Origin of the sequence: Shewanella sp. SW24 (assembly GCF_025653395.1) — a bacterium.
Classification (GTDB): Bacteria; Pseudomonadota; Gammaproteobacteria; order Enterobacterales; family Shewanellaceae; genus Shewanella; species Shewanella oncorhynchi.
The window spans coordinates 1-57,671 of sequence record NZ_JAKKSH010000019.1 but is presented as its reverse complement, the minus strand read 5'-3'; the positions used below and the strand labels follow the sequence as shown (position 1 = coordinate 57,671).

50 protein-coding genes and 2 pseudogenes (1 of these 52 running past the window's edge) are annotated in these 57,671 nt (G+C 45.5%); 24 read left to right on the top strand and 28 right to left on the bottom strand.

Annotated elements, in window-relative coordinates; genetic code table 11:
* The 4 genes from prc to L5M17_RS15605 all read right to left on the bottom strand — a co-directional run.
* Window positions 1-1,483, bottom strand: the 5' portion of a protein-coding gene (gene prc, locus L5M17_RS15620) for a carboxy terminal-processing peptidase (protein ID WP_263148419.1). The gene continues 563 nt to the left of window position 1, outside the view; only the first 1,483 of its 2,046 coding nucleotides appear in the window; it begins with the start codon at window positions 1,481-1,483; its stop codon lies beyond the left edge, outside the window.
* A gap of 28 nt (window positions 1,484-1,511) precedes the next feature.
* Window positions 1,512-2,141: an RNA chaperone ProQ gene (proQ, locus tag L5M17_RS15615; RefSeq protein WP_028759761.1), complete on the bottom strand. Its 630-nt coding sequence runs from the start codon at window positions 2,139-2,141 to the stop codon at window positions 1,512-1,514.
* A gap of 280 nt (window positions 2,142-2,421) precedes the next feature.
* Window positions 2,422-2,880 (bottom strand): GAF domain-containing protein, encoded by a 459-nt coding sequence (locus L5M17_RS15610; RefSeq protein ID WP_028759760.1) that lies wholly within the window; start codon window positions 2,878-2,880, stop codon window positions 2,422-2,424.
* 17 nt (window positions 2,881-2,897) lie between these two features.
* Window positions 2,898-3,197, bottom strand: a complete 300-nt coding sequence (locus L5M17_RS15605) for a YebG family protein (RefSeq protein ID WP_105252655.1) — start codon at window positions 3,195-3,197, stop codon at window positions 2,898-2,900.
* Between the two features lie 206 nt (window positions 3,198-3,403).
* On the opposite strand from L5M17_RS15605, the gene L5M17_RS15600 reads away from it, so the two are divergent.
* The 3 genes from L5M17_RS15600 to L5M17_RS15590 are packed head-to-tail and all read left to right on the top strand — an operon-like array spanning window position 3,404 to window position 7,281.
* Complete coding sequence (locus L5M17_RS15600; protein WP_028759758.1) at window positions 3,404-4,036, top strand: paraquat-inducible protein A; 633 nt, start codon at window positions 3,404-3,406, stop codon at window positions 4,034-4,036.
* Window position 4,037: 1 nt separating this feature from the next.
* Window positions 4,038-4,655: a paraquat-inducible protein A gene (locus tag L5M17_RS15595; RefSeq protein WP_105252657.1), complete on the top strand. Its 618-nt coding sequence runs from the start codon at window positions 4,038-4,040 to the stop codon at window positions 4,653-4,655.
* Entirely contained in the window at window positions 4,642-7,281 is a 2,640-nt protein-coding gene (locus L5M17_RS15590) for a PqiB family protein (RefSeq protein ID WP_263148417.1), read from the top strand. The genes L5M17_RS15595 and L5M17_RS15590 overlap by 14 nt, the downstream gene beginning before the upstream one ends.
* A gap of 131 nt (window positions 7,282-7,412) precedes the next feature.
* Here L5M17_RS15590 and L5M17_RS15585 read toward each other — a convergent pair whose 3' ends face one another.
* Window positions 7,413-8,639 (bottom strand): nucleoside recognition domain-containing protein, encoded by a 1,227-nt coding sequence (locus L5M17_RS15585; RefSeq protein WP_263148416.1) that lies wholly within the window; start codon window positions 8,637-8,639, stop codon window positions 7,413-7,415.
* A gap of 224 nt (window positions 8,640-8,863) precedes the next feature.
* Here L5M17_RS15585 and rsmF point away from each other — a divergent pair, with 224 nt between their 5' ends.
* Window positions 8,864-10,309 carry a 16S rRNA (cytosine(1407)-C(5))-methyltransferase RsmF gene (gene rsmF, locus L5M17_RS15580; protein WP_263148415.1) on the top strand — a complete coding sequence of 482 codons (1,446 nt, stop codon included), beginning with the start codon at window positions 8,864-8,866 and terminating at the stop codon, window positions 10,307-10,309.
* Window positions 10,310-10,550: 241 nt separating this feature from the next.
* Here rsmF and L5M17_RS15575 read toward each other — a convergent pair whose 3' ends face one another.
* From L5M17_RS15575 to apbC, 9 genes are all read right to left on the bottom strand, one after another.
* Window positions 10,551-11,339, bottom strand: coding sequence for a TatD family hydrolase (locus tag L5M17_RS15575; protein ID WP_263148413.1), 789 nt, complete (start codon window positions 11,337-11,339; stop codon window positions 10,551-10,553).
* A 133-nt stretch (window positions 11,340-11,472) separates the two neighbouring features.
* Window positions 11,473-11,799 carry a PilZ domain-containing protein gene (locus L5M17_RS15570; RefSeq protein ID WP_028759752.1) on the bottom strand — a complete coding sequence of 109 codons (327 nt, stop codon included), beginning with the start codon at window positions 11,797-11,799 and terminating at the stop codon, window positions 11,473-11,475.
* A 6-nt stretch (window positions 11,800-11,805) separates the two neighbouring features.
* Window positions 11,806-12,762: a DNA polymerase III subunit delta' gene (holB, locus tag L5M17_RS15565; RefSeq protein ID WP_263148411.1), complete on the bottom strand. Its 957-nt coding sequence runs from the start codon at window positions 12,760-12,762 to the stop codon at window positions 11,806-11,808.
* Entirely contained in the window at window positions 12,756-13,382 is a 627-nt protein-coding gene (gene tmk, locus L5M17_RS15560; RefSeq protein WP_028759750.1) for a dTMP kinase, read from the bottom strand. Before tmk ends, holB begins: the two co-directional genes overlap by 7 nt.
* A 22-nt stretch (window positions 13,383-13,404) precedes the next feature.
* Window positions 13,405-14,442 carry an endolytic transglycosylase MltG gene (mltG, locus tag L5M17_RS15555; protein WP_105252663.1) on the bottom strand — a complete coding sequence of 346 codons (1,038 nt, stop codon included), beginning with the start codon at window positions 14,440-14,442 and terminating at the stop codon, window positions 13,405-13,407.
* Entirely contained in the window at window positions 14,439-15,248 is an 810-nt protein-coding gene (pabC, locus tag L5M17_RS15550) for an aminodeoxychorismate lyase (protein ID WP_263148409.1), read from the bottom strand. Before pabC ends, mltG begins: the two co-directional genes overlap by 4 nt.
* 5 nt (window positions 15,249-15,253) lie before the next feature.
* Complete coding sequence (gene dcd, locus L5M17_RS15545; RefSeq protein ID WP_028759747.1) at window positions 15,254-15,835, bottom strand: dCTP deaminase; 582 nt, start codon at window positions 15,833-15,835, stop codon at window positions 15,254-15,256.
* Window positions 15,836-15,866: 31 nt separating this feature from the next.
* Window positions 15,867-16,505, bottom strand: coding sequence for a uridine kinase (gene udk / locus L5M17_RS15540; RefSeq protein WP_028759746.1), 639 nt, complete (start codon window positions 16,503-16,505; stop codon window positions 15,867-15,869).
* Window positions 16,506-16,516: 11 nt separating this feature from the next.
* Entirely contained in the window at window positions 16,517-17,632 is a 1,116-nt protein-coding gene (apbC, locus tag L5M17_RS15535; protein ID WP_006086266.1) for an iron-sulfur cluster carrier protein ApbC, read from the bottom strand.
* Window positions 17,633-17,792: 160 nt separating this feature from the next.
* Here apbC and metG point away from each other — a divergent pair, with 160 nt between their 5' ends.
* Both metG and L5M17_RS15525 read left to right on the top strand, forming a co-directional pair.
* On the top strand, window positions 17,793-19,862 hold the full coding sequence (gene metG, locus L5M17_RS15530) for a methionine--tRNA ligase (RefSeq protein WP_219251600.1): 2,070 nt from the start codon (window positions 17,793-17,795) through the stop codon (window positions 19,860-19,862).
* Window positions 19,863-20,133: 271 nt separating this feature from the next.
* Window positions 20,134-21,090, top strand: coding sequence for an AEC family transporter (locus L5M17_RS15525; protein ID WP_263148407.1), 957 nt, complete (start codon window positions 20,134-20,136; stop codon window positions 21,088-21,090).
* A 152-nt stretch (window positions 21,091-21,242) separates the two neighbouring features.
* On the opposite strand, the gene L5M17_RS15520 is transcribed toward L5M17_RS15525, so the two are convergent.
* Window positions 21,243-21,995: a Nif3-like dinuclear metal center hexameric protein gene (locus L5M17_RS15520; RefSeq protein ID WP_263148405.1), complete on the bottom strand. Its 753-nt coding sequence runs from the start codon at window positions 21,993-21,995 to the stop codon at window positions 21,243-21,245.
* 70 nt (window positions 21,996-22,065) lie between these two features.
* Window positions 22,066-22,536 (bottom strand): glycine zipper 2TM domain-containing protein, encoded by a 471-nt coding sequence (locus tag L5M17_RS15515; RefSeq protein WP_028759742.1) that lies wholly within the window; start codon window positions 22,534-22,536, stop codon window positions 22,066-22,068.
* Between the two features lie 54 nt (window positions 22,537-22,590).
* Here L5M17_RS15515 and aat point away from each other — a divergent pair, with 54 nt between their 5' ends.
* From aat to infA, 3 genes are all read left to right on the top strand, one after another.
* A complete protein-coding gene (gene aat, locus L5M17_RS15510; RefSeq protein ID WP_263148403.1) occupies window positions 22,591-23,304 on the top strand; it encodes a leucyl/phenylalanyl-tRNA--protein transferase in 714 nt (237 codons plus the stop codon).
* Window positions 23,291-24,001, top strand: coding sequence for an arginyltransferase (locus L5M17_RS15505; protein ID WP_263148402.1), 711 nt, complete (start codon window positions 23,291-23,293; stop codon window positions 23,999-24,001). Before aat ends, L5M17_RS15505 begins: the two co-directional genes overlap by 14 nt.
* Before the next feature lie 82 nt (window positions 24,002-24,083).
* A complete protein-coding gene (gene infA / locus L5M17_RS15500) occupies window positions 24,084-24,302 on the top strand; it encodes a translation initiation factor IF-1 (protein ID WP_006081934.1) in 219 nt (72 codons plus the stop codon).
* A gap of 116 nt (window positions 24,303-24,418) precedes the next feature.
* Here infA and clpA read toward each other — a convergent pair whose 3' ends face one another.
* Window positions 24,419-26,686 (bottom strand): ATP-dependent Clp protease ATP-binding subunit ClpA, encoded by a 2,268-nt coding sequence (clpA, locus tag L5M17_RS15495; RefSeq protein ID WP_263148401.1) that lies wholly within the window; start codon window positions 26,684-26,686, stop codon window positions 24,419-24,421.
* Window positions 26,687-26,729: 43 nt separating this feature from the next.
* Entirely contained in the window at window positions 26,730-27,038 is a 309-nt protein-coding gene (gene clpS, locus L5M17_RS15490; protein ID WP_006081936.1) for an ATP-dependent Clp protease adapter ClpS, read from the bottom strand.
* 194 nt (window positions 27,039-27,232) lie between these two features.
* Here clpS and cspD point away from each other — a divergent pair, with 194 nt between their 5' ends.
* Window positions 27,233-27,439 (top strand): cold shock domain-containing protein CspD, encoded by a 207-nt coding sequence (gene cspD, locus L5M17_RS15485; RefSeq protein ID WP_006081937.1) that lies wholly within the window; start codon window positions 27,233-27,235, stop codon window positions 27,437-27,439.
* Window positions 27,440-27,756: 317 nt separating this feature from the next.
* Here the strand turns inward: cspD and L5M17_RS15480 are convergent, their stop codons facing one another.
* Window positions 27,757-29,982, bottom strand: a complete 2,226-nt coding sequence (locus L5M17_RS15480) for an NADP-dependent isocitrate dehydrogenase (protein WP_263148400.1) — start codon at window positions 29,980-29,982, stop codon at window positions 27,757-27,759.
* A gap of 343 nt (window positions 29,983-30,325) precedes the next feature.
* On the opposite strand from L5M17_RS15480, the gene rluE reads away from it, so the two are divergent.
* The 6 genes from rluE to L5M17_RS15450 all read left to right on the top strand — a co-directional run bounded on the left by rluE (window position 30,326) and on the right by L5M17_RS15450 (window position 36,407).
* Window positions 30,326-31,111 carry a 23S rRNA pseudouridine(2457) synthase RluE gene (gene rluE, locus L5M17_RS15475; protein ID WP_211085895.1) on the top strand — a complete coding sequence of 262 codons (786 nt, stop codon included), beginning with the start codon at window positions 30,326-30,328 and terminating at the stop codon, window positions 31,109-31,111.
* Between the two features lie 45 nt (window positions 31,112-31,156).
* The gene (locus L5M17_RS15470; RefSeq protein WP_212600198.1) at window positions 31,157-31,651 is read left to right on the top strand and encodes an NUDIX hydrolase; all 495 of its coding nucleotides are present in this window, start codon (window positions 31,157-31,159) and stop codon (window positions 31,649-31,651) included.
* Window positions 31,652-31,975: 324 nt separating this feature from the next.
* Complete coding sequence (gene mnmA, locus L5M17_RS15465; protein WP_263148399.1) at window positions 31,976-33,094, top strand: tRNA 2-thiouridine(34) synthase MnmA; 1,119 nt, start codon at window positions 31,976-31,978, stop codon at window positions 33,092-33,094.
* Window positions 33,095-33,097: 3 nt separating this feature from the next.
* A complete protein-coding gene (gene hflD, locus L5M17_RS15460) occupies window positions 33,098-33,715 on the top strand; it encodes a high frequency lysogenization protein HflD (RefSeq protein ID WP_113940535.1) in 618 nt (205 codons plus the stop codon).
* A 29-nt stretch (window positions 33,716-33,744) separates the two neighbouring features.
* On the top strand, window positions 33,745-35,115 hold the full coding sequence (gene purB / locus L5M17_RS15455; protein WP_113940534.1) for an adenylosuccinate lyase: 1,371 nt from the start codon (window positions 33,745-33,747) through the stop codon (window positions 35,113-35,115).
* Window positions 35,116-35,267: 152 nt separating this feature from the next.
* On the top strand, window positions 35,268-36,407 hold the full coding sequence (locus L5M17_RS15450; protein ID WP_263148398.1) for a cupin domain-containing protein: 1,140 nt from the start codon (window positions 35,268-35,270) through the stop codon (window positions 36,405-36,407).
* Window positions 36,408-36,585: 178 nt separating this feature from the next.
* Here the strand turns inward: L5M17_RS15450 and L5M17_RS15445 are convergent, their stop codons facing one another.
* Entirely contained in the window at window positions 36,586-37,035 is a 450-nt protein-coding gene (locus L5M17_RS15445) for a DUF4826 family protein (RefSeq protein WP_263148397.1), read from the bottom strand.
* A 280-nt stretch (window positions 37,036-37,315) separates the two neighbouring features.
* On the opposite strand from L5M17_RS15445, the gene L5M17_RS15440 reads away from it, so the two are divergent.
* Both L5M17_RS15440 and L5M17_RS15435 read left to right on the top strand, forming a co-directional pair.
* Window positions 37,316-38,350 carry a Glu/Leu/Phe/Val dehydrogenase dimerization domain-containing protein gene (locus L5M17_RS15440; RefSeq protein ID WP_028759730.1) on the top strand — a complete coding sequence of 345 codons (1,035 nt, stop codon included), beginning with the start codon at window positions 37,316-37,318 and terminating at the stop codon, window positions 38,348-38,350.
* 211 nt (window positions 38,351-38,561) lie between these two features.
* The gene (locus L5M17_RS15435) at window positions 38,562-38,906 is read left to right on the top strand and encodes a hypothetical protein (protein ID WP_011789104.1); all 345 of its coding nucleotides are present in this window, start codon (window positions 38,562-38,564) and stop codon (window positions 38,904-38,906) included.
* A 136-nt stretch (window positions 38,907-39,042) separates the two neighbouring features.
* Here L5M17_RS15435 and L5M17_RS15430 read toward each other — a convergent pair whose 3' ends face one another.
* The 4 genes from L5M17_RS15430 to ppsA form a co-directional block, all read right to left on the bottom strand.
* A complete protein-coding gene (locus L5M17_RS15430) occupies window positions 39,043-39,459 on the bottom strand; it encodes a MarR family winged helix-turn-helix transcriptional regulator (RefSeq protein ID WP_105252679.1) in 417 nt (138 codons plus the stop codon).
* Window positions 39,460-39,603: 144 nt separating this feature from the next.
* Window positions 39,604-40,077, bottom strand: a complete 474-nt coding sequence (locus L5M17_RS15425; protein WP_263148396.1) for a DUF1285 domain-containing protein — start codon at window positions 40,075-40,077, stop codon at window positions 39,604-39,606.
* 125 nt (window positions 40,078-40,202) lie between these two features.
* Entirely contained in the window at window positions 40,203-43,244 is a 3,042-nt protein-coding gene (locus L5M17_RS15420; RefSeq protein ID WP_263148395.1) for an FAD-binding and (Fe-S)-binding domain-containing protein, read from the bottom strand.
* 98 nt (window positions 43,245-43,342) lie between these two features.
* Window positions 43,343-45,712, bottom strand: a complete 2,370-nt coding sequence (gene ppsA / locus L5M17_RS15415) for a phosphoenolpyruvate synthase (protein ID WP_028759726.1) — start codon at window positions 45,710-45,712, stop codon at window positions 43,343-43,345.
* 124 nt (window positions 45,713-45,836) lie between these two features.
* On the opposite strand from ppsA, the gene L5M17_RS15410 reads away from it, so the two are divergent.
* The 4 genes from L5M17_RS15410 (at window position 45,837) to L5M17_RS15395 (ending at window position 49,424) form a co-directional block, all read left to right on the top strand.
* Window positions 45,837-46,649, top strand: a complete 813-nt coding sequence (locus tag L5M17_RS15410) for a pyruvate, water dikinase regulatory protein (protein WP_028759725.1) — start codon at window positions 45,837-45,839, stop codon at window positions 46,647-46,649.
* A gap of 182 nt (window positions 46,650-46,831) precedes the next feature.
* Window positions 46,832-47,896 (top strand): 3-deoxy-7-phosphoheptulonate synthase, encoded by a 1,065-nt coding sequence (locus L5M17_RS15405; RefSeq protein ID WP_028759724.1) that lies wholly within the window; start codon window positions 46,832-46,834, stop codon window positions 47,894-47,896.
* Between the two features lie 180 nt (window positions 47,897-48,076).
* Window positions 48,077-48,541 (top strand): acyl-CoA thioesterase, encoded by a 465-nt coding sequence (locus L5M17_RS15400; protein WP_168825401.1) that lies wholly within the window; start codon window positions 48,077-48,079, stop codon window positions 48,539-48,541.
* A 220-nt stretch (window positions 48,542-48,761) separates the two neighbouring features.
* Window positions 48,762-49,424: a response regulator transcription factor gene (locus L5M17_RS15395; RefSeq protein WP_263148394.1), complete on the top strand. Its 663-nt coding sequence runs from the start codon at window positions 48,762-48,764 to the stop codon at window positions 49,422-49,424.
* 66 nt (window positions 49,425-49,490) lie between these two features.
* Here the strand turns inward: L5M17_RS15395 and cysB are convergent, their stop codons facing one another.
* Window positions 49,491-50,474 (bottom strand): HTH-type transcriptional regulator CysB, encoded by a 984-nt coding sequence (gene cysB, locus L5M17_RS15390; protein WP_028759721.1) that lies wholly within the window; start codon window positions 50,472-50,474, stop codon window positions 49,491-49,493.
* Between the two features lie 228 nt (window positions 50,475-50,702).
* Between cysB and zomB the strand changes: the two genes are divergently transcribed.
* On the top strand, window positions 50,703-51,482 hold the full coding sequence (zomB, locus tag L5M17_RS15385; RefSeq protein WP_028759720.1) for a flagellar motor control protein ZomB: 780 nt from the start codon (window positions 50,703-50,705) through the stop codon (window positions 51,480-51,482).
* 260 nt (window positions 51,483-51,742) lie between these two features.
* Here the strand turns inward: zomB and topA are convergent, their stop codons facing one another.
* Window positions 51,743-54,385 (bottom strand): type I DNA topoisomerase, encoded by a 2,643-nt coding sequence (gene topA / locus L5M17_RS15380; protein ID WP_263148393.1) that lies wholly within the window; start codon window positions 54,383-54,385, stop codon window positions 51,743-51,745.
* Between the two features lie 330 nt (window positions 54,386-54,715).
* Between topA and astB the strand changes: the two genes are divergently transcribed.
* Window positions 54,716-56,050, top strand: coding sequence for an N-succinylarginine dihydrolase (gene astB / locus L5M17_RS15375; protein WP_173244483.1), 1,335 nt, complete (start codon window positions 54,716-54,718; stop codon window positions 56,048-56,050).
* A gap of 104 nt (window positions 56,051-56,154) precedes the next feature.
* Here astB and L5M17_RS15370 read toward each other — a convergent pair.
* A pseudogene (locus tag L5M17_RS15370) lies at window positions 56,155-57,429 on the bottom strand (hypothetical protein); the annotation flags it as partial.
* A 28-nt stretch (window positions 57,430-57,457) separates the two neighbouring features.
* Window positions 57,458-57,671, bottom strand: a pseudogene (locus L5M17_RS15365) (IS30 family transposase); the annotation flags it as partial.

The following is a 57,671-nucleotide window of genomic DNA, read 5'->3' as shown; positions in this document are numbered from 1 at the left end:
GGCCTAGGCTCTTATGCTGCTGTACTGTGCCTTTCCCAAAACTCGACTCACCGACGATCAGTGCACGGTCATAATCTTGCAATGCGGCAGCAAAAATTTCAGAGGCTGAAGCACTGTAACGGTCAACCATCACAGTCAATGGTCCTGCATAACTGGTTTTACCGTCGTTATCACGATGCGCAGACACTCGTCCATCGGCATCACGAATTTGCACTACAGGGCCCATATCGATAAAGAGTCCCGTCAGTAGCACGGCTTCCGTTAATGCACCCCCACCGTTACCTCTAAGGTCGATGACTATGCCTTCTACTTTGGCGTCGTTTAACTTCACGAGCTCTTTTTCAACGTCCTGCGACAAATTCATATAAAAACCAGGAATTTGGATCACGCCGACTTTGCGATTAGCATACTCACCGTCTTTAGGTTCAATCACCTTAGAGGTTGCAGCTCTGTCTTCAAGACGAATTTTGTCGCGAACTAAGGTAACGTCGAATGGCTTCGCATTCGAACCGCCTTTCTTCGGTAAAATTTGCAGAACAACTTTACTGCCCTTAGGCCCTTTGATCAGGTCGACCACGTCGTCTAAACGCCAGCCGATTACATCAACAATTTCACCGCCTTCTTGACCGACGCCGACAATCTTGTCTTCCGGCGACAGTTTTTCACTGCCCGCAGCAGGGCCGCCAGTAATTAAACTTTTAATGACAGTGTAATCGTCTTCAAGTTGCAGTTGAGCACCAATGCCTTCAAGGCTCAAGTTCATTTCCATTTGGAAACGTTCAGCATTGCGTGGTGAAAGGTAACTTGTATGTGGCTCAATGCTACGGGAGAAGGCATTCATCACGCCTTGGAACACGTCTTCACTGTTAGTTTGAATCAACCGTTTAATGGCGTTGTTGTAACGCTTTTGGAGGATATCAACAATCTCAGGCCATTGCTTACCTGTGAGTTTAAGATTTAGTGCATCGTATTTAACACGTTGACGCCATAACTCATTAATTTCTGTCTGGTCTTTTGGCCATGCGGCCTCATCGCGGTCGTACTCATAGGCATCACCGGGCGCAGAAAAATCCATCTCTTTGTCTAATAGAGATAAAGCATAGACAAAGCCTTCATAGCGGCGCTTTTGGACGATATCAAACATTTTATAGGCAGGCTCAAGTTCACCAGAACTAAGCATGTCATCGAATTGGGTTGCATAAGGTTTAAAACTATCGACATCCGCTTGGGTTAACACATTGCGGCGATAGTCCAACTGCTGCAGATAACGATCGAAAATTTGCGCAGAAAAGGCGTCATCGAGATTGAATCTATGATAGTGCGAACGAGTGTATAAGTCCGTAACCCTTTTGCTCGCAACCTTATGTTGCGCTTCCTGCTTGAGAGTGGGTAACTCGCTGATTTGAATCGTGGGTGGTACGGCCCAAGCCGAGAATCCGACAAAAACAGTGGCGATCGAGGTAGCCAAAGTGAGTTTTCGCATCAACAAGTTACTCCGTTTTAATAAATGATTACAGCAGGATATGTTCTGCTCTAACTTTAATCGTTAGGCCACTATCAAGCTGAACATGAATATCTTCCTTGTTAATGTCAGTAATCACACCGGCTACGGGTGTCATACCTAATTTAACATTGACGCGTTGTTTTTTCGTTAAATCAGTCAATTGTGCTTGAACATAATTGACGACTGGCGCTGCAGCTTTTGGTGCAGGCTTAGCAGGACGCTCAGTTTTAGGACGCTGAGGAACGGCCACCTTTTTAGGTGCTTTCTTCGCCGCAGGCTTAGGTGCAAGTGCTGCACGTTTCGCTTTGGCCTTATCCTGACTCTCTTTCAACATGGCTTGAGCATGATCAATGTGCTCTTGCTCTAACTCGCCGCAAGGTTCGCCATCCAGGTTTACGCGTTGTGCGCCCGCTTTAACGCACTTTAAATAGCGCCAGCTGCTGGTGTAACGTCTCAAGGCAACTCTGAGCTGAGTTTTACTGACTTTAGAATCATCAGCCAACCTTTCAGCCAAATCTTGAAACAATCCGATTTTTAATGGCTTAGTTTCACCTTCAGCAATAAAGCACAAAGGAAATGTTTCATACAAATACGCCAAAATTGCATTGGTGTCGGTCAACTTTTCTGTTGATTCCATCATTACTTCCACAGTCAAAAAGGGACATCGATTCGAGGTGATATATATCAGCTTCTTACATGTCGTTTATCTTCGTTAAACTCAATATTGAGTCAACGTACAAATTAGCATCCTAGCCGCGTTTACTAAAGTTAAAAAATATACCTTAACAAATTTTGTCAGCTCAAAACACTAAGCTTATTCATTGCATGCCAATCAAACCAGCTTAATGCGTGCAGGCGCATATTATAAGGCGCACGCCACCGATTGCGACTATGAATTATGCGTTATTGTACGCAAATTAATCAAATAGGCAGTTTTCAAAACTTTTAACCAGTAATTCCAGCCCCTTTTGGTCTTCTTCATCGAAACGATCGAAGATAGGACTGTCAATATCGAGCACGGCAACCACGTTACCTTGCGCACGAACTGGCACAACGATTTCAGAATTACTGGCAGAATCACAGGCAATATGACCATCAAATTGATGGACATCAGCCACTCGCTGAGTTTGATTAGTGAATGCTGCTGTACCACACACACCTTTTCCTAACGGAATGCGTGTACAAGCCACTTTACCTTGAAACGGGCCAAGTACCAGTTGTTCGCCACGCATGACGTAGAATCCCACCCAGTTCAGCTCAGTTAAATTATCATTGAGCAAGGCTGAAAAATTCGCCATCGCCGCAACAAGGTCATCTTCCCCTTCCAACAAGGCCAAGGCTTGACGGTTAAGTGACTCATAAAATTTCGATTTCATTACATTTCCTAACAATTTTATTCTGCTGCTTCGGTCTTTTTAGCCGCTTTTTTCGCTGCAGGCGGATTCGTTGGCGTACTATTAACCTGAACGGCGCCTTTAAGCAAGTTCGTCAGCTCATCTTTATTGTTAGCAAAATAGAATGCGAGCTTTTCGCCCACACTTTCATCTATACCCAAATCAGCTTTTTGAATGAAGGGGATAAGGTTATCGGCGATATCGAGCATCTTATCGTAGGCATCAGCCTCCTTCTTAGATGTGAATGTCATCTTTTCAACCCCTTCTCTGACCACGACAAACTGTGTTATTACTGCCATGACTGCCCTCGCACTGTTTTTATATACAGTAACTAGAGTGACATAGATTGAACTTGTGATGCAAGTGTTCTGATTAATCTGATATTATTAGCGTACTTTCGTTGCCAAGATTATAAAGCGCTAGACGTGGCTTAACAGCTAACTAGCACGACACTTTGCACCGATCTCGCTGTTATTACTCCTATTAGGCTAATATATATTTTTATATGCATGAAAACGCAGCAGAAAATTCAGTAACCCTATGCCGCTCCTGCGATTTAGCAGTCCGCAAACGTGCCTTGCCTAGCGGCGTTAGAGCAATCTGTCCTCGTTGCAGCACTGCACTTTATGACACGCCATACTGCTCTGTGAATGGTATGTTAGCCCTATGTATTTCGGCATTAGTGTTTTATTTCCCTGCTAATTTTTTACCCGTACTCGAGATCCACTTTTTCGGCAGTATTCGTACTACCACGGTTTTCCAAGGGGCATTTGCAGTATTTGACCAAGGCTATTGGGTTGTAGGTGTAGCCGTACTTGCCGCCGCGGTGATAGGCCCTGGCTTATTACTGTTATCGATATTGACACAGATTTTAATTGTGAAATGGGGATTGAGTAGCCTTTTTTGGCGTAACTCATTGAAGCAGTTGTTAAAATTTCATGGCGTCTTATCGCAGCTCACTATGCTGGAAATTTATGTGATCAGCTTCTTAGTTTCATCATTTCAGCTATCTGATTTTTCGGACATTTATTTTGGTATGGGCACATTTTGCTTCACTATGCTGTTTCTCGTGACCTTGTTTCTACAAAGAGAATACGACTTAGAACATATGTGGACGTTATTGGAAGGTCATAGCTGATATGAAACAACAAGGTAAAGATATCGGCCTATGTCTCTGTAAAGTGTGTCGCCAACTCAACAGCAGTGAACTCACGCACTGTCAGCGCTGTGAAACTGAGTTGCACGTCAGAGACTATTCCAGCCTGCAAAAAAGTTGGGCTTTGTTGATTACCGCTGCCATCTTGCTGGTGCCAGCCAACATTTACCCTATCACTATGCTGACCAACCAAGGCCAAGTGCGGCACGACACGATTTTTTCGGGCATTTTGCATTTAGTGCATTCAGATATGCTGCCTATTGCCATCATAGTGTTTACCGCCAGTATTTTAGTACCATGGATTAAAATCATCGGCTTATCCATTTATCTGTGTGCGATCAGCTTTGACATTCCGATTTCAAAAAAGAAATTGATGGTGGGTTTTCACATCATCGAATGGATTGGCCGCTGGTCAATGCTCGATTTATTTGTCATCTCAATCACAGTGGCATTAGTGAACATGGGACAATTACTCGACGCGAAACCCGCGCCTGCGGCTACCGCATTTGCCTTGGTTATTCTGTTAACTCAGTTAGCCGCAAAAGTTTTAGACACTCGTTTACTCTGGGATCGATTGGAACCTCAAGATGACACAAATTGAATCGCCGAAAGTTGTAAAGAAAAAACTCTTTTCGCCCATTTGGCTGCTTCCTATTGTCGCGTTGGCATTAGGTGCTTGGCTGGGCATTAAGAGCATTAAAGAATCGGGGGTTGAAATTCAAATTCACTTTCCGAGCGCCACTGGGATTGATGTGGGTAAAACCTTAGTCAAATACCAAGGTTTGACTGTCGGTAAAGTTAAAGACATTGGCATAGATGAAGATCTCAAAGGCGTGAACGTCAAGGTCATGATGGACTACCGCGCTAAGCCATTCTTGAATAAAGAAACCCTCTTCTGGCTTGTCACACCTAAAGCAAGTATTACAGGTGTTGAAGGCTTAGATGCGCTGTTTTCGGGTAACTATATTGCCATCCAACCTGGGAAAGGTAATGCCTCGACCTTTTTTGAAGCAGAACGCCAACCGCCGCCGATGCAAATCGGCTCAGAAGGTGTGATGGTCGAATTGACCTCCGATAAACTGGGTTCGCTCGATGTTGGCTCGCCAATATTTTTCCGCCAAATCCCCGTGGGTAGCGTGGTCAGCTATCGTTTAGATGGCAATCAAAGGGTCATTATCAGCGCTTTCATTCAAGAGCAATATGCGCGGTTAGTGAAGAAAAATTCTCACTTTTGGAATGTTTCTGGCGTCAAAATTGATGCTTCACTAACTGGGGTTAAAGTCAGTTCAGAGAGTTTGGCGTCCATTCTGGCTGGCGGCGTGAGTTTCAGCTCTGACGATAAAGCAGACATAGCTAAAAACGGTGACGTTTTTTCGCTTTATGATTCAGAAACCACCGCCCTTGGCGGCATAGAAATAAACCTAACCATGGCTGACGCTAACGGTGTCGACAAAGGTACCCGCATCGTTTATCGCGGCATGAGCATTGGCAGTATTTTAAGTAAACAACTCACGTCCAATGGTGTTACAGCCGTGGCTAAATTTGAACCTCAATACGGTTCACTGTTAACTAACGACGGCGTGTTTTGGCTTGAAGGTGCTGATATTTCCCTCTCAGGCATTAAGAATCCAGAACGCTTACTGACAGGTAGCGTGATCAACTTCCTGCCAGGCATCAACACCAAAAGCGCGATACCAAGCAGCTTTGCCTTACAATCAAAGGCACCTGATTTACTGCAATCAAAGAAGCGTTTCTTGACCTTAACCTCAGCCGAAAACATGGGCATTTCAGCGGGCGCTCAAGTTCGCTTCAAGCAAATCCCCATTGGTTCCGTGCTTGCAGTTAAGTTAACCAAAGATTTATCGGCGGTGGAATACCAACTCGAGCTACAACCTGAGTTTGCCAGTCTAATACGCAGCGACAGCTATTTTGTGCCTGAGTCGGCATTAACGGTAAACGCATCGTTAGACGGGGTCTCAGTCAAAGCAAGGGATTTTACAACGCTCACTCAAGGTGCAGTTAGCTTGATCCAAGGTCACAGCGACACACCTTTAGCTGCTAACAGCGCTCTGACCCTCTTTAGCTCTGTGGATGCCGCGACAGCTTTTTATGATCGTCAGCAGCAAGTGCATTTAACATTAATCAGTCAAGATGGCGCCGATGTCAGCCAAGGCTCACCGATTTATTATAAAAAAATGCAAATTGGCACAGTTGACTCAGTGAACTGGCAAAGCAAAACCGAAGACTTTGCTATCAAGCTCGCTATCGACAAACAGTTTCAACCCTTGCTGAAAAAGCCAAAAGTATTCTGGCGTAACAGCGCCGTGGATATCAGTGCCAGTCTTGCCGGTATTGATGTCGCCGTTGCCCCGCTACAAGGGGCATTAAAGGGCAGCATCAGTCTGGGACTGCTTGATAGCAATGACAAAGCCAGCAATGCAGCTAACTTAAAACTCTATGAAAGCAAGCAGTTGGCATTAAGTCAGGCGCAGGCAATTCGCCTCACATTACCCGCCTCCAGCAAGCTTACGGCCAAGGCAGCGATTCGTTATCAAGGTCATCAAGTGGGTGAAGTGTCGCAGGTAAAGCTCAATGCGGATCTTAATACACTCACAGCTAGCGCATATCTCTACGGGGAATATGCCGAACATTTCAGCCGCAGTGACTGTGAATATCATTTAGTGGATGCACAAATTTCTCTGGCGGGGATCAAAGCGCCAGAAACGCTGATCACAGGTCCTTACATAGGAGTCTTACCGGGTAAGAGCAGTCAGAAAGCGACCCAGTTTGTTGCCAACCTCGCCGCTAGCAGTTATGCCAACGTTGCCGAAGATGCGCTGAAATTCATTCTAGAAGATACTAGCTTAGGCTCAATGAAAGTCGGCACACCTATCTTCTTCCGAGGGATTAAAGTCGGTCAAATCGACGGTTATAGCCTATCGACACAGGGTAATAGTGTATTGATGCAGGCCCATATCGAGGCACAGTACAGTCACTTAGTGAATCAAAGCAGTCAGTTCTGGGATGCCTCAGGGATTAAAGTCGATGTAGGCCTCTTTTCAGGTGCCCAAATCGAAGCGGGCTCACTGGAAACCTTACTCGCTGGCGGCATCAATGTGGCGACTAAGGACACGACTCAAGAGGGTAATCGTTTAGCGACTGGCACAGTATTAAGATTGCAACACAAAGCCGAAAACGAATGGCAGCAATGGGCACCAGCCCAGTAATTCTTTTCATCAAAATACTTACACCAACGCACTAATGTTAAAGCTCTTACAAATAAATCAGGCGCATAATGCGCCTGATTTATTTTTAGCTTCTCGCAATGTTATTGACACATTCTAGGTCGCGAGCCCACTTATCCATAAAACCAATAACAAACAGCAATCGCGGCGCTGATCCCCGCAAAGTCCGCGGTTAAACCGCAAGCTAAGGCGTGACGGCCATGGCGAATACCCACAGAACCAAAATACACAGCGAGAACATAGAAAGTGGTTTCAGTGCTACCCTGAAAAATCGCCGCTAATCGGCCCGCAAAGGAATCTACTCCGTGGTGATCCATTGTCTCAAGCATCATAGCTCTGGCGCCTGAGCCACTAAAAGGTTTCATCAGTGCGGTCGGCATTGCATCGACAAAACGAGTGTCGAAACCTAATATCCGCACACCAGTGGCAATCAAGTGCAACAGATAATCCAAGGCGCCGGATGCACGCAGTAAACCAATCGCTAATAACATAGCAAGCAAATAAGGGATCAACTGGATAGATTGAGCAAAACCCGCCTTTGCCCCTTCAATAAACTCATCATAAACCGCCACCTTGCGAATGCCCGCAACAATCACGAAGGTAAATACCAATAACAGCAAAATACCATTGCCCATTGCCGTCGACACAGTGCCAATGGCATCAGCACTTAAAGTCATCAGATAAAAACCACTCGCCACTAACCCTGAGAGCATCAAGGCGCCATAACCGAGCACCACTGAGTTTAATAATGAAATTCGCTGCACTAACGCCACAACCAGCAAACCCGCCAATGTCGATGCTGAAGTGGCCAGTAAAATCGGCAAGAAAATATCCGCAGGCGCAGCGGCACCTTGCTGGGCACGATAAAGGAATACCGTCACAGGCACTAATGTCACAGAGGAAGTATTGAGTACTAAAAATAAGATTTGCGCATTGGTCGCCACGGTTTTTAGCGGATTTAAACTCTGCAAATCATGCATCGCCTTTAAACCAAGTGGTGTGGCGGCATTATCTAACCCAAAGATATTCGCTGTTAAATTCATAGTGATACTGCCAAAGGCCGGATGCCCCTTGGGCACTTCAGGCATCAAACGGCGCAGTAATGGCTCAAACACAAAGGCAATAGCGCCGACAACGCCAGCCTTTTCTCCTACCTGCATCAATCCCATCCACAGAGAAAGCACGCCAATCAGCCCAAGGGAAATTTCAGCGGCAAGCTTAGCACTCGCAAATAATGCCGCGACAGAAGCCGATAATACTTCTATATGTCCATTGAATAACTGCACTGCTATTGCAAGCAATGCCGTGATAAAAAAAGCCAACCACACACGATTCAGCACGCTAATCCCCTTATTTTTATTTGTTTTTATTCTATTAGCTCATGGCTACTGAGTGCTAGCTTTATGGCGACTAATTCCAATATCGCTCAAATCGTCAAAGCATAAACATTAAATCACAATAGCAACCCTGGCGGCTCGGGAGAAAATCTCAGACCCAATAAGGGATTATGATATACTCGCGCCAGTTGATACACAGTCTATTTTCCTATGGTTCAATGAAATCAATGGTCCAATTAAATCAAAATTTTATCGATACAATCACCCAAGAACTCCCCGCCCATTTATCCATGGACGAGTTTATTGCCGCCTGCGACAGGCCGCTTAGACGTTCAATTCGGGTCAATACCTTAAAAATCAGCAGCGACGACTTTAAGACCTTGATGCAACCTAAGGGCTGGACGTTCGATCCTATTCCTTGGTGTGAAGACGGATTTTGGATCAGTTACGACGAAGAAGAACAGCTCGGCAATGCCTTAGAGCACATTCAGGGTCTATTCTACATTCAAGAAGCCAGCTCTATGTTGCCGCCGACCGCACTTTTTACACCGAATGCACATTGGCAGTGCGTACTCGATCTCGCCTCCGCACCGGGTTCAAAAACCACGCAAATGGCCGCATTAATGCAAAACCAAGGCTTATTGGTGGCGAATGAGTATTCGGCGAGCCGCGTGAAAGTATTGCACGCCAATGTGCTGCGCATGGGCGCGAGCCACTGCGCCCTCACCCATTTCGATGGCCGTGTATTTGGCGAATACCTGTACGAAAGTTTTGATGCCGTGCTTATCGATGCGCCCTGTGGAGGTGAAGGCACAGTGCGTAAAGACGCCGATGCTCTAAAACACTGGAGCCTAGACGATGTGCTGGCGATTAGCGAAACCCAAAAAGCCTTAATCGAATCGGCGTTTCTCGCCCTGAAACCCGGTGGCAGTTTGGTCTACTCAACCTGCACCTTAAACCGCCTCGAAAACCAAGGCGTGTGCGAGTATTTAAAGCAAGTCTACGGCGATGCGGTGCAGTTTGAATCCTTAAGCGATTTATTTGATGGTGCAGATCGAGCTACAACGCCCGAAGGCTTCTTACATGTCTGGCCACAGATTTACGACAGTGAAGGTTTCTTTGTCGCTAAATTGACAAAAACCGCCTCAGTGCCGCGTTTACAACCAGAGCCTAAACTACAGAAAAATTTTCCCTTCACGCCCGCATCAGCGAAACAAGCCCAAGGGATCAAAGACTATTTTCAGCAGGATTTAGGCATCAGCTTACCAGACGAACTCATCATGGTTCGCGATGATGAATTCTGGCTATTTCCGCATGAATTCAACGCTTTTATCGGCCGTATGCGCTTTCAGCGCATTGGTATTAAACTCGCCGATAACAGTAAACACGGCTTTAAAGTCCGCCATGAAGCGATTATTGCATTAGCAGGAAAACAGCTCAGCCCAACCGCAAAAACGGTCGATGTGAGCGATGTTGAAGCGAAAGAATATTTGATGGGGCGAGATATTGCCCTAAACACCGCAGTGAAAGCTCAAGGTGAAGTGATCGTCTGTTATGGCGGAGCACCATTAGGCATGGCGAAACATTTAGGCAATAAGTTAAAAAACAACCTACCCAGAGACTTAGTGAAAGATAAAGTGTTACTGCTACCAGAACAGACGAAATCGTTATAATTTCGCTTTTTTTTAGCGATAAATAACCTAAAAAAGGGGAAAGTGAGCGCGACTATAAGACAAAAGCTCGGCTACACTGAGTCTATTGTAAAGCGCACTGCATGGCGCTTTCACCTGTAGCGCACGGCTCTTCAATGAGCCATTCCCCTAGGCCCAAACAGCTTTCATCGTTTTGGGCCTTTTTTTATGCCTGTACGCTAACAATCACGCAATCGCATAAAATGGGTCAAAGCACTTGCGGCTAACGGCCGACTATACGCGCCGCATCTTTGAATAAATTAAAAAAGTTATTGCTGGTGTATTCAGCAAGATCTTCGTAACGCTCACCTCTAAGCTCTGCCACAAACTCAGCCACATCACGCACATAGGCAGGCTGATTTTCTTGTCCACGGTGTGGGATCGGCGCCAAATAGGGCGAGTCCGTTTCAACTAGCAGACGATCCTGAGGCACTTTGCGAATAACGGTTCGCAGATCACCCGCATTTTTAAAAGTGACTATGCCAGAAACCGAAATATAAAAGCCAAGCTCAATCGCCGCTTTCGCCATCTCCCAGTTCTCGGTAAAGCAATGCAGCACGCCGCCAACGTTATCCGCGTTGCCCTGCTTAAGCATATTGATCGTATCTTCACGTGCATCACGGGTATGGACAATCAAAGGCTTATTCACTTCTACCGCAAGGGCAATCTGCTGCTCAAAACATTGCTGTTGCAACAGCTTAGTGTCGTCTGCATAAAAATAATCTAACCCCGTTTCACCAATCGCGACCACTTTAGGATCGGTGGCAAAGCGGCGGATTTGCTCAACATCGAGGCCTTCTTTAACGTCTAATGGATGCACACCCGATGACAAAAATACCTGTTCGAAGGCTGCAACTTTATCTCGCATCGATTCAAATCCTTGCTGGCGTACATTCACGCACAACATATAGTCCACGCCACGGGCTTTAGCATTAGCAAGAATCTGTTCTAAGGTTTGTTGATCAGGCGCCGCTTTGAGGCGATCGAGATGGCAGTGTGAATCAATAAGCACAAGGATTTCCAAGCAGAGTAACAAAGGACGACAAGGATACCCAGCCAAGAGATCGAGGTCAAATTCAACAGAAGTAAATAGCCAGTTTAGGCAGTGAACAAACGTTTAAACCAGATCAATAATGCAGGCTAAGCTACATAGTGCAGGTTAGATCGCCGGAGGCGAGTTCGCGGGACAGTAACTTTTCGATATGGTGTTTATGGCTATCTGGCTCAGAAATAATTTTAATGCCAATCCCCACAGGGCGGCCACCCGACGCTCCTAAGGGATTAATCCACACCACAACACCACGAAATTCATTAGTGAGGGTTGCGCCGGGTAAACGATACGCAATCGTCAGCGGTTGGCCAAGATAATGACTTTCACTGGTCGCAATAAATAATCCTGCCGGCTTAATAAAAGGCATATAGGCACGATATAACTGATGTAAGGTATCAAAATTAACGACGAGATCTACCATGGCATATTACTTATTTGTTATCTCTCTATATTCTAAGACATAACTTTGACACAGGGCCAGATAATTGACGCTCGGCATTGTGCTTAAGCTATGACACATTCCCATGATCTTAGCCGCCAAATTCCCGAGCTGCGCATGAACAAACGCATCTTGATGGCTATTTTTCAGTAAAACCTGTCGTATAAGTAGGTACAAAACCTTAAGAACATCAATTATTTGTTGTTCACTTATTATTAACAAACTAGCACACAGATGACCAGACGACAAACTTTGTGCCCAATCTTTGCGAAATTGTAGCAAGGATTGATACCGACTCTGTTGGCTATCCTCACACTGCAAGCTCTCAGCCAACTTTAACGGCCCACCCACCACACTCAAACACCAAGTTACATCCTCTTGAATACCACATCGCTGGGCAAGCCAGTTTTTGATGACCTCTCGACTAGGAACGACAAAAGGAATGCGTTGACAACGACTGCTAACCGTCGCCATCAAACGTGCAGGCGTATCCGACTGCAAAATCAGTAAGGTGTCTTTACCAGGCTCCTCAAGGGTTTTAAGGAGTGCGTTCGCAGCAGCGGAGTTAAGACGCTCGCTGTGGTGGATAATCGCTACACGCCTGCCACTTTGCTGTGCGGTGGCTGTCAGACGCGTACACAGCTCACGAATTTGATCGACTTTAATTTGATTGCCATCGGCGGCGATATGATAAAAATCAGGATGATTGCCCGCATCATAGAGCTGACAAGACTTACAAAAACCGCACGCTCCCACAGGCGTTGGCTGCACACACATAGCCGCGCGCGCCATAAACACACTCAGCAACTCACCGCCATAGGCTGAATCAATGCCAACGAGTTGTGCGTGAGGTATTTTTTGACGCGCTAATTGAGCTAAAAATGCCTGCCTTGGCCCTTCGAGCCAAGGTAATTGCTCAGCCGTAAATCCGGACTCGGCTACCATACCATCGCCTGAAGCACGGCTAAGATATCTTTGTGCACTTCGGCCATAGTTTGGCTCGCGTCTATAACCACAATACTGTCATCTTCGCTGGCAAGTTTGAGATATGTAGCGCGTGCGCGCTCAAAGAAATCAATCGCTTGTTGCTCAATTCTATCAAGCTCACCACGTTTAGCTGCGCGGGTAAGCCCAAGCTTAGGATCTAAATCTAAGTACAAAGTAAGATCGGGTTTAAATCCCTTTAGTGTTGCAGTGCTCACCGCTTCCACTAACGGCATTAACCCTCGTCCACCACCTTGATAAGCTAATGACGATAGATTGTGTCTATCACCCAATACCCATTGCCCTTGCGCAAGCGCGGGCTTTATGACATTGGCAACTAACTGAGCTCTGGCAGCATAAATGAGTAAACACTCGGCCTCATCACACAGGGGATCGTTCGCATCGGCAATCTTAACTAAATCACGGATACGTTCAGCCAATGGTGTACCGCCCGGTTCGCGGGTGCAAATCGGTGCTTTACCCGTATGTTTTTCAATAAAGTCGCGAATAAGGTTAATCGCACTCGACTTACCTGCGCCTTCTAAGCCTTCAATAACGATAAATTTTGCAAAAACTGACATTGGATTTTCTTTCTCTGCATTTTTACTTTGGTGATTTTTCTGGCGTCGCTGGTTTTGTCTTACGCTGATAGACGTCTACAGCATGATTGTGTTCTTCAAGCGTGGTTGAAAACACATGGGTGCCATCGTTGCGCGATACAAAATAAAGGTAACTCACACTGGCGGGCTTAGACACGGCCATCAATGAGGCTTTACTCGGTGCAGCTATCGGCGTTGGCGGCAATCCAAAGATACGATAAGTATTAAAAGGCGTCTCTTCGACTAAATCTTTGCGGGTGATATTGCCCTTATAGCGATCGCCCATACCGTAAATAACGGTCGGATCGGTTTGCAGACGCATACCTAGGTTAAGACGATTAACAAATACACCGGCGATTTGCTCACGCTCATGGGCTTGGCCGGTTTCCTTTTCGACTATCGATGCCAAAATCAGCATTTCATAGGGCGATTTTAACGGTAAATTCGGCGCCCGTTCCGCCCACGCTTTGGCAAGCTCCTGCTCCATCATTTTATAGCTTTGAGTCAGCATGACTTTAGCATCCGCCTCGGCGGTATAATGATAAGTGTCGGGGAAGAATTTTCCCTCAGGCAAACCAGAATCATCGCCTTGTGCCATCAATACCGCTGCAAATGCTTCTGGTGACATTTGTAAATGCGGAGCACTGGTAAGCTGTTGTTCCCATTCCACAATAGTTTTACCTTCAACTAAGGTCAAACTGAAGGTTTTTACTTTGCCAGCGATCAAATCATTGAGTAAATCAGTAATCGTTTGTGAAGGTGATATTTCATAAAGTCCCGTGCGAATTTTAGCAAGCTCAGGACGAAACTTAAGTAGCCACTTGAGTTTCCACGTATCTTGAATAACGCCGTCATCGGCAAGTTGCTGTGCCAGTTGATTCACACTGGTGCCGCGCTCAACCTTCAACTCTTTAGGCTCGCTGAGACTCAGCGGCGTTTGACTGTATTCGACAACTGTTTGATAGCCCCAAAAGGCACCCAAACAGACTAAGGTTAGCAAGGTCAACAGGGTTGAACTGGCGATAATAATGATTTTTTTCATAGAGTGAGTGAAAGTGTCTGTCTAAGTTGCGCGGTAATCGGAGCACGGGTGAACTTGAGCGAGTCTATCGCCAGTACATCCACAATCCCTAAAACGCTGTTAGTGATAAACGCTGAGTCAAATTCGATTAAACGCTCGGCGCCAACGGGCAAACATTCGATATTCATGTTCTGTTCAAGCAAGGCCAACATTATCTGTTCGCGCATCACACCCGCCACGCCACACAGGGCTAATGAAGGCGTGATAATGCGATTATCTTTGATAAAAAACACATTCGCCATCGAAGATTCAATCACATTCTCCTCGATATCTTTGACTAACCAGTCATCAAATCCCTGCGGTAAAGAGTGTGATTTAATCAAAACTTGTTCGAGTCGATTTAAATGCTTCATCCCTGCCAACAGAGGCTGCAAACCCAATCGTACCGACGAAGTTTTAAGGCTAATACCCTGTTGCTGCCACTGAGCATAATGGCCGGGGATAGTATGAACTGAGACGATTTCGGTAGGATTAACAGTTTCTGGCGGTGTATAGCCACGGCCACCAGCACCACGGGAAACGATTAACTTAATGCAATGATGAGGATATTCAATGGCGAAGGTATTCAGTTGCTGTTGCAATGCTTCACTCATTTGCCATTGAAATCCAAGCCTTTCGGCGCCTGCGGTTAAACGGGCTTGATGGGCTTCAAAAAACATAACCCCCTCAGCGTCCGTTCGCATCGTTGCAAACAGACCATCACCGTAGGCAAGCCCTCGATCGGAAGGGTCGACACTTGCCTGCGATGCGCCATTCACCCAGAACACGCGTATTAGTCCTGACTGATACGGCTAGCCACCGCTTCTTGCTGATCTTTGTACTTGGCACTCTTACGAGTGTTATAAGGACGTGCAACCGCATGATTTAAGCGTTCAAAGTTAAGCGCACCTATAGTCATGCGTGGACGCAAAGCTAAAGGTAACTTGCCGCTGTTATAAAACTCGAGCACAATTTTACCTTGCCAACCCGGATCGATACGGTGCGCCGTTACGTGTACCATCAGGCCTAAACGCGCTAGAGACGAACGGCCATCAAGCCAACCGACGATATCAGCAGGTAAAGTTACGCTCTCGTAAGTCACAGCCAAAGCCAATTCGCCAGGATGCAAGAAAAATGCTTCGCCATCGGGGATTTCGATAATCTCACTCATCACCCGATCGAGCGCCGCTTGCATCTCAGCACTTGGACCACTCAAGTCGATAAAAGGCGCGGTATGATCTTTAAAGACGCGAAACTGTCCACCTAAGCGCACATCAACACTGACGCCTGAAATAGCTTCTATGCCTGGGCGAGGTTCTATTACGATAGTGCCGTTATCAAGGGCCTGTTCAATTTCGATATCGGTTAAGCGCATCTTGCCTATTACTCCTTGAGTTTTTATGTCGTTATTTTGCCAGTAAATGTTGGATACGAGTCTTTAAAATATCGGTCGCAATACGATTTTTGCCGCCACGGGGAACGATAATATCGGCGTATTGTTTCGAGGGTTCGATAAACTGTAAGAACATAGGACGCACGGTTTTCTTGTACTGTGAAATCACAGACTCCATAGTACGGCCCCGCTCGGCCACATCACGAGTTAAGCGACGTAGGAAACAAATGTCCAGCGGCGTGTCCATAAACACACTCGCATCCATCAGGGCACGTAACTTAGGATCGGTCAGCAATAAGATACCTTCTAAAATGATCACCTTTTTCGGTGTCATCTTTAAGGTTTCTGCAGTGCGTGTATGTTCTGTATAGCTATAACAAGGGATATCAACAGCTTCGCCAGACTTGAGCAACTGTAAATGCGTGCACAGCAGTTGATGGTCCAGCGCTTTTGGATGATCGTAATTCGTTAATACCCGTTCATCCATGGATAAATGACTCTGATCGCGATAGTACGCGTCTTCATTAATTACCCCAATTTGATCTGTGCCTAAATCGCGGCGCAATTCGTCAAAAATCGTTTTGGCAATTAAACTTTTGCCCGATGCTGACGCGCCAGCAATTGCAATAATGACACACTGCTGAGAATTCATACCCTTAAACCTTACTCGTCATCTGAAACACTAATAGAAACTGTTTTCTGGCTTTGCTTTAAAGCCAATTCTGCGCCCACTTTACGGGCAATTTCCCGATAAAGAGCTGCGACTTCACTGTCAGGATCGGCAACGACAGTCGGCGCACCATTATCCATGGCTTCACGGATATTGATGTGCAGCGGCAAAGCGCCTAACAGTGGAACTTGATAGCGTTCAGCGATTTTACTGCCGCCGTGAGTTCCAAATGGATGTTCTTTATGACCACACTCAGGACATAAATGGAAACTCATGTTCTCAACAATACCCAGCACAGGAATGTTCACTTTCTGGAACATATTGATGCCCTTCTTGGCATCGGCCAGCGCGATATCCTGCGGTGTAGTCACGATAACGGCGCCGCTCACAGGAACTTTTTGCGATAATGTGAGCTGAATATCCCCTGTGCCTGGTGGCATATCAACGACTAAATAATCCAGTTCTGGCCATTGGGTTTCATTCAGTAACTGGGCTAACGCGCCCGCGGCCATTGGGCCACGCCACACGGCAGCTTCATCACCACTGAGCATAAAACCAATCGACTGCGCGGCAATACCATGGGCACTGGCGGCTGTCATATGTTTGCCATCGGGGGAAAGCGGTCTGAAATTAGGAATACCTAACATCATAGGCACTGACGGGCCGTAAATATCCGCATCGAGAATACCCACCTGCGCACCTTCGGCCGCTAATGCCAAAGCTAAGTTCACCGCTGTGGTTGACTTACCCACGCCGCCCTTACCTGAGGCTACGGCAATCACTTGCTTCACATTGGCAATCGGCGCAATAGAAGATAACGCTGAGTAGGCTTTAGGTTGAAAATCGATTTCACACTCGACTTCATCAATAGCATCGAGCACCGCTAACTTATTCGTCAGCGCCATAACAGTGTCGCGATACTGAGTCATACAAGGGTATGGATAGACTAAGCCAAGCTGCAAACGCTTACCTTCCAATGCCAGCTTATTTACGCATCCTGCGCTCACTAACCCTTTCGCGAGATACGGGTCAACAAATGAATCGAGAATAGCCAGAACTGGCCCGAGAAGATCGTCATTCAGACGATAATCAGTTTGAGTTGAAGACAAAAGAATTACCCCCACCAATAAATTTGCCCAAGTGTACCAGATAATGCAGAAAACATTAGCGCAGATTTAGCTCAATTGGCTCAGGTTTTGATGAAAATCATCCTGTAATCGGTTAGTATCTCTACCAATATTTTTGGCCCACCACGATATTTGAGACAAGATGGCAACTTCACAACGTAAAATTCTCGTGACCAGCGCACTTCCCTATGCAAACGGACCGATACATTTAGGTCACATGCTGGAATACATACAGACAGATATCTGGTCGCGTTATCAAAAGCTTCGTGGACATGAGTGCCACTATATTTGTGCCGATGACGCCCATGGCACGCCAATCATGCTTAAAGCACAGCAATTAGGCATAGCGCCAGAAGACATGATTGCCCAAGTGAACAAAGAACATCAGCAGGATTTTGCCGATTTCAATATCGCCTTCGATAACTATCACAGCACCCACAGCGATGAAAACCGCGTACTGGCGAGTGATATTTATCTCAAGCTACGTGCGAATGGCTATATCAAGAGCAAGAGTATTTCTCAGCTGTTCGATCCTGAGAAATCCATGTTCTTGCCAGACCGCTTCGTAAAAGGCACTTGTCCTAAGTGTAAGTCACCGGATCAATACGGCGATAACTGTGATGCCTGCGGCGCGACTTACAGCCCAACTGAGCTCATCAATCCAAAATCAGCAGTATCGGGTGCGACACCAGTGATGAAAGACACTGAGCACTTTTTCTTCGACCTGCCCGCCTTCGAAGGCATGCTAAAAGAGTGGACTCGCTCTGGTGCCCTGCAAGTCGAAATGGCCAATAAACTCGACGAATGGTTCGAGCAAGGTCTGCAGCAATGGGATATCACCCGTGATGCACCGTATTTTGGTTTCGAAATTCCCGATGCGCCAGGCAAGTATTTCTACGTTTGGCTCGATGCGCCTATCGGTTATATGGGTTCGTTCAAAAACCTCTGTGACAAACGCCCTGAGCTGAGCTTTGAGGAATTCTGGGGCAAAGATTCAACCGCCGAGGTTTATCACTTCATCGGTAAAGACATAGTCTACTTCCACAGTCTGTTTTGGCCAGCCATGTTACACGGCTCAGGTTACCGCCAGCCAAACAGCGTCTATGCCCACGGCTATGTGACGGTCAACGGCGCTAAGATGTCAAAATCCAAAGGCACTTTCATCAAGGCGCGAACTTATTTAGAGCATTTAGATCCTGAATATTTACGTTACTACTACGCCGCCAAACTCAGCAGCCGTATCGACGATTTAGATTTAAATCTCGAAGATTTCGCCCAGCGCGTGAATTCAGACTTAGTCGGTAAGCTAGTGAACTTAGCCTCACGCACCGCAGGTTTTATCACTAAACGTTTCGATGGCAAGCTAGCGAAAATTAACGACACCACCCTGACTGAAGCGTTTCTAGCCAAGCAAGAGGTGATTGCCGAATTTTACGAAGGCCGCGAATACGGCAAAGCAATGCGCGAAATCATGGCACTGGCGGATATTGCTAACGGTTTTGTAGCCGATGCTGCACCTTGGCAAATGGTGAAACACGATGATCAACAGGAAGCGGCCCATCAAGTGTGTTCAAATGCCTTGAATCTGTTCCGTATTCTCGTGACGTATCTCAAACCTGTATTGCCACGTTTAGCCCAAGATGTGGAAGCCTTTTTCCAACTACCGCTCACTTGGAATGCATTGAACCAAGATTTAGCGGGTCATGAAATCGCGCCATTCAAAGCCATGATGCAACGTGTTGAGCTGGATAAAGTCAATGCTATGGTTGCCGATTCCAAGGATAACCTGCAAGTCACGGCCGACGCACCAAAGACGGCTGCGCCTGAAAAGACGGTTGAATCATCTAATGTCAGCAGTGAGCCTCTGGTTAACGATCCTATTAGTGAAACCATCAACTTTGATGATTTTGCTAAAATAGACCTGCGTATCGCTCGTATCGTGAAAGCCGAGCATGTTGCTGACGCTGACAAGTTACTGAAGTTACAACTCGACATCGGTGGCGAAACGCGCCAAGTGTTTGCTGGGATCAAATCGGCCTATTCGCCAGAAGACCTTGAAGGCAAACTAACTGTGATGGTGGCTAACTTAGCACCACGTAAGATGCGTTTTGGCATGTCAGAAGGCATGGTTTTGGCCGCTGGCCCTGGTGGCAGCGACCTGTGGATTTTAGAACCCCATGAAGGCGCACAGCCTGGCATGCGGGTTAAGTAATCTGCGCTAGATAACGCTCGAAAAATCAATAAGGCCGCATTTTATGTGGCCTTATTTGTTGATATCGATTGTTTGAGCCGATTCGTGGCCGCAAGTGTCACTCAGTCTTTTAAAAGACTGAGTTTAAGCCATTTAATTTTAGCTGAGTGGTTTAAGAGACCGAGTTAAAACTCGTATTTCTATCGACAAGATATTCACGGCAATGTGACATTCATATCAGTAACAAGTCTAAAATCGACGCAGTGCTAAATGAATAATTCGAGGAGTTGTTATGGGAAATATCGTTGAGCAGTTGCTGTTTTCGGCCTCGATTACGGGTCCAATCTGTTTGATGTTGGCACTCGGTGTGATCCTAAAACGCACCCAAATCATCAATGAAAACTTTATTGATGTTGCATCAAAATTAGTCTTTAACGTGACGCTGCCAGCCTTGTTGTTCCTTAGCATTATTAGCTCCAATCACGATCTCGCCTCCAGTGCGCCCTTGATTGGCTATGGTTTAGTGGCTAATTTCCTGTTTTTTATACTCTCCACCTATGCAACTGGGCGGCTATTTCCCAAGCACAAAGACCAAGGTGTGATCATTCAAGGGGGATTTAGAGCCAATACCGCCATTATCGGCTTAGCTTACGTTTCCAACGCCTATGGGAGTTCTGGTGTTGCCTTAGCCGCGGTCTATGTTGCCTCGATGACGCTGCTGTATAACATTCAAGCGGTTATTTGCCTAAGCCCTAAAGGCGAAGAATCCAGCCAACATGCATTTGGCGTGATCATCAAGACCATCACCAAAAACCCGTTGATCATTGCCATTATGGTTGGCATCTTGTTCTACTTGCTCTCCATTCCGCTACCGAAAATGGTGCTCGATGCGGGACAATACTTCGCCAATATGACCCTGCCATTAGCGCTACTGTGTACCGGCGGTTCGCTCAATGTTGGTTCACTCAAACATGAAAAGCATACAACTTGGTTCTCGACCGCATTGAAACTGATCTTTGCCCCGCTTTTTATCACTATTGGGGCCTTGCTGTTGGGTTATCGAGGGATTGAGTTAGCACTGGTTTTTTTAATGAGTTCTGCACCCACCGCAGCCGCAAGCTATGTGATGGCGCGCGCCATGGGTGGCAATGCGCCCCTTGCAGCCAATATTATTGCGCTAACCACAGTCTGCTCGCTGATCACGTGCACCTTAGGCATCTTTGTATTGTCCACTTTGGAGCTGATCTAGCAGTAGCTACGAGCTGATTACACAAACGCTAGAGAAAGGGATTTGAGTGACTATAAGTAATAATAAACCACAATAAAAAAGGCGAGCCATGCTCGCCTTTCGTTTAGGAATAAAACAGTTAGATGGTCATCATAAGCCGCTTTATGAATGGATTAGACCGGATTGGTGATATCCACAAAATGGTGCACGAGATCAAACTCACGGGCGAGATGACGGCCTAGGGCTTCAATACCGAAACGCTCAGTCGCATGGTGACCCGCTGCATAATAATGTATGCCCTGCTCTACCGCACTGTGAAACGTTCGCTCGGACACTTCACCACTGATAAACGCATCCACACCTAAACTCGCCGCAACATCGATATAATCCTGTGCGCCACCAGTACACCAAGCTACATGTTGGATCTTTGCATCGCTATCACCAATGTGCAGTGGGGCTCTGCCTAACGTATTCTCAAGGGTGTGAGAAAATTCGCTAGCACTGACTGCAAGATCAAGTTTTCCACGCCACAGTAGCCCCTGAGCCACCTCTTCGATGGCTTCTGCGTCGATGATCCCAAGCTGTCTCCCCAAAGTCGCGTTATTACCGAGCATTGGGTGGGCATCTAAGGGTAAATGATACCCAAACAAGCTAATATCATGCTTGAGCAGCGCCTTAATTCGGCGTTGTTTCATGCCTGTGATCACTTCAGGCTCATTCTTCCAAAAAAAGCCGTGATGAACCAATATCGCATCTGCGTTCAATCGAATCGCTTCATCGATCAAGGCCTGACACGCTGTCACGCCCGTGACTAAGGTTCGGATCTCATCCTTGCCTTCTACTTGCAGCCCATTGGGTGCGTAATCCTTAAAGGCCGACACATGTAAAAAATCGGCTAAATATTGGCTTAGTTCTGTCCGTGTCATTGCATTACCGTCCGTTACTCAAGATGACCATTTACTGAAGATGAGCACTTATTCAATATGAGACAATCGCTTACATCGCGATATCAACACGCACGCCACCTTGCAGGTACACCACTCGAACTCTGTCACCCGCGTTAAACGTCATGCCAGCATCGTAATCTTGGATCACCATGACCTGAGTACCATCTTCTTGATTGATCATCAGTTCAACCAGCTTAAACGATTGCACGCTAGTACCACTGCCATAACGGTTACCGATACCCCCACCAATCAAGGCACCTAAAATCGTCGCCACATCTCGACCCGAACCGCCACCAAACTGATTACCAATCACCCCACCCGCTAAGGCGCCGCCGAAGGTTTTCCAACCTTGATTACGGTCTTCAATTAACTGGGTTTCGGTGATATTACGTACCGAAGTGATATCGCCATAGAGTACTTTCTCAACTGGCACGGCTTGATTGCGATCATAGCCAGCATTAGCGGGGCTGATGATAAAAGCAAAAATAAACATAAAGCTTGCTAGAGTAGGTTTCCACATATCTGAATTTCCGCTAACTTAATAATAAGGTCTATAACTAAATCATACTCAATTGTGAAGTCACTGTCTTTCCTGAATCACGAATTTGACGTTTTTCCTTCGCCCGAGCTCGCCTTAACCGATCCTAATGGTTTATTGGCTATCGGCGGCGACTTACGTCCTGAACGTTTACTCTCTGCTTACTACAACGGTATTTTTCCTTGGTTTAATTCTGACGATCCCATCCTATGGTGGTCACCGGATCCCCGCGCCGTGTTTATTCCAGGTGAAATTCACATCAGCACCAGCCTGCGTAAATACTTAAAAAAACAACCTTGGCGGATCACTATCAATCACGCTTTCACCGATGTGATGGCGGGATGCGCGCAGCCAAGAGAAAAACAGAGCGGCACTTGGATCACCCAAGAAATTCAAATGGCCTATCGAGAATTGCATCACACAGGTCATGCCCACTCCATTGAAGTGTGGGAAGGTGAACGTTTAATCGGTGGGCTTTACGGCTTAGCGATCGGCCAAGTATTTTGTGGCGAATCCATGTTTCACCGAAAAACCAATGCGTCCAAGGCCGCCGTTGCAGCACTGCAACAACATTTACTCAAGATGGGATTCAGACTCATCGACGCACAAGTGATGAATCCCCACCTAGAAAGTTTGGGAGCTAAAGCTATTAAACGCATTGATTTTATAACGTTACTGAGCGAACTGAGAAACAATCCCGTGGACCCAAATACTTGGGCCACTAAAGAGGTCATCCTTGAACTCGAGTAAAGCATCGATCGCTATCGGTATCAGTCAAATATTTCCCTGCAGCTACCTTGATGGCCAGCAGGAGCAGCTACTCGTCATCCAAGAAGATACGCTCGATCCCATTTTATTTGAGCGTTTGCTCGCAGTGGGTTTTCGCCGCAGTGGTAGCTCTATCTACAAACCACGTTGCCCTAGATGCAGTGCATGCCAACCAATCCGTGTACCAACGCATGAATTTGTCCCATCGAAACGCCAAAAACGCACTTTAGCAAAAAACCAAGATCTGACTTGGCGTATAACATCGGAGCAAACCGCCGAGCAATATACGCTATATGAACATTACATTCGTGGGCGACATTTTGACGGCCCCATGTTTCCCCCGAGTGAAGATCAATATAATCACTTTCTTTTTTGCCATTGGTTACCGCCAACGTTTATCGAAGTCTATGATGGAAATAAATTATTGGCAGTTGCGGTCACTGATAGTTTGCCCAATAGTCTTTCGGCAATTTACAGCTATTTTGACCCCGACGAAGAACATCGCTCCCTCGGCGCACTGTTAATTTTAATTCAGTGTCGACTAGCGAAACTCATGAATAAAGAATTTGTTTATCTCGGATATCAAATAGATGAAAACCGTAAGATGTCTTACAAGCGTTTGTATCGCCCTTATCAAATTCTGACACCGACGGGCTGGGAGTATTACCAAGTTTGCTAAGTACTTCCCCTTTACAGCGGGGGGAATTTGGGGCATGATACGCCCGTTTTTTATATTCGAAGGCTAATGGGATAATTAATTAATGGCGAAAGAAGACAACATTGAAATGCAAGGCACTATCCTTGAAACCTTGCCAAACACAATGTTTCGTGTAGAGCTTGAAAATGGTCATGTGGTGATAGCCCACATTTCAGGCAAAATGCGTAAAAACTACATCCGGATCCTCACTGGCGATAAAGTTACCGTCCAGCTGACTCCTTATGATCTGACCAAAGGTCGCATTGTCTTCCGCGCACGCTGATATAGCCTCTTAGATTTAAAAACCCGGCAAGGCCGGGTTTTTTTGTTTGCGAAAGATGAAAAAAATGGCTGCAATTGCAGCCATTTTTATGTCTAAAACTAATGGATAATCAAGCGTTAAGCTTTTGTTGTCGCTTTTTCGTGACGTTCGGTACGAATGACAATCTCGCCCTCCTTCACATCCACATACGCAACACCGCCTGACTCTAAGACACCAAATAAGATCTCGTCTGCCAATGGACGTTTGATCAATTCGGTCACGACCCGAGCCATTGGACGTGCGCCCATGTTCTTATCGTAGCCTTTCTCGGCCAACAAGGTTCTGGCTTCGTCGCTGACTTCCAAAGTAACGTGTTTTGCATCCAACTGAGCCTGCAATTCCACCAAGAATTTATCGACCACTTTGGCGATAATCGTCATATCCAAATGATTGAACCAAATGATGGAATCGAGACGATTTCGAAATTCTGGCGAAAATACTCGATTAATTTCAGATAATGCATCTTGGGTGTGATCTTGCTGGGTAAAGCCAATCGACTTACGAATAGTCTCCTGTACACCCGCGTTAGTGGTCATCACCAAAGTCACATGTCTGAAGTCCGCCTTACGACCATTGTTATCGGTCAAAGTACCGTGATCCATCACCTGCAACAGCAGGTTATAGACATCACGGTGGGCCTTCTCAATTTCATCCAATAGCACGACACAGTGCGGATTTTTAATCACTGCATCCGTGAGCAAGCCACCTTGGTCATAACCCACATAACCAGGAGGCGCACCAATCAGGCGTGACACTGTATGGCTTTCCATGTACTCAGACATGTCAAAGCGCACCAGTTTCATCCCCAAGCAGTTGGCCAGTTGGTTAGTGACTTCGGTTTTACCCACACCGGTGGGACCGGCGAATAAGAAGCTCCCCACAGGTTTTCGGTCAGCACCTAAGCCACTGCGCGATAAGCGAATGGCCGAACTCAGACTCTCAATGGCCTTATCTTGGCCAAAGACCACCATCTTAAGGTTGCGCTCAAGGTTACGCAGTAAGTCCTTATCAGTAGCGGATACCGACTTCTCAGGGATACGTGCCATTTTCGCCACAATCGACTCAATCTCGGCTTGGCCTATGGTCTTTTTACGTTTACTCATAGGCAGCATCACCATACGCGCACCCGCTTCATCAATCACATCGATGGCTTTATCGGGTAAATGCCTGTCGTTGATGTGCTTGGCCGACAATACTGCAGCGCTGCTGATCGCGGCCTGAGTATAACGAACCCCATGATATTCTTCGTATTTAGACTTAAGCCCCATCAAAATCTTAGTGGTTTCTTCCACTGAAGGCTCATTGATATCCACCTTTTGGAAACGACGTGCAAGTGCGCGATCTTTCTCAAAAATACTTTGATATTCTTGGAAAGTAGTAGAGCCCATGCAACGTAAATTGCCGCTAGATAGCAAAGGTTTCAGCAGATTAGAGGCATCCATTACGCCGCCAGAGGCCGCGCCCGCACCGATAATGGTGTGGATCTCATCGATGAATAGGATGGCATGCTTATCCGCCGCCAGTTCTTTTAACAGGTTCTTAAAGCGTTTTTCAAAGTCACCGCGATACTTAGTTCCCGCCAGCAGTGAACCTAAATCTAAGGAATACACTGTCGCTTCAAGCATTACATCGGGCACTTGTTTATTGACGATACGATATGCCAACCCTTCGGCAATCGCCGTTTTACCTACACCCGCCTCACCCACTAACAGTGGATTATTTTTACGGCGACGGCACAGGGTTTGAATCGCGCGCTCAATTTCTTGGTCGCGACCAATCAGTGGGTCGATGATCCCTTGCTTTGCAAGTTGATTTAAGTTGGACGCAAATTGCGACAACATACTGCGCTCTTCGCTGCCTTCGCCCTGATCTTCAACACGTTCTTGATCTTGATGTGACTCAGCATCATCATTTTTGGCGAAACCATGGGAAATAAAATTCACTACATCGAGGCGACTAATGTCGCAGCGGCGCAGTAAATACACGGCTTGGGATTCTTGCTCACTGAAAATGGCGACTAACACGTTAGCGCCGTTCACTTCATTGCGACCCGATGACTGCACATGGAATACTGCCCGTTGCAGCACTCGCTGAAACCCGAGCGTTGGCTGAGTTTCTTTGTCATCATCAATATCGGCAATGATTGGGGTTGTTTGTTGGATAAAGCTTGCCACTTCATCTCTGAGTTTATCTAGATTCGCTCCACAGGCGATTAACGCTTCTTGAGCCGCAGGATTGTCGATCAGAGCTAATAACAGATGTTCCACTGTCATATACTCATGACGCGCGTCTCTGGCTTGCTGAAACGCCAGATTTAAGGTGACTTCCAGATCTTTGTTCAGCATAAGCACCCCCAAAATTAACAACAGACTACAGAGTAAAGCGGTTTTACGCTTTCTCTAACGAACACAGTAACGGATGTTGGTTTTGTCTTGCAAATTGATTTACTTGTATCACCTTAGTTTCTGCAATCCCAAACGGGAAAATACCGCAAATTCCTTTTCCTTGGTGATGGATAGTCAACATGATATCGGTCGCTTCCTGCTCGTTCTTGCGAAAGAAAACCTGCAAAACTTCAATCACAAAATCCATTGGGGTGTAATCATCATTATTGAGTACCACCTTATACATCGAAGGCGGCATTAACTCTGATTCGACACGTTCTTCAACGTGTTCAATATTTCCTATCTTTGCCATTTTTTAATACTAGCCTCTCGTGTTGGCCTCTTCCAATTGATCCGTTCAAATTAATCAGTTGTTACCCCTTTGTTAATTTTAGCTTGACTTCCGCTTTTACTCCTTACATTCTGTTGTGCAGACGGTGAACGAATACCCGTCTATACAGGTTTTACTATCTTACTGGTAAGTAGACAACAGAAGGAAGTGGAAGTATGGCAAGCGGAACTGTTAAATGGTTCAACAACGCCAAAGGATTCGGGTTTATTTGCCCTGATCAAGGTGGTGAGGACGTTTTTGCACACTATTCTACCATTGAAATGGAAGGCTATCGAACTCTAAAAGCAGGCCAACCCGTTCAATTTGAAGTAGAAGCCGGTCCAAAAGGGATGCACGCTTCAGCCATTTCACCAACAAAATAACGTTTGGTGAGGCCAATGATCTAAAAGGCAGGGACTTGTCCCTGCCTTTTTATTGCTGCGTGTTTTATCAATCCCCACCACTTAATGCTCCATCGCTTGTCAGCATTACGCATGAATTTAATTCAAGATCAATCGCCGCAGACCATCCATTGCATCCCTGCAAAAAGTTTTTATCATCGGTCTCGACAGCAAATTTAGGGTATAAAAAAGGATCTGCAATGCAGACCCTTTTTTAAAATCAGTCTAATGACTTACAACTTTACATCAGCTTAGATGGCCCACACGCGCACACCATCTAAAAGTGATAATGAGCTAAATTAAGCAATCAACAGCTTGTTCAACGTCTCGCTTGGGCGCATGGCTTTTTCAGCCTTAGCCGCATCTAAACGGTAGTAACCGCCTAAATCGACTGGTGCACCTTGTGCCGTCGCTAATTCAGCCACAATCACTTGCTCATTCGCCGCTAGCGCATGCGCTAACGGAATGAAGTGAGCTTGTAACTGCTCATCGCCCGTTTGCGCAGCTAAGGCTTGTGCCCAGTACATGGCTAAGTAGAAATGGCTGCCACGGTTGTCTAACTCACCGACTCTTCTTGATGGCGATTTGTTGCCATCTAAGAATAGGCCAATGGCTTGATCTAAAGTATCGGCTAACACTTGGGCTTTTGGATTGCCTACGGTTTGACTTAAATGCTCTAAAGACGCCGCCAGAGCCAAGAATTCACCGAGCGAATCCCAACGTAAGTGGCCTTCTTTCTCAAGCTGTTGCACGTGTTTAGGTGCACTACCGCCCGCACCTGTTTCAAATAGACCGCCGCCGTTCATTAATGGAACGATTGACAGCATTTTGGCACTGGTGCCTAGCTCGAGGATGGGGAACAAGTCAGTCAGGTAGTCACGTAGAACGTTACCCGTAACTGAAATGGTATCTTTGCCTTCTTTGATGCGAGCCAAAGACAAACGCGTCGCGTCTTCTGGAGACATAATGCTGATGTCTAAGCCATCAGTATCATGCTCTGGCAGATACTGCTGCACTTTTGCAATGATTTGCGCATCGTGGGCACGTTTGCTATCTAACCAGAATACCGCTGGAGTATTGCTTAAACGGGCACGGCGCACGGCCAGTTTAACCCAATCACGGATTGGTGCGTCTTTAACTTGACACATTCTCCAGATATCGCCCGCTTCGACGTTATGGCTCATCAATACCTTACCGCTGGCATCAACAACGTTGACCACACCGTCAGCAGGAATTTCAAAGGTCTTATCGTGGCTGCCGTACTCTTCGGCTTTTTGCGCCATCAAGCCCACGTTTGGCACGCTGCCCATGGTTTTAGGATCAAAAGCGCCGTGCTCTTTACAGAAAGCAATCGTTTCTTGGTAGATACCGGCATAACAACGATCTGGGATCATGGCTTTAGTGTCATGCAGTTGACCGTCTGGTCCCCACATTTGGCCAGATGAACGAATCGCAGCAGGCATAGACGCATCGATAATGATGTCGCTTGGCACGTGTAAGTTGGTGATACCTTTGTCAGAATCAACCATAGCCAATGCGGGACGCGCAGCGTAAACGGCGGCGATATCGGCTTCGACTTCGGCGCGGCTATCAGCAGGTAATGTCGCGATCTTGGCATAAACATCACCAAAACCGTTGTTAACATCAACGCCTAATTCAGCGAAAAGCGCCGCATGTTTGTCAAATACTGGCTTGAAGAAGACCTTCACAGCGTGACCAAACATAATAGGATCAGACACTTTCATCATAGTGGCTTTCAGATGCAGCGATAACAGCACATCTTCAGCTTTGGCGTTTTCGATTTCACGCTCATAGAAGCTCACTAAGGCTTTTTTACTCAACACCGCAGCATCGATAATTTCGCCAGCCAGCAGCTTAAGACCCGATTTGAGCACCACTTCTTGACCATCTTTTTGGGTCAGCACGATATTCACGCTGCCCGCATCAGATAAAGTGACAGACTGCTCGCTGCCGTAGAAATCGCCGTCAGTCATGTGAGCAACATGTGACTTGGAATCTTTGGCCCATTTCCCCATGGAATGCGGGTTTTTCTTGGCGAAGTTTTTCACCGATAATGGGGCACGGCGATCTGAGTTACCTTCACGCAGTACTGGGTTTACCGCACTACCTTTGATCTTGTCGTAACGGGTTTTAATTGACTTTTCAGCGTCGGTTTTTGGCTCATCCGGATAATTAGGGATGTCGTAACCTTTTTGCTGCAGTTCAAGGATACAGGCTTTTAATTGTGGGATCGAAGCACTGATATTCGGTAACTTGATGATGTTCGCTTCTGGCTGATTCGCTAACTCGCCAAGCTCTGTCAGATGGTCGCCAATCTTTTGTGCTTCGGTCAGTTGCTCAGGGAAACTGGCAATAATACGGCCCGATAACGAGATATCACGGGTTTCAACCGCAACGCCCGCGGCGTCGGTAAACGTTCTGATAATAGGTAAGAGTGAGAGGGTGGCCAGTGCTGGCGCTTCGTCTGTTTCAGTGTAAATAATTGTTGATGAGTTATCTTTCATGTTACATCCTACATTATTGTAAAATTTAATATTTTTTATAATAATTTTATAGCATGGCGAACAAATCTGAGCACAGGGAAAATATCAATCAAGGCAATCGACCACGCCCTCATCTTTCAAATTCTCAATGCCCTTCTGTCTTTGCGCGCAAGCTAAAATTTGTTACAACGACTCATTAAAACCTAATAAACATTTAGGCACAGATCACATTTTCTGGCCGACATCATAGAGCATTCGCAATAATATTCAAATTCCACTAACGGCGAATGCCAAGTACACTATGACCACATTAACGACTCAATCAAGTCAGGTAAGCGTGTCTCAACCTCCTGTTAGCAAAAGTATGAACAAAAACAAGTTTCAACCTAAAGGTGCCAATGCCAGCGCAAGTTCCCCAGCCAAGAGCCCGATTAAACCCGCTAAGCCCGCCAGCAGAGGCCCTGCCAACCGCGCTACCGCCGTAGATAGCAAAGTGGCGCCAGCACGAAATGCCAATGGCAGTTTAAAGAAAGAACCCTTTAAAAATCCTAATCGACGCGCAATTGCGGCGGCAAAACCGGTGCAGAGTCAAACGCTCGCACCAATTATCGTGCTGTTTAATAAGCCTTTTGATGTACTTTGCCAGTTTACCGATGAACAAGGTCGTAAAACCCTAAAAGACTACATTCCCATTGCTGACGTGTATGCCGCAGGCCGCTTAGACAGAGACAGTGAGGGCTTGTTGTTGCTGACTAATGACGGTCAATTACAGGCAAGGCTGACTGAGCCAAAAAAGAAAACCTTTAAAACCTATTGGGTGCAAGTAGAAGGCGTTCCGACGGAAGATGTACTGACAAAACTGCGCCAAGGTGTTGAATTAAATGATGGTATGACGCTGCCTGCTAAAGTCAAAATCATGGATTCACCCGACATTTGGCCACGTAATCCACCGGTGAGAGAGCGCAAAAATATCCCAACAACTTGGCTAGAAATCCAAATTCATGAAGGCCGCAACCGCCAAGTCAGACGCATGACAGCGCATATCGGTTTTCCGACCTTAAGATTAATCCGTTATAAAATAGGCCAATGGAGTCTAGATAATTTGCCATCGGGTGAGCACAAATGTATCCGTCTCGGTGATGAAGTCTAAATTTCAGCCTACTTTCTTCATTCAAATCCACTCAAAGGAGGCTCCATGAGTCAAAGATATAAACCCAATGTGACCGTCGCTTGTATTGTTCATGCAACTTCACAGGACAAATATCTGATGGTAGAAGAGTGGATTGAAGGCGAGCAACGCTTTAATCAACCCGCGGGTCACTTAGAAGCGAATGAAAGCTTGATCCAAGCCTGTGAGCGCGAAGTGTTTGAAGAAACGGGGTTATCACTCAAAGCCCAAGGACTCGTCGGCATTTATCAACTTAGCGCCAGTGAAGACTTAGCCTTTGTGCGCTTTACTTTTTTCGTGCAGTTAGATGATATGCCCTCACCTGCGCCGCAGGATAAAGCGATCCATAGTGCGCATTGGTTAAGTCTTGCGCAGATAGAAGCCATGCCATCTTTACTGCGCAGCCCCTTAGTACTCGATTGCTTAAAAGACTATCTCAATCAGGCACAAAATGGCCAAACTTATCCCCTTAGCTTACTCAATAGTGACCGCCTCACGATAGCCCAAGCGAGCAAGGCGTGATAGAATACCGCCCCGCATAAATGGCTGGTTAAGCTTAATGCGTGTGCTACTGCAGAGGCCTTGTACAGCAAATAAATAGTTGGCCGTAAATGCGAGGTTTACTGACAGTTTGCGGACTCATTTTATTTGATAGCGCTGGAAAAGTTTGATTTAGCAATCAGCAGCACAGCACCTAGATGTAAAGTGAGCTTGGATTTAAAGTGAGCTTGGTTTTTTAGTTAGCCCATATTTTTAGTTAGGTTAGGTATTTTTGTTACGCGCTCAATGTCGCGGCTTAAATTCATCCACCTAGCCAACACACATACTCAATGGTTTTTAGGATTTATGACATCAATCGAACCCACTCATACAGGAAAAAAAGTCATTGTCGGCATGTCCGGCGGTGTAGATTCATCTGTTTCAGCCTATTTGCTTATGCAGCAAGGCTATCAGGTTGAAGGCCTTTTCATGAAGAACTGGGAAGAAGATGACAACAACGAGTACTGCGCGGCCGCAGAAGATTTAAAAGATGCCCAAGCCGTATGCGACAAGCTCGGGATCAAGCTACATACAGTCAACTTTGCTGCCGAATATTGGGACAATGTATTTGAGTATTTCCTCGCCGAATACAAAGCCGGCCGCACGCCAAATCCCGATATCATGTGCAACAAAGAAATCAAATTTAAGGCATTTTTAGAATTTGCCGATGAAATCCTCGACGCCGATTACATCGCAATGGGCCACTATGTGCGCCGCCGCGATAATAGCGATGGCAGTACGCAAATGCTCCGCGGCGTTGATGGCAATAAAGATCAAAGTTATTTCCTCTACACCTTAAGCCATGAGCAAGTTACCCGAAGCCTGTTCCCTGTCGGTGAGCTCGAAAAACATCAAGTTCGTGAAATTGCGAAAGAAATGGGCTTAATCACCCATGACAAAAAAGACAGTACTGGCATCTGCTTTATCGGTGAGCGCAAGTTCACTGAATTTCTAGGGACTTATTTACCGGCGCAGCCTGGCAATATTGAAACCCCAGAAGGCGAAGTCATAGGCACGCACCAAGGACTCATGTACCACACCTTAGGCCAACGTAAAGGCTTAGGCATTGGCGGCATGAAAAACAGCAATGACGATCCTTGGTATGTGGTCGATAAAGATCTTGAGCGTAACGTATTGATCGTGGGTCAAGGCGGACACCATCCCCGTTTGATGTCGACCGGCATGACAGTTAACCAACTGCATTGGGTGGATAGAACTGGGCCTGTCGATGGTTGTCATATCGCAGTGAAAACCCGTTATCGCCAACAAGATGTGCCTTGTACATTAACCTACACAGATGAACACACCTTGCGCGTGGTCTTCGATGAACCTGTAGCGGCGGTGACGCCTGGGCAGTCTGCGGTATTTTATGATGGTGAAGTCTGCCTAGGTGGCGGCATCATAGATCAATTAATCCGAGGGTAACGCGTGAACGAGCAACTCATTAATCGGACTATGGCGTTTGCAGGCATACTGCAAGCCATTGCCCAAGTTCAACATTTAGCGCGCCATGGCGAATTGGATAATGCCGAGCTCGCAGCGAGCTTAAACACCATTCTCGTCACCAATCCTGACAATACGCCCGATGTCTACCAAGATAAAATCGTATTGCAAAAAGGCTATGAGCTGATCCTGAATCAGCTCGGTGACAGCAGTCAAAAAGATGTTGAAATCACCCGCTATTTAGTGGGCGTGCTTGCCCTTGAGCGTAAACTCGTGCGCTCTAACAGTGGCTTAGGCATGTTGGCTGAACGTATTAATCAAGTGAATCGCCAGCTACATCATTTTGCCATCACAGATGAGCAAGTCGTTGCCAATCTTGCCAGCATTTACAGTGACATCATCAGTAATTTAGGGCCAAAAATCCAAATATCGGGTAATCCTGTGTGTTTGCAGCGCCCTATTGTACAACATAAAATTCGTGCTCTGCTGCTTGCCGCTATACGCAGCGCAGTACTGTGGCGTCAGTTGGGCGGTAAACGTCGACACTTAGTCTTCGCCCGCAAAGCCATAGTCGATACAGCCAAGAAAAGTCTTACCCTATAATAAAATTAGCGTTCATCAAGGAGCTACACATGGATCTTTCCGCACTAACTGCTATCTCTCCGGTAGACGGTCGTTATGGTAGTAAAACCGCGTCATTGAGAGGGATTTTCAGCGAGTTCGGTCTTACCAAGTACCGTGTTCAGGTTGAAATCAATTGGCTAAAACTGTTAGCCGACTGTCCAGACATTAGCGAAGTGCCAACATTGAGCGCGTCAGCTATCGCCGTACTCGATGGCATTAAAGACAATTTCAACGAACAAGATGCGCTGCGTGTTAAGGCTATCGAAAGCACCACTAACCACGATGTAAAAGCGGTTGAATACTTCATTAAAGAAAAAATCGCAGGCAATAGCGAATTAGCCGCTGTGGGTGAGTTTGTTCACTTTGCTTGTACTTCTGAAGATATCAACAACTTAAGCCACGGTTTAATGCTGACTGAAGCCCGTGAGCATGTTTTACTGCCCTACTGCAATGAGTTACTGACGGCAATTAAAAAGCTGGCGATTGAATATCGCTCTGTGCCATTAATGTCACGTACCCATGGCCAACCCGCGTCACCTTCGACGCTCGGTAAAGAAATGGCGAACGTCGCAGTGCGCCTTGAACGTCAAATCAAACAAATCGCCAATGTTGAAATCATGGGTAAACTGAATGGTGCCGTAGGTAACTACAATGCTCACCTGTCAGCCTATCCTGAAGTTAATTGGCATGAGCTGTCTGAGCGTTTTGTGACTAGCCTTGGCTTGCACTGGAATGCCTACACGACGCAAATCGAGCCACACGATTACATTGCCGAATTGTTTGATGCGGTTGCCCGTTTCAACACTGTGCTGATTGACTTTGACCGTGATATTTGGGGTTACATCGCCCTAGGTCACTTCAAACAACGCACTATCGCCGGTGAAATCGGTTCATCGACTATGCCGCACAAAGTTAACCCAATCGATTTTGAAAACTCTGAAGGTAACTTAGGTATCGCTAACGCCCTGATGCAACATTTAGCGTCTAAACTACCGTTATCAAGATGGCAACGTGACTTAACTGACTCGACAGTACTGCGTAACTTAGGTGTGGGTATTGCCCATGCGTTGATCGCGTATCAAGCGACCTTAAAAGGTATCAGCAAGTTAGAAGTTAACGAAGCGCATCTGCGTGATGAGTTAGATCACAACTGGGAAGTGTTAGCAGAACCCGTACAAACGGTAATGCGTCGTTATGGTATTGAAAAGCCATACGAAAAATTAAAAGAACTGACGCGCGGTAAACGTATCGACGCGCAGCAACTGTCAGTGTTTATTGACGGACTTGAATTACCAGACTCAGTGAAGGCTGAACTGAAGAAAATGACGCCAGCCAATTACATTGGTCGTGCCGAAACGTTTGTCGACGAACTGAAGTAAGTTATTAATTAAAATTGGCGATTAACTAATATTAAGCTATTGACTGAAATTAGTTATTAACTGAAATTGGCGACGGACAATACTCTTTCTTAAACAGAAATAAGGATTAAGGCGACCCACATCACCGCGATGTGGTCGCCTTTTTTAACACTATGTATACACTCAATCTCGATATCGCCCAGTTTCTTAGTGAATACTGGCAAAAGAAACCCCTGTTGATCAAAAAAGCATTTCCGCAATTTGAAGATCCTATCAGCGCCGATGAATTAGCTGGCCTTGCCTGTGAAGAAGAAATCTCTTCACGTATCGTTGTCACCAAAGACAATGATTGGGAAGTGGTGCAAGGTCCGTTTGAAGATTACGACAGCTATGGCGAAACCCATTGGCAGTTATTAGTGCAAGCCGTCAACCATTGGTATCCAGATTCGCAGCCATTAGTTGAAGCTCTACGCTTTTTACCTGACTGGCGCTTCGATGACTTGATGGCATCATTTGCAACCCCAAGTGGTGGTGTCGGCCCGCACGTCGATAACTACGATGTGTTTATCATTCAAGGCGAAGGTGAACGTCGCTGGACTGTGGGTGACAATACCCCACAACAACGCCGTGGCGGCAATCCAAACTCGCCGCTGGTTGAAGACTTTACACCCATTATCGATGTAGTGTTAGAAAAAGGCGACATGCTTTATATTCCACCAGGTTTCCCACACTGCGGCGAAACCCTAACTGTGGCAATGAGTTACTCGATTGGTTTCCGCGCTCCTAGCCAGCAAGAATTGGTCAGTGAAGTCGCCGATTATTTGCTCGACAATAACTTAGGTCAGCAGCGTTTCACGTCGCAAACTGAGCCGAGTTCAGCCGGTATCGTCAGCCAAGATCATCAAGTGGGCATAATGTCACTCTTGAGTCAGCTGAGCCAAGATCCCAATAGCTACCAAATCGTGTTAGGTAAACTGCTCAGTCAAAACCGTTTCGAGCTTGATTTGTGTGAAGGCGAAGAAGCTTACAGCATGGAAGATTTACAAGATGCCTTCGCCCAAGGTGCTGGCGTCAGCCGTATCGGTGGTTTGAAAGTATTGCGCCTTGAAAATGACGCCACGCCGCGATTATTCATCAATGGTGATGTACACGAACTGCCCCAAACACCGGCAGACGTTATCGCACAGTTGAGCGATAACGTCTGCTTAAACGCCGATGAAGCGACTGAAATATGTCAGCATGAAGAAGTCCAAGCCTTACTGTTGAAACTCATCAATCAAGGTTTCTACTACTTGAGCGACTGTGAAGAATAAGCCCTATCGACTTTGTTCGATGACCTTGTTCTTAATATAAAGTGTAAATAAAACATCAATATAAAAAAGGCACTCAATTGAGTGCCTTTTTATTATTTATGCCGTTATTTTGAGCAATCAACACAAGTGACTGTATTAACTCAATACTATCTAAATACAATCCTCAACTCATTTGAGTTTAAGCATTCCACAGTTTATCGTCATTGTGCATACGATATAAACTCTCGGCACGCGATACTAATAATTGAGCAAATTTAGCCTGAGTGGCATCACGGGTTGCACCCGAACGCACTAAGTTTTCCGCCTGCATTTGCCACATCATAGAGAAATGACGCACGGCATCACGGGCCGTCACCGCCACTTTCACATCGACAAAATCCGACGGTAAATCACCTGACATCACCCAATAGGTTTTGTTGCTTGGACGCTTTGATTCCATCTTCCAAATCGCCATATAAGGCGCAAGATAACGGCTTTCATCGGCTAGGACTTTGCTTGGGATCACGCCTTTTTCAGCGAGAAAACGATTAGCTTTTTGAAATTGAGTTCTGACCCACTCTTGACGCAGCTTTTCTATTTCTTCAGCTGATAAATTTTGTTGAGTTTGGTCGACAGCTTGTTCAGTCATACTTCCGTCCTATCTTATTGTTATAACGCGAGCCTAATTCTTGGGATCAGTACGCGATTCATTCTATTCGTTACGTTAAATTCAGTACAATCCATTCTTAATCGCAAAGCTTACGTTTACGTAAAGTGGAAAGCTAAATTGCCACAAATAATGTATTTATTCGGTCATTATGCATGGTTGAGAGTATCGCTAAATGCTATGGTTCTGCAATAAATATAACAAGCAGTCGATAGAGGCTCACCTCGTCGGCTTTTTCATTGTGTATAGCGGAGAAATTCACGTGGCTGTATTTAATCATGTATCCTTTGACGAACATGAACAGGTTGTATTCTGTCATGATAAAGAAAGTGGCTTAAAGGCCATTGTCGCCATCCATAACACTAACCTTGGTCCTGCCGTGGGTGGATGTAGGATGTGGAACTACCAATCGGATGATGAAGCCCTTACTGACGTATTACGCCTCTCTCGTGGCATGACTTATAAAAATGCCCTAGCAGGTTTAACCATGGGCGGTGGCAAATCAGTGATCATTGCCGATCCGAAAAGACAAGATCGCGAAGCCCTATTCCGCGCCTTTGGCCGTTTGATTAACAGCCTAGGTGGCCGCTACTATTCAGCGGAAGATGTTGGCACTACTACGGCTGATATTATGATCGCCCATGAAGAAACCCCTTATATGGCGGGCCTTGAAGGCAAAAGTGGCGATCCATCACCGTTCACAGCCCTTGGCACTTATTTAGGCATCAAAGCTGCGGTTAAACATAGACTTGGTTTAGACAGCCTTAAAGGCCTTAAAATCGCCGTTCAAGGCGTCGGTCACGTTGGCTATTATCTGTGCAAACACTTGCATAACGAAGGCGCTGAACTGATTGTTACCGACATTCATCAAGCCTCATTAGACAAAGTCGCTACCGACTTTGGTGCCATTGTTGTCGCACCTCAAGAAATCTACGCGCAAGATGTGGATGTGTATGCACCTTGTGCCCTTGGCGCAACCTTAAACGATGCGACCTTACCGCAACTGAAAGCCAAAATTGTTGCTGGCTGTGCCAACAACCAATTAGCCGAAGTACGCCACGGTGAACAACTGAAAGAAATGGGCATACTATACGCGCCAGACTATGTGATTAACGCAGGCGGCATTATCAACGTGTCGTTCGAAAAAGATTACGACGCAGCAAAATCGACTGCTAAAGTAGAAGAAATTTACAACACGCTGCTGAAAATATTCAGCCAAGCCGATGCGCAGAACCGTACAACCGGCGCCGTGGCTGATGAAATGGCGAAAGCCATTATCGAAGCCGCTAAGCAGTAATTTTTCTACGCGTTTATTATTTTTATGCCCGCCAAATATTGAAAAAAGCGACTTCTGGTCGCTTTTTTGTTATCTAAAATTTAATCTATCACTAAGCTCATGGTTTAGCCGCGCTTTTAATTTCGACACAGAATATTCATTTAATCACGCTGGAAAACGTCATATTTGTCTGCTTGAATTAGTCTATCAGGTCCCAGCACAGGATAGCGCTATGATCCGTTTCAAATATGATCTCAACCAAGATGTGGTAGAACTGCAAGCCAGCAATTGGAGTGGTTTAGAGCGGGTCTTCGTTAATGGCCAGATGGTGTCGCACAAGCTTAACTTTAAGCCTCAAAGCGAGCATACCATTCAGCTTAAAGACGGCGCGCCTTGCAAGTTTGAACTGCTTATCGATCCCCAAACTGATGAACTCATGTGCCGAATTTATAAGCAACATAGACTCGTCGCTAGCCTAAAACAAGGCAAAGAAAATTTATTAGCCAGCCGTCGTTATTTACAGCACTCAGTGATAGCCGTCAGTCTGCTTTGCGTCTTTGCACTTTACTTGAATTAATCAAACCAGTTTAATCCCGCAAAGTGAGGCATAGTGGGTGGGATTAAACTGGGAACATGATTTAGATAATCACATACAGATAGAAGTAAAAACGGCTAAACCACAGTTTTCCTCCATACCCATTAGATTCAAAATCTCAAGCCAAACGGTTGATTTTATTTAATAGTAAAATGAATGTCTGTTGTTCATCTTCACTTAGATTTGACAGGAATTTTTCATTGACCCGCTCAGCTTCGCAAATAAGATCTTGCTCTAATGCTTTGGCTTCATCGGTCAAAAAGATTTGGAAGGCACGCCGATTATCGACTTCTTGATGGCGAGTAATAAGACCTTGCACCTGCAACTGATCGAGTAAGCGCGTCATAGTGTAATTTGCCACATCGCAACGCTTAGACAATTCAGTTTGGCTTATGCCCTCTTCTTGCCACAAAGCAAACAGCACAGGCCACAGTTTTATATCGAGTTGATATCGCTTAAGATGCAGATCAAGCTCATTTTGCAGCTCGATATTTAAGTGGGATACAAGATAGCCTAAGCTTTCATAACGATTCAAACAGCACCTCCTACAGCAAAGGTTTAACGCGTTTTCACTTACTCTGCACGCCATCATAGGAACCCAGAGTTAGTTTTAATACTACCACTTAACCCATAATAAACTAGCTTAGACCACAGCAAATTATGTGATTAACCTACGAGCTCATTCCCCATCTAGATCAGATAAATTGAATTCATTCACAAAATTATAGTAACAGGCCCGACCTAATTTGCCCCATAAACCGCGCTCAAGCGGCAAATAAACACTGTCATCGGTGAGCTTCATCTGTTTTATATCGACTTTATGGTGCTGTGTTTCAATACTGGTTCTTACATTGAGCAGCGAATGGGGTTGCGCTCGCTCGAAATCGACAATCAGTAAGGGAGCATCTTCAACCCGCACTCGCACCTTCTCCACTGGGGTAATTAAGAAATACTCATCATCAATGCAATGTAAAATACTGGCGAACAACTTAGCAAACTTTGCTGGCAGCGATGTGCCTAGATAGGTCCAATCACCCAAGGCGTTAATGTCAAACAATGGGGCTTCACTGCACAATGGCGCAACCGAGGTTAGCTTACTATCGGCGGCGAATTGTTTGAGTGTGTGCTGAATACTGTCAGTCATCTTTTCCATCTAGGCCTCCATCATCCATAAAAAAACCAGCCTTGCGGCTGGCTTTAGTGTGACATTCAACACTTGGATATACCAGTGAGGATAATTACGATCTGACTAACGCAATCAAAACGATATAAACACCACTAGATATTTGCTAACTCGAGTAAGGCCTCAAGTGGATGCTTTGGCTTGTAACCAGCAAAACGTTTTACCTGGCTACGGCACGAATAGCCAGACACTAACACTTGCGGCTGCTCAATTTTTGCTAACGTTTGCTGCCAAGACATGTCGAACAAGGCCTTAGATCTCTCGAGGTTTTCCGCCTCATGACCATAAGTTCCCGCCATACCACAACAACCTAAATTGACTGCGGTTAACTTAGCGCCAAAATGGGCAAAGATTTTAGTCCACTCATTGGCGGTATTTGGCTTGGCAGTCGATTCGGTACAATGACTAAACCAAGTATATTGCTTATCTTGCGCAGCTTTTGCAGGTAAATCTTTGATGACATTCAGTAGCCATTCGTTGGCTAACTTGACCTCAAAATTACCGCGATTAGCCCCTAAGACTTCACGGTATTCATCGCGATAACACAAGACTAAGGCAGGATCGATACCGACCATGGGCATGCCCAGTTTATGGACTTGGTTCAAAAAGTCTGCACTCGACTGCGCCGTTTTAGCAAACTTATCTAAAAATCCCTTGATATGTGTTGGCTTACCATTGGGTTTGTAGGGCAATAACACCGGCTTTAAGCCGAGCTTTTCAATCAATTGGATAAAGCGCAGCACAAGACCTGAATCATAGAAACTGTTAAAGGGATCTTGTACCACCAACACAAACTGCGAGCGCTTCTCTTCTGGAATCGCTTGCAACGCAGCTAAGTCGTAACCACGGCTTGCATGACCATCGAGTCTTTGCTTCAAAGTCGGCACAGATAATGCAGGCGCATCCACATAACCAATCGCCTGTTTAATCACCCATTGGCTCAATGGATTTTGTGCAACAAAGTTAGTGAGACGCGGTGCCGCAGCCATCAATGGCAAGCTATCTTCAATCCCGGCAACGAGATAGTCTTTCGCGGGTCTTAAATAGCGTTGATAGTAAATATTGAAGAACTGCGCCCTAAACTTAGGCACATCCACTTTAACCGGACATTGTCCAGAGCAGGCTTTACAGGCTAAACAGCCCTTGAGCGATTCCATCACCTCGTGGGAGTAATCATAATCACGTTTGGCATTGATGGTATTTTGTATGCGCTGCAATATACCAAAAGGTTTCGCTTTTGCGAGGGCATTAACATCAACCCCTTCAGCCTCAAGCAGTCTTAGCCACTCTCTCATGAGCCCTGCACGCCCCTTAGGTGACTGCACTCTGTCACCCGTCACCTTAAACGATGGGCACATGGGCGAATAGCTACTGTAATTAAAACACAGGCCATTACCGTTACAATTCATCACATCGGGGAACGCATCACGCACATCAACGGGGATTTGTCGATCAAACTTACCGCGCTTAGCACTGTCGACATCGTAATAGAGGGCACCTGTATCTTTAGGCGCCACCAGCTTGCCGGGATTGAGTCGGTTTTCGGGGTCAAACAAACCTTTAATATCTTGCAACACACCGAAAAGTTCATCACCAAAGACAGCTGGACCGTATTCACCGCGCACGCCTTTACCGTGCTCGCCCCACATTAGGCCGCCGTATTTAAGTGTCAGTGCCGCGACTTGATCAGAAATGACTCGTAGTAATTTTTCATCTTCAACATCGCACATATCGAGCGCGGGTCGCACATGCAACACGCCCGCATCCACATGGCCGAACATACCGTATTGCAGATTATGCCCGTCGAGTAACGCGCGAAACTCCATAATGTAATCGGCGAGTTTTTCGGGCGGTACCGCAGTATCTTCAGCAAAGGCGATAGGCTTACGGCGACCTTTAGTGGCGCCGAGTAAGCCAACGGCTTTTTTACGCATGCCGTAAATTTTTTCGATACTCGGCTTATCTTGCGTCACTTGGTAACCCAACACACCGCACTCGCCTTTGCTGATCTGCTCAGTTAACACAGCTTCCAAACTCGCGAGCTTTTGCTCAACTTCGACCGTGTCACCTGCAAATTCGACCATATTGAGGCCATCAATAACTTTACCTGGCACTTCTTGGATAAGATCAGCCACTGAATGCCAGACAATATCTTCACGGGCTAAGTTAAGCACTTTTGAATCGACGGTTTCGACCACAGTCGCCCGCGCGGCAACTAAAGATGGCGCATGACGCAATGCCGATTGGAACGAATCGTACTTAATGTTCACCATAGCGCGCTCAGTCGGCAGCGGGGTGAGATTGAGTTTGGCTTCGGTTATCACCGCAAGCGTGCCCTCTGAGCCCGTCAGAATTCGTGATAAATCGAATTGCGTCAGGTTGTCGTTCCACACGTGTTTTAAGTCATAGCCGGTGAGGAAACGATTGAGCTTCGGAAATTGGTTTTCAATCTGAGTACGCTTTTCACGGCATACCGCCGCCACAGCAGAAATCAGTTTCTGCCCCAGCGGATTATCACTGACATTATCGGGGTTACACAGTAGTCCCGCATCTAGGGGATGCGTATCCAGCACACTGCCATCGATCAACACGCTGCGCAGCGCCAGCACGTGATCTGACGTCTTACCATAGACCAGTGAGCCCGCACCCGAGGCATCGGTATTGATCATGCCACCAATAGTGGCGCGGTTTGAAGTGGATAAATCGGGACTAAAAAAGAATCCATGGGGACGCAATGCATCGTTAAGCGCATCTTTAATCACGCCAGCTTCGACTCGAACCCAACCTTGCTCAGCATTCACTTCGAGCACACGGTTCATGTAACGCGACACATCCAAAATCAAACCATGGGTCAGAGATTGTCCGTTGGTGCCCGTACCACCGCCCCGCGCACTGAAGGTCACGCTGCGAAATGCGTCCGTAGCAGCCAGCGTCAATGCAATTTGAATATCCTGCTGATTTTTAGGATAAAGCACGGCTTGAGGCAAAAATTGATATACAGAGTTGTCGGTGGCTTGCACTAAACGGGCGCTGTAACGTTTGTCTATATCACCGGAATACTCACTTTGCTCCAGTGCATCAAGGTATGCCAAATACACTGGCTCTAATGTTTGTTGATGTGATAGCAGGGGTAGCATAGATGGCTTCTGTCAATTATCGTTATGGCGCCATTATAAACAAAAAAAAGCCGCTAAAAAGCGGCTTTTTTAACAAGTTTATAAAATTACTATCTAGATCAACCGTGCGCTTCGGCTAAATACAACCAAGTATCAATCACAGTATCAGGGTTTAATGACACTGTATCTATGCCTTGTTCTACCAACCAAGCGGCAAAATCAGCGTGATCTGAAGGACCTTGACCACAAATACCTATGTAAGCGCCCTTCGCTTTAGCCGCTTTAATGGCTAATGAGAGTAGCATTTTAACGGCTTCATCACGCTCATCGAATAAATGGCTAATGATACCTGAGTCACGGTCAAGGCCGAGTGTCAGCTGAGTTAAATCGTTTGAGCCGATAGAGAAGCCATCGAAATGCTCAAGGAATTGGTCTGCTAACAGGGCGTTTGAAGGCACTTCACACATCATGATGACACGTAAACCGTCTTTACCACGTTCTAAACCTTGCTCTTTGAGCAAGCCGACCACTTGCTCAGCTTCTTTCACTGTGCGAACGAATGGGATCATGACTTCAACGTTTTTCAGACCCATGTCATTACGAACGCGTTTGATCGCTTCACACTCAAGGGCAAAACAGTCACGGAAAGATTCAGAGATATAACGGCTCGCACCGCGGAAGCCCAGCATTGGGTTCTCTTCTTCTGGCTCGTATCGGTCACCACCAACCAAGTTTGCGTATTCGTTAGACTTAAAGTCTGACATACGTACGATCACTTTCTTCGGATAGAAAGCTGAACCGATAGTCGCAATACCTTCAACCAGACGGGCAATGTAGAACTCAACAGGTGATTCGTAACCAGCAATCATTTCGTTGATTTCAGTTTGCAGCGCTGCATCCTGTTGATTGAATTCGAGCAGTGCTTTCGGATGAATACCAATCATACGGTTGATGATGAATTCTAAACGCGCTAGACCCACACCTTCGTTTGGCAAACGAGCAAAATCAAATGCACGATCAGGGTTACCCACGTTCATCATGATTTTCATTGGCAATGCAGGCAGAGAGTCAACACGGTTTGAAATCACTTCAAACTCTTGTTTACCTTCGTAGATAAAGCCAGTGTCACCTTCGGCGCAAGAAACAGTCACGATTTGACCATTCTTGATACGGTCAGTCACGTCACCACAACCCACCACCGCTGGCACACCTAATTCGCGGGCGATAATTGCCGCATGACAGGTACGACCGCCACGGTTTGTGACGATAGCACTTGCGCGCTTCATGATAGGTTCCCAATCAGGATCTGTCATGTCTGTCACTAACACATCACCAGGTTGGATTTGATCCATATCGGCGATTGAGGTTAATACTTTGGCTACACCAGTACCCACTTTATGGCCAATAGCGCGACCTTCACAGATCACAGCGCCACGGCTCTTTAAGTGATAACGTTCAATCAATTGCACATCTTCACGGCTACGAACCGTTTCTGGACGCGCTTGAACGATATACAATTTGCCATCATTGCCGTCTTTTGCCCATTCGATGTCCATTGGACGACCGTAATGCTTTTCGATCACCATGGCTTGTTTGGCTAATTCTTCAACTTCAGCGTCATTGATAGAGAATTGACGACGTTTGTCAGCAGTAACATCTTCAATTTTGACTTGTTTGCCGTGAGCAGCATCATCTGAATACACCATTTGGATGAGCTTGCTACCGATATTACGGCGCACAACAGCCTTGTGACCTAAGGCTAAAATAGGTTTATGAACATAAAATTCATCTGGGTTTACCGCGCCTTGAACAACCATTTCACCCAGACCAAAAGATGAAGTGATAAACACCACATCATTATTGCCAGATTCAGTGTCCATAGTGAACATCACACCTGAAGCCGCTTTATCTGAACGAACCATGCGTTGTACGCCAGCAGACAAGGCAACACCGTGGTGCTCATAACCTTGATGCACACGGTAGGAAATAGCGCGATCGTTAAAGAGTGAAGCGTACACATGCTTGATCGCTGTCAGTACGGATTCAAATCCTTTTACGTTTAAGAAGGTTTCTTGCTGACCCGCAAAAGAGGCATCTGGCATATCTTCAGCTGTTGCAGAAGAACGTACCGCGAATGACGCTTCGCTAGTTTCAGCGGCAAGTTTATCGTAAGCTTCACGAATCGCTTGCTCTAATGCTGGTTGAAATGGAGTGTCGATAACCCACTGTCTGATCTGTGCACCTACTTTAGCCAGCGCATTGACATCATCTACATCCAGTGTGGCTAGAATGTCATAAATCTTCTGGTTAACTCCGCTTTGTTCAAGGAACTCGTTGAACGCATGGGAAGTTGTCGCAAATCCGCCAGGTACTTGAACACCGGCATTGGCCAGATTGCTGATCATCTCGCCTAGAGAAGCATTTTTACCGCCAACCAAGTTGACGTCACCCATGCCTAATTCTTGATACCAGAGTACGTATTGCTGCACAGTTCTATCTCCGCAAGTTTATTTCAGTGGCCCCTTCACACGAGGGCAGCGGCATTTTACACTCCTGTCGAACACGCGTAAATCTATAATTTTATTTGTAATTTTATTACTACAAGAGGTCAGTATGGCACCAAAAGTATTCTATATCTCCGACGGGACAGCGATCACAGCTGAAGTTTTTGGTCATGCGGTTCTCTCGCAATTTCCATTAGAATTTGAGTCACTTACGATTCCATTTGTCGAAACTCTGACGAAAGCGGAGCAAGTTAAGCGACAAATTAATGATTGTTTTATTACAACAGGTGAGCGGCCGTTAGTATTCCATTCCATCGTAAAAGCCGAGATCCGCGACATCATCTACTCGAGTGAAGGGGTTGATTATGATTTTTTGAATACTTTTGTGGCCCCACTCGAACAACATTTAGGTGTTTCTGCCTCTCCAGTTGTACATAGAACCCATGGAAAAGCGAATCACGGCTATGAAGCGCGTATTGATGCCATTAATTTCGCCATGGATAACGATGATGGCCAGACCATGAAACATATGGATCAAGCCGATCTGGTTTTACTTGGGGTCTCTCGCTGTGGCAAAACGCCATCGAGCCTGTATTTATCAATGCAGTTCGGTATAAAAGCGGCAAACTACCCTTTCACCGAAGATGATATGGATAACCTTAAGTTACCTGAAGCGCTGAAACGCAATAAGAAAAAACTGTTTGGTTTAACGATTGATCCCGTGCGTTTACATGAAATCCGTCAGAGTCGAATGGAGAATAGCCGCTATTCATCGCTCAAACAGTGCCGCTTAGAAGTCAAAGAAGTGGAAATGCTGTTTAAACGCGAACGCATTCCTTACATAGACACCACTAATCATTCCGTGGAAGAAATTGCCACTAAAATATTAGATGTCACGGGCCTAGAACGGCATATGTTCTAAGCCTAATAAGCCAAAATCAGCAAAAGAAACCGAGTGAATTTAGTCTAAAAGAAACTAACTTAAATCAAATTCATTGCACAGTTGCCGACAATTAACGCAATTGGCACTGTGCAACTCGGTTCGATTCGTTATAATCCGAGGCAATCTGGCGAAAAGCGCCGCACGCAAGCTCGGTATTTTGAATGACCATAAAAACAGACGAACTACGCACTTCCTTATTAGCAAAAGTCATCTCACCTGCGCAACTGGCATCTGAGTTCCCATTAACTCAAGATGCAGCCGATTATCTGGTTCAGCAACGTCGTGAAGTCGAAGCCATCATTATGGGTGAAGACCAACGTCTATTAGTGATCATAGGCCCATGTTCAATCCACGATACTAAAGCGGCATTAGATTATGCTCAACGCTTAGCCGCGTTACACCAGGAATTGAAAGATGACTTGTGTATCTTAATGCGCGTCTATTTTGAAAAACCCCGCACAATTGTCGGTTGGAAAGGATTAATTTCAGATCCCGATCTCGATGGCAGTTTCGAACCAAACAAAGGTTTACGCATTGCCCGCGAGTTGCTGCAACAAATCACTGAATTAAAATTGCCTATCGCCACCGAATTTTTAGATATGGTGAACGGTCAGTACATAGCGGATCTCATTACTTGGGGTGCGATTGGTGCGCGTACTACGGAAAGCCAAGTCCACCGTGAAATGGCTTCAGCACTGTCCTGCCCGGTTGGTTTTAAAAATGGTACTGATGGGAACATCAATATTGCCGTTGATGCAGTGCGTGCCGCACAAGTGCCACATGTTTTCTATTCACCAGATAAAGATGGCGCTATGGCGGTCTATCGCACCCACGGTAACCCGTTTGGCCATATCATCCTACGTGGTGGTAAAAAACCTAATTATCACGCACAAGATATCGAAGAAGCGCGTCAACAGCTTGCATCTGTTGGGGTAACTCAACGTATGGTTATCGATTTCAGCCACGGAAACAGTGAGAAGAACCATCTCAAACAACTGATGGTCGCCGATGAAATTATGACTCAAATGCGTGCTGGCAGCACTGCCATCGCAGGTATAATGGCTGAAAGCTTCTTACAAGAAGGTAATCAAAAAGTCGTTGAAGGCCAGCCACTCTGTTATGGCCAAAGTATCACAGACGCCTGCTTACATTGGGACGACTCTGAAATTCTGCTACGTAAGCTCGCAGCGGCTTCCCGCGAAAGAAAAGCACTGTTAACCAAATAAATCTGAAGTAAAATAAATCGTCCAATAAAAAACCGATCTCATTTCGGTTTTTTTATTGGAAGCATGACATTATCCTCAGTCATATGCCTACTGCACCTTAAAGCCTGTAGTTTTCTATCTTTAACCACCATAAATCTTTATAATTCGAGCTTATTTTGCTGCATTACCTTAGGTTGCTGTATGTCGCTTACCCCCATGTCCACAAACACCGAAAATACCTCACGAATCGAAGCCGCTGAAACACCCTTTCCTGACGCGATTCAAACTCGAATTGATTCCTCAGAAGCGCGCGTGATTAAAGCAGTATTCCCCTCAATCACCAACCATCACAATACGTTATTTGGTGGCGAAGCTTTAGCGTGGATGGATGAAACAGCCTTTATTGCGGCAACTCGTTTCTGCCGTAAAACCTTAGTCACAGTGAGTTCCGATAGAATTGATTTTAAAAAGCCTATCCCAGCTGGCACACTAGCCGAACTCATCGCTCGTGTGATCCATGTAGGTAATACGTCATTAAAAGTTGAAGTCAACATCTATGTCGAAGACATGTATCAAGACCATCGAGAGCATGCCATACGTGGTGTGTTCACCTTTGTTGCGGTTGACGAACAACGAAATCCTACAAAAGTGTGGACATATGGGTAGTTTTTAGACGATTTTAAAGTATAGGTTAGCCCGTACTTTCGGGCTTTCAATTGAAACTATACTGTCCATCTTTTTCCCTGTAAAACACCGACCAAAGTCTAACAACCAGAAACATATCAAAATTTTGTCCTTATTCCTGAATAAAGCAATAGGATCCTTGATTACTTTTCTGTTACATTGAGTTCAATCTTCACGCGCACCGAACATAATCATAAAAGCCATGAAGCTAGAAAACTTAAATATTATTATCGCAGACGATCATCCATTGTTCAGAAATGCACTACGTCAAGCGCTGACCAGCGCTTTCGAGCATGCACAGTGGTTTGAAGCCGACAGTGCTGACGCACTGCAATCTGTATTGGATGTTCGAAGCATCGATTACGATCTTGTACTGTTAGATCTGCAGATGCCGGGGTCCCACGGCTACTCCACACTTATCCACCTACGCTCACATTATCCTGAGTTACCCGTTGTGGTGATTTCAGCCCACGAGGATATCAATACCATTAGCCGTGCGATTCATTATGGCAGCAGTGGTTTTATTCCTAAATCAGCTTCAATGGAAACCCTAAAAGAGGCGCTAAGTGCGGTGTTATTCGGTGATATTTGGTTGCCTAAAGGCACTGAGATTATTGCTATCAATGACGATGCCATTGATAAAATGGCCAGCAAGTTATCCGATCTCACGCCGCAACAATATAAAGTGTTGCAGATGTTTGCCGAAGGGTTATTAAATAAACAAATAGCCTACGATCTTGGCGTGTCTGAGGCGACCATCAAGGCGCACGCTACCGCCATATTTAGAAAACTTGGCGTTCGCAACCGCACTCAAGCAGTTATTGCCCTTGCGCAACTCGAGATGGATAAAGTCGATTTATCTTAATCGCTAAACCCATAAAAAATGCCGCTTATATTAGCGGCATTTTTTATATCAGTAAATCATTGCCAATTAACGCATTGGCAGATTTTTATCGGCAAACATTTCATCTATGAGCTGTTGATCCCGTAAAGCTACGGCTTTCTCCACCACATCACGGGTTAAATGCGGCGCAAAGTGCTGAATAAAATCATACATATAACTGCGCAAGAAACTGCCCTTCCTAAAACCAATTTTAGTCGTACTGTGGGCAAACAAATGACCAGCATCAATAGCGACTAAATCTTTATCAACATTTGGATCAATGGCCATAGACGCGATGACACCCACGCCTAATCCTAAACGAACATAGGTTTTAAGCACATCGGCACTGGTCGCACTAAAGACAACACGCGGCTCTAAATTTGCCCGATTGAACGCTTTCTCAATTTCAGAAGCACGATCAAAACCAAAGACATAGGTCACTAAGGGGAAACGGGCTAAATCTTCGATACTAATCAAGCTGCCTTGATTGCGGGTCGCAAGAGGATGGTCTTTGGGCACAACGATAGAGCGGTTCCAGTGGTAACAAGGCAACATGATCAGATCTGAATATAAATGCATTGCTTCGGTCGCAATGGCAAAATCTGCATCACCGCGAGCCGCCTGTTCGCTGATCTGCGACGGTGTCCCTTGGTGCATATGCAAGTTCACTTTAGGATAGCGATCAATAAACTGACGAATTATCGTCGGTAATGCATAGCGTGCCTGAGTATCTGTTGTGGAAATATTTAACTCACCTTGATCTGGCTTAGTATATTCTTCAGACACTTTTTTGATACTTTCAACTTTACCTAAAATATCATTGGCAATGCTGATCACTTGCAAACCCGCAGGTGTGACATGGGTTAAATGCTTACCGCTACGACCAAATATTTGGATCCCCAACTCATCTTCAAGCATACGAACTTGTTTACTGATCCCAGGTTGAGAGGTATACAAGTTTTCAGCTGTCGCCGATACATTGAGGTTATGTTTTACGACCTCAGCAATATACCTGAGTTGTTGCAGTTTCATCTTATTTCCTTGTCTCAAACACGCAAAATGCCATTAACAACTGAGCCCTCAAAGCACTCTCAGCTATAATCAATCGTTATAGTATATAGTAAAAATTAAAGCAAATAGGAATATAGAGCACAAGTCTACAGATTCATACGACAGAAATGATAACCTAGGCTAAGATAACTATGCTAGTTTATTGATTTATTGTAGCATTAGCTCAATTGGATAAATAATGGAACATCTATGTCATTCACCTTGGTTCTGATCCTCATCGGTGCGCTTTTACTGCTTGTTATCGGAATTAACGTATTACAGCAACAAAAAGAACGTGTAGAGGCTGAGCGTCGCATTGAATTTGCCCGTCAAAGAGCAATTATCGATGAAACTGAAACTGTGTTATCAAACACAGGAATGATGCCTTGTAGCACGAATATAGTATTGGTTTTGTACCGGCGTGTACAAGATGCCTTGCAGTCTGCAACAGCGATCAGTAATGGCCAACAACAGTCTGACTACCAACGTCGCTTAGCCGATATTAATAATCAAATAACAAGCTTACAGTCTGGACAACCTCAAACTCCTCCAATTGAGAATTTCAGACTACCCGATAATGACAAACAAATTTTAGCGCTTGTTCAAACCTTAAAAAAATTAAAGGCGATACTCAGAGCCGAGCATAATAAAGGTAAAGTCGATCCGAGCATTTTTGCTCAAGAAGAAAGCCGCATCGACAGTTTACAGCTCAGAATTAATGTCGATTCTATGCTTTCTCGTGCCCGCGCGGCCAGTTTTATGAAGCAATATGGCTCATCAAAACAAATGGTAACCAAAGCCCTATCAACATTACACGCCATTAAGGCACAAACGCCTAATGATCCCTTCATTGGGCGTAAAGTCGATGAGGCTAAACAATTACTTGATGAAATTATGGGGGCACAGAAACAATCTGAGCCCAGTGCGCCTAGACCTAAAAATGAAGAAGATGATATCGATATGCTGTTTCAACCTAAAAAGAAATGGTGATCAGTCTCTATTTGCTTACCGTTAAGTTGAATTAGCGACACATTTGCCACTCATGCTACCGCGTCATTGTGAGTCAGTTTGTATCTGTAAGTGTAAAGTACTCAGTAAGTGTAAAGTACTCAGTAAGTGTAAAGTACTCAACATGTTTGAATTATTATCTATAGCAACAAATTGATATCGAAAATGCAAACAAAAAGCCAAGTCATATCTGACTTGGCTTTTTTGTTGTTCTCTTAGCGTTAAGCTAGCTTAATCCGTCGCTATGCGCCTTTCTTGGCCTTATTGGTAGATTCACTCACCCACTTCCCATTGACGTAATGCGCAGACCAACCCGTGGCTTTGCCATCGACTTCAGTCGCAACGTATTGCTCTTTCGTCTTACGGCTAAACTTCACCGCAGCCTTATTGCCTTCATCATCAGTGACTGGCGCATCCGCTAAATACTGATACTTAGGCCATAGCAGCTCACGGTATTGAACCAGTTCCTCAACCAAAGGCGCACGGGTTTCACGTGATTTAGGAAAAGTACTAGCCGCTAAGAAGATACCCGCCGCACCATCACGTAATACGAAATGGGCATCCGATTTACTGCATTTCAGTTCAGGTAAATAAATAGGATCTTCTTTTGGCGGCGCCGCCTCACCATTTTTCAGTAATTTACGGGTATTCTTACACTCTTCATTGGTACAGCCAAAGTACTTACCAAAACGACCATTTTTCAGTTCCATATCGTGACCACAGCGATCACACTCAATCAGTGGACCTTCATAGCCTTTGATCTTGAATTGGCCTTCTTCGACTTCATAGCCTTCACAGATTGGATTGTTACCGCAGACGTGTAACTTACGCTTCTCATCGATCAGGTAACTGTCCATTGCCGTGCCGCAAATACTACAACGGTGCTTCGCACGCAGTGCATCTGTTTCGGCATCTTCACTGTTTTCGCTAATCGCCTCAACGCCAGGCGTGAGGTTCATCGTCGTCTTACAGCGTTCTTTAGGGGGCAATTCATAACCAGAGCAACCAAGGAAAACACCTGTCGTTCCAGTGCGGATCCCCATAGGACGACCACAAGTTGGGCACTTGATATCCGTCATCACCATTTGGTTAAGACGCATACCACCTTCTTCAGGATCCAGCTCTGCTTTTTCTAATTGCTTAGTAAAGTCAGCATAGAAACCATCAAGTACTTTTTTCCAGTCTAACTCGCCCCGAGCCACATCATCTAATGTTTGCTCCATGCTGGCGGTAAAGTCATAGCTCATCAAATCAGCAAAACTGCTCACCAATCGTTCGCTGACAATTTCACCCATTTTTTCGGCATAGAAACGACGATTTTCGACTTTTACATAACCACGATCTTGAATCGTTGAAATGATGGTTGCGTAGGTTGATGGGCGGCCAATGCCGCGTTTTTCTAATTCTTTTACTAAAGAAGCTTCGCTGTATCGTGCTGGCGGCTTAGTAAAATGTTGTTTAGGCTGCAATTCTTTTAATGCTAATACATCGCCTTGTGCCACAAATGGCAACGTATTGTCTTCTTCGTTTTTCTTCTTGAGTGCTGTTTGCACGCGAGTCCAACCATCAAAACGTAAAGTACGTCCAGTAGCCTTGAGCTCATAGTCACCCGCTTTCACGGTCAACTTAGTGGCATCATATTGTGCAGGTGTCATTTGACATGAGACAAACTGGCGCCAAATAAGCTCATATAAGCGCTGAGCGTCACGTTCCATGTCAGATAAGGTCGCTGCTTGCACTTGAACGTTCGATGGACGAATCGCTTCGTGAGCCTCTTGTGCGCCTTCTTTTGATCCGTATCGAATCGGTTCGGCGGGTAGATATTTATCACCAAACTCTTTAGCAATCATATCACGCAAGTTTTCAACGGCTTCTTGACTCAAATTGGTCGAGTCGGTACGCATATAAGTGATATGACCAGCTTCGTAAAGTCGCTGCGCCATCATCATGGTCTTCTTTACACCAAAACCTAAACGTGTACTCGCGGCCTGTTGCAGTGTCGACGTAATAAAAGGAGCCGATGGTTTACTTTGAGTCGCTTTATCTTCGCGGGCCAGCACAGTAAAACTTGCCGCAGATAACGCTTGAACCGCAGCCATCGCTTGCTGTTCATTGATAGGATTAAAGGCAGCATCTAGATGCTTAACCACTTCCATCCGCAAAGCTTCTTGAGCGGGCGTATTGAGCTCTGCGTGTACATCCCAAAATTCTTCAGGCACAAAGGCTTTGATTTCGCTTTCGCGTTCGACCACTAAACGCACGGCAACCGACTGCACTCGCCCAGCGGATAAACCACGAGCGACTTTTTTCCACAGCAGAGGCGACACCATAAAACCGACAACTCTGTCTAAGAAGCGGCGCGCTTGTTGGGCATTAACCATGTTAGTGTCGAGTGTCGACGGTTTACTAAAAGCATCTTGAATCGCAGACTTAGTAATTTCGTTGAAAACAACACGTTGATACCGTGAAGGATCACCACCAATCACCTCTTGCAAATGCCAGGCGATAGCTTCTCCCTCACGGTCTAAGTCGGTTGCGAGATAGATTTGGTCAGCAGAATCGGCAAGTGCCTGTAACTCTTTAACGACTTTTTCTTTACCCGGCAAAATTTGGTACTTAGCCGCCCAGCCCTTTTCAGGGTTTACGCCCATACGAGACACTAGCGCTTGCTGATCTTTCACCTTTTTATATTGAGCTTTTTCTTCTGGCGACATCTTCTTAACTTCGGCAGCGGATTTAACCTTTTCATTGCCTTCTGAAGTCGATGATGTCGGCAGATCACGGATGTGACCTACGCTCGATTTAACGATGAATTCTTTGCCAAGATATTTATTAATAGTCTTAGCTTTGGCCGGTGATTCGACAATAACTAGCGATTTACCCATAGTTTAATTTGCGCCAAAAAATCTCAAGAAGGTGGAAATTGGCACCATATATAGAGGGTTGTACTGATAGTTTCAAGTTAATCCCTCTTTTATATGTACCAGCGAGTCACTTTTTAATCAAAGTTGAAAAAATGTAAAAATATAATATGCGTAATTAAAAACTAATATTTCATTATTTGCCAGCAAGCAAGAAATAGTTATGCATTTATCGTGAAAAAGTCGCTTTGAGCACAAAACCGTCCGCTTGTGCACTCGAAAAGCTTCAGTATACTGGGTTCCCTCAGGGACCATATGAACAAATAATAACTTTCCCTATCACAAGGATAAGCAATGAAGCACTTTGAAGCGAATTTTGATGGACTCGTTGGACCAACACACAATTATGCAGGGTTGTCTTTTGGCAATGTAGCCTCACTTAGCAATGCCGCCTTAGTTTCCAACCCCAAAGCTGCAGCAAAACAAGGACTCCAAAAAGCCAAAGCACTAGCCGATATGGGCATGGTTCAAGGAATATTAGCTCCTCAAGAGCGCCCAGATCTCTATACATTGCGCCGAATTGGATTTTCCGGCTCTGATGCTAATGTATTAAAACAAGCGGCAAAAGAAGCGCCTATGTTACTTAATGCCTGTTGCAGTGCTTCCAGTATGTGGACAGCCAATGCCGCTACCGTCTCACCAAGTGCAGATACACGTGACGGCAAACTGCATTTCACCCCAGCAAATTTAGTCGACAAACTGCATCGCAGCATCGAGCCTTTGACAACGGGGCGCATATTAACAGCAACTTTCAGTGATCCCCACTATTTTCATCACCATAGTCACTTACCTGAGCATAATAGCTTCGGTGATGAAGGTGCCGCAAACCACACTCGTCTCTGCAATGAATACGGCCATGCTGGTGTTGAGCTGTTTGTTTATGGACAAGAAGCCACTAATCCCAATGCACCTAAACCGCAAAAATATCCAGCAAGACAAACCTTAGAAGCGTCGATGGCAGTCGCACGCTTACATCAGCTGGAAGACGATAATTGCGTCTTCATCCAACAGAATCCTGATGTGATTGATCAAGGTGTATTCCATAACGATGTTATCGCAGTAGGTAATCAAAATGTCCTGTTCTACCACGAACAAGCCTTCTTAAATACCCAGAATAAGATCGATGAAATTAAACGTAAACTCGACACTGAGCTGTATTTCATTGAAGTGCCAACCGCGAAAGTAGCAATTAACGACGCAGTCAAAAGCTATTTATTCAATACTCAAATTATTACGTTGCCATCCGGTGAAATGGCGATTATTGCCCCAACAGATTGCCAAGAAAATCCCGCGGTATTTGCCTATTTGAACGAATTACTCACGTTAAACACGCCGATTAAGCAAGTGCTTTATTTCGACGTAAAACAAAGCATGCAAAACGGTGGCGGTCCTGCTTGTCTTCGTTTACGTGTCGCCATGAATGAAGTGGAAGTCGCAGCGGTAAATCAACACACTCTGATGAATGATGCTTTATTTACTCGTTTAAACCTTTGGGTAGACAAACATTATCGAGACAGATTAACCACCCAAGATCTTGCAGACCCTCAGCTAATCATCGAATCTCGAACAGCTCTAGATGAACTGACACAGATCATGAAACTAGGTAGCGTGTATCAGTTCCAGCGTTAGGAATTATTCCTAACGCTGGAACTACATCATTATAAAATTCGACAGACCTACAATAGAAAAAGAGCACCTTAGATGCTCTTTTTATTTGAATAAGGTCCTTAAAACTAGCTGATTCTAATCGGAATAGATAGAACCTGAGTCACTGACCCATTAGGGGTTTCAACCTCAACAATAAGAGTACCTGCATTAGGTTGCTCTTCACCTTTCAGTGTCACACTAAACTCACGTCCCGCGTTATAGTTACTACTTGGCCAAATATATTGAGCACTACTAGCAACAGAACCTGCGCTTGCTTTAAATCTAACAATACTACCAGCAGGCATTTGTTGGTTATGTAAGTCAGATATAGTGAAATAAACAGTAGCGGCATCTTTACCTATTAAGTCAATACGTTGGTCTTTGCTGATGCTGTAACTATCGTCGATAAGCACATCAGCAATCGGAGTCGCATAAGCAGTACTTCCTGACATGACAATCACTAAACTGCCTCTCACATATAGTGATTTTGAATCTGTAATACCATCAGCACAAGCAGCATGTGCAGGCTCAGAGCAGAGTACACCGTTATATTTACTATCTTTTATATCAAAAACACCATTAGAATTAAAATCAATTAACTCTTCTAATTCCCCACCAATTTGTCCACCCGCTTGCTGAGGATTAAAAATGCCATCTTCATTATAATCATTGAAAGCATCATCCAAATCAAATGGCTTACCACTTACATCCTTTTGAGTTAAAAATGCTGTTGCTTCAGAAGAATCAAAGCGACCATTGCCATTAAGATCTGGGAAGGATTCTTCGCCAATCGCAGTTGCAGTAATAGTTGCTCGACCACCATATTTCTGGCCATAATAATTACCTAAATTAGGCGCAAGTATCGCAATAGGATTGCGAATTAATGCGCCTGTTGCGTCAATAAGAGACTGCCCTTCAGGCCTAGTTAACTGACTCGTCCAAACAACACTACATGTACCTTTAACAGTCTGACAAGCATCTTCAATAGAGCCACCTTCAGTGGTAAAAGATACTGTTGTGCCATCTGGAACAGGGTTATTGAATGCATCGGCTAGGCGTGCAGTAACGGTCACTTTGGTGCCATCAACGTTCCAACCTTCAGCATTGAGTACTGTTGCAGAAAGTGAAAAACTGTCTTGATCGGGTATCCCTGTCGAGATGATGAGCTGACTTGATTGACTTGAAATAACTGGCGAAGAGCCAGCAATAGTGCCTGTTACTCTTACCGAAGTAGCAACAGTCCCTGTTCTTACAACTGTCTGAACAATGCCTTGATTGTTAGTCGTTGCACTTGATGGGTCAAGCACTATGCCTCCCGTCGTAGTGTTCAAACTAAAGTTAACTAACTGGTTACTCCCGAATTCAACTCCGAAGTGCGACACTCGACAATTAAGCAGCTAACTGGTGAAACACCACCGCAGGCTGCTTAAACTTCAAACACTTTTTGGGTCGATAGTTAATTCTATTCTGAGCAAATTCGATTAATTCATTACTCACTAGCCTCAAATCAACCCCTTTTTTGACGTACTGCCGCAGTAATCCATTGGCGTTTTCATTCGCACCACGTTCACAAGAACGATAAGGGTGCGCAAAATACACCTGC

What these genes read in the sequence shown, in the direction of transcription:
- infA (WP_006081934.1), top strand. Translation starts at nt 24,084, where the DNA reads ATGGCGAAAGAAGACAACATTGAAATGCAAGGCACTATCCTTGAAACC.
- holB (WP_263148411.1), bottom strand. Translation starts at nt 12,762, where the DNA reads ATGGTAGCCGAGTCCGGATTTACGGCTGAGCAATTACCTTGGCTCGAA.
- L5M17_RS15395 (WP_263148394.1), top strand. Translation starts at nt 48,762, where the DNA reads ATGAAGCTAGAAAACTTAAATATTATTATCGCAGACGATCATCCATTG.
- topA (WP_263148393.1), bottom strand. Translation starts at nt 54,385, where the DNA reads ATGGGTAAATCGCTAGTTATTGTCGAATCACCGGCCAAAGCTAAGACT.
- mnmA (WP_263148399.1), top strand. Translation starts at nt 31,976, where the DNA reads ATGACATCAATCGAACCCACTCATACAGGAAAAAAAGTCATTGTCGGC.
- L5M17_RS15590 (WP_263148417.1), top strand. Translation starts at nt 4,642, where the DNA reads ATGACACAAATTGAATCGCCGAAAGTTGTAAAGAAAAAACTCTTTTCG.
- L5M17_RS15595 (WP_105252657.1), top strand. Translation starts at nt 4,038, where the DNA reads ATGAAACAACAAGGTAAAGATATCGGCCTATGTCTCTGTAAAGTGTGT.
- L5M17_RS15470 (WP_212600198.1), top strand. Translation starts at nt 31,157, where the DNA reads ATGAGTCAAAGATATAAACCCAATGTGACCGTCGCTTGTATTGTTCAT.
- L5M17_RS15605 (WP_105252655.1), bottom strand. Translation starts at nt 3,197, where the DNA reads ATGGCAGTAATAACACAGTTTGTCGTGGTCAGAGAAGGGGTTGAAAAG.
- zomB (WP_028759720.1), top strand. Translation starts at nt 50,703, where the DNA reads ATGTCATTCACCTTGGTTCTGATCCTCATCGGTGCGCTTTTACTGCTT.
- udk (WP_028759746.1), bottom strand. Translation starts at nt 16,505, where the DNA reads ATGAATTCTCAGCAGTGTGTCATTATTGCAATTGCTGGCGCGTCAGCA.
- L5M17_RS15450 (WP_263148398.1), top strand. Translation starts at nt 35,268, where the DNA reads ATGTATACACTCAATCTCGATATCGCCCAGTTTCTTAGTGAATACTGG.
- astB (WP_173244483.1), top strand. Translation starts at nt 54,716, where the DNA reads ATGAAGCACTTTGAAGCGAATTTTGATGGACTCGTTGGACCAACACAC.
- L5M17_RS15435 (WP_011789104.1), top strand. Translation starts at nt 38,562, where the DNA reads ATGATCCGTTTCAAATATGATCTCAACCAAGATGTGGTAGAACTGCAA.
- rluE (WP_211085895.1), top strand. Translation starts at nt 30,326, where the DNA reads ATGAACAAAAACAAGTTTCAACCTAAAGGTGCCAATGCCAGCGCAAGT.
- L5M17_RS15420 (WP_263148395.1), bottom strand. Translation starts at nt 43,244, where the DNA reads ATGCTACCCCTGCTATCACATCAACAAACATTAGAGCCAGTGTATTTG.
- dcd (WP_028759747.1), bottom strand. Translation starts at nt 15,835, where the DNA reads ATGCGCTTAACCGATATCGAAATTGAACAGGCCCTTGATAACGGCACT.
- rsmF (WP_263148415.1), top strand. Translation starts at nt 8,864, where the DNA reads ATGGTCCAATTAAATCAAAATTTTATCGATACAATCACCCAAGAACTC.
- mltG (WP_105252663.1), bottom strand. Translation starts at nt 14,442, where the DNA reads ATGAAAAAAATCATTATTATCGCCAGTTCAACCCTGTTGACCTTGCTA.
- cspD (WP_006081937.1), top strand. Translation starts at nt 27,233, where the DNA reads ATGGCAAGCGGAACTGTTAAATGGTTCAACAACGCCAAAGGATTCGGG.
- L5M17_RS15610 (WP_028759760.1), bottom strand. Translation starts at nt 2,880, where the DNA reads ATGAAATCGAAATTTTATGAGTCACTTAACCGTCAAGCCTTGGCCTTG.
- L5M17_RS15600 (WP_028759758.1), top strand. Translation starts at nt 3,404, where the DNA reads ATGCATGAAAACGCAGCAGAAAATTCAGTAACCCTATGCCGCTCCTGC.
- L5M17_RS15570 (WP_028759752.1), bottom strand. Translation starts at nt 11,799, where the DNA reads ATGGTAGATCTCGTCGTTAATTTTGATACCTTACATCAGTTATATCGT.
- tmk (WP_028759750.1), bottom strand. Translation starts at nt 13,382, where the DNA reads ATGTCAGTTTTTGCAAAATTTATCGTTATTGAAGGCTTAGAAGGCGCA.
- metG (WP_219251600.1), top strand. Translation starts at nt 17,793, where the DNA reads ATGGCAACTTCACAACGTAAAATTCTCGTGACCAGCGCACTTCCCTAT.
- clpS (WP_006081936.1), bottom strand. Translation starts at nt 27,038, where the DNA reads ATGGCAAAGATAGGAAATATTGAACACGTTGAAGAACGTGTCGAATCA.
- L5M17_RS15515 (WP_028759742.1), bottom strand. Translation starts at nt 22,536, where the DNA reads ATGTGGAAACCTACTCTAGCAAGCTTTATGTTTATTTTTGCTTTTATC.
- L5M17_RS15525 (WP_263148407.1), top strand. Translation starts at nt 20,134, where the DNA reads ATGGGAAATATCGTTGAGCAGTTGCTGTTTTCGGCCTCGATTACGGGT.
- clpA (WP_263148401.1), bottom strand. Translation starts at nt 26,686, where the DNA reads ATGCTGAACAAAGATCTGGAAGTCACCTTAAATCTGGCGTTTCAGCAA.
- L5M17_RS15405 (WP_028759724.1), top strand. Translation starts at nt 46,832, where the DNA reads ATGACCATAAAAACAGACGAACTACGCACTTCCTTATTAGCAAAAGTC.
- L5M17_RS15400 (WP_168825401.1), top strand. Translation starts at nt 48,077, where the DNA reads ATGTCGCTTACCCCCATGTCCACAAACACCGAAAATACCTCACGAATC.
- purB (WP_113940534.1), top strand. Translation starts at nt 33,745, where the DNA reads ATGGATCTTTCCGCACTAACTGCTATCTCTCCGGTAGACGGTCGTTAT.
- L5M17_RS15425 (WP_263148396.1), bottom strand. Translation starts at nt 40,077, where the DNA reads ATGGAAAAGATGACTGACAGTATTCAGCACACACTCAAACAATTCGCC.
- proQ (WP_028759761.1), bottom strand. Translation starts at nt 2,141, where the DNA reads ATGGAATCAACAGAAAAGTTGACCGACACCAATGCAATTTTGGCGTAT.
- L5M17_RS15480 (WP_263148400.1), bottom strand. Translation starts at nt 29,982, where the DNA reads ATGAAAGATAACTCATCAACAATTATTTACACTGAAACAGACGAAGCG.
- L5M17_RS15445 (WP_263148397.1), bottom strand. Translation starts at nt 37,035, where the DNA reads ATGACTGAACAAGCTGTCGACCAAACTCAACAAAATTTATCAGCTGAA.
- L5M17_RS15520 (WP_263148405.1), bottom strand. Translation starts at nt 21,995, where the DNA reads ATGACACGGACAGAACTAAGCCAATATTTAGCCGATTTTTTACATGTG.
- L5M17_RS15410 (WP_028759725.1), top strand. Translation starts at nt 45,837, where the DNA reads ATGGCACCAAAAGTATTCTATATCTCCGACGGGACAGCGATCACAGCT.
- cysB (WP_028759721.1), bottom strand. Translation starts at nt 50,474, where the DNA reads ATGAAACTGCAACAACTCAGGTATATTGCTGAGGTCGTAAAACATAAC.